Origin of the sequence: Paraburkholderia terricola (genome assembly GCF_003330825.1) — a bacterium.
GTDB lineage: Bacteria > Pseudomonadota > Gammaproteobacteria > Burkholderiales > Burkholderiaceae > Paraburkholderia > Paraburkholderia terricola.
Map to the genome: position 1 here is coordinate 513829 of NZ_CP024942.1, position 57157 is coordinate 570985.

52 protein-coding genes and 1 pseudogene (2 of these 53 running past the window's edge) are annotated in these 57157 nt (G+C 63.8%); 30 read left to right on the plus strand and 23 right to left on the minus strand.

Annotated features, from left to right (window positions below):
* Window positions 1–1121: the 5' portion of a monocarboxylate uptake permease MctP gene (mctP, locus tag CUJ90_RS20800; protein ID WP_073430209.1), read on the minus strand. 361 nt of this gene lie to the left of the window's left edge; only the first 1121 of its 1482 coding nucleotides appear in the window; its start codon is at window positions 1119–1121; its stop codon lies off the left edge, out of view.
* The gene (locus CUJ90_RS20805; protein WP_073430210.1) at window positions 1118–1315 is read right to left on the minus strand and encodes a DUF3311 domain-containing protein; all 198 of its coding nucleotides are present in this window, start codon (window positions 1313–1315) and stop codon (window positions 1118–1120) included. The genes mctP and CUJ90_RS20805 overlap by 4 nt, the downstream gene beginning before the upstream one ends.
* 195 nt (window positions 1316–1510) lie before the next feature.
* On the opposite strand from CUJ90_RS20805, the gene CUJ90_RS20810 reads away from it, so the two are divergent.
* The 4 genes from CUJ90_RS20810 (at window position 1511) to CUJ90_RS20825 (ending at window position 5188) form a co-directional block, all read left to right on the plus strand.
* The gene (locus CUJ90_RS20810) at window positions 1511–2938 is read left to right on the plus strand and encodes a cache domain-containing protein (RefSeq protein ID WP_114163838.1); all 1428 of its coding nucleotides are present in this window, start codon (window positions 1511–1513) and stop codon (window positions 2936–2938) included.
* The gene (locus CUJ90_RS20815; RefSeq protein WP_073430212.1) at window positions 2935–3588 is read left to right on the plus strand and encodes a response regulator; all 654 of its coding nucleotides are present in this window, start codon (window positions 2935–2937) and stop codon (window positions 3586–3588) included. The genes CUJ90_RS20810 and CUJ90_RS20815 overlap by 4 nt, the downstream gene beginning before the upstream one ends.
* 56 nt (window positions 3589–3644) lie before the next feature.
* The gene (locus tag CUJ90_RS20820; protein WP_073430213.1) at window positions 3645–4196 is read left to right on the plus strand and encodes a hypothetical protein; all 552 of its coding nucleotides are present in this window, start codon (window positions 3645–3647) and stop codon (window positions 4194–4196) included.
* 104 nt (window positions 4197–4300) lie between these two features.
* Window positions 4301–5188 carry a DUF72 domain-containing protein gene (locus tag CUJ90_RS20825; protein WP_073430214.1) on the plus strand — a complete coding sequence of 296 codons (888 nt, stop codon included), beginning with the start codon at window positions 4301–4303 and terminating at the stop codon, window positions 5186–5188.
* 12 nt (window positions 5189–5200) lie between these two features.
* Here CUJ90_RS20825 and CUJ90_RS20830 read toward each other — a convergent pair whose 3' ends face one another.
* From CUJ90_RS20830 to CUJ90_RS20850, 5 genes are all read right to left on the minus strand, one after another.
* Window positions 5201–5683, minus strand: coding sequence for a hypothetical protein (locus CUJ90_RS20830; protein WP_073430215.1), 483 nt, complete (start codon window positions 5681–5683; stop codon window positions 5201–5203).
* Window positions 5684–5705: 22 nt separating this feature from the next.
* Window positions 5706–6548, minus strand: a complete 843-nt coding sequence (locus tag CUJ90_RS20835) for an H-NS family nucleoid-associated regulatory protein (protein WP_114163839.1) — start codon at window positions 6546–6548, stop codon at window positions 5706–5708.
* Window positions 6549–6759: 211 nt separating this feature from the next.
* Entirely contained in the window at window positions 6760–7098 is a 339-nt protein-coding gene (locus CUJ90_RS20840) for a hypothetical protein (protein WP_073430217.1), read from the minus strand.
* Window positions 7099–7398: 300 nt separating this feature from the next.
* Window positions 7399–8472, minus strand: a complete 1074-nt coding sequence (locus tag CUJ90_RS20845) for a DUF6765 family protein (RefSeq protein WP_073430218.1) — start codon at window positions 8470–8472, stop codon at window positions 7399–7401.
* A gap of 411 nt (window positions 8473–8883) precedes the next feature.
* Window positions 8884–9234 (minus strand): FKBP-type peptidyl-prolyl cis-trans isomerase, encoded by a 351-nt coding sequence (locus CUJ90_RS20850; RefSeq protein WP_176035791.1) that lies wholly within the window; start codon window positions 9232–9234, stop codon window positions 8884–8886.
* 251 nt (window positions 9235–9485) lie between these two features.
* Here CUJ90_RS20850 and CUJ90_RS20855 point away from each other — a divergent pair, with 251 nt between their 5' ends.
* On the plus strand, window positions 9486–10775 hold the full coding sequence (locus tag CUJ90_RS20855; RefSeq protein WP_073430219.1) for an NRAMP family divalent metal transporter: 1290 nt from the start codon (window positions 9486–9488) through the stop codon (window positions 10773–10775).
* A gap of 431 nt (window positions 10776–11206) precedes the next feature.
* Here the strand turns inward: CUJ90_RS20855 and CUJ90_RS20865 are convergent, their stop codons facing one another.
* On the minus strand, window positions 11207–12217 hold the full coding sequence (locus CUJ90_RS20865; protein ID WP_235005004.1) for a carbon-nitrogen hydrolase family protein: 1011 nt from the start codon (window positions 12215–12217) through the stop codon (window positions 11207–11209).
* A 1-nt stretch (window position 12218) separates the two neighbouring features.
* On the opposite strand from CUJ90_RS20865, the pseudogene CUJ90_RS20870 reads away from it, so the two are divergent.
* The 6 genes and pseudogenes from CUJ90_RS20870 to CUJ90_RS20910 form a co-directional block, all read left to right on the plus strand.
* Window positions 12219–12511: pseudogene (locus CUJ90_RS20870) on the plus strand (DNA ligase-associated DEXH box helicase); the annotation flags it as partial.
* A gap of 2781 nt (window positions 12512–15292) precedes the next feature.
* Entirely contained in the window at window positions 15293–16684 is a 1392-nt protein-coding gene (locus CUJ90_RS20890) for an FAD-binding oxidoreductase (protein ID WP_114163841.1), read from the plus strand.
* 147 nt (window positions 16685–16831) lie between these two features.
* Window positions 16832–17911 (plus strand): transporter, encoded by a 1080-nt coding sequence (locus CUJ90_RS20895; RefSeq protein WP_073432478.1) that lies wholly within the window; start codon window positions 16832–16834, stop codon window positions 17909–17911.
* A gap of 153 nt (window positions 17912–18064) precedes the next feature.
* Window positions 18065–18655 carry a BPSL1445 family SYLF domain-containing lipoprotein gene (locus CUJ90_RS20900; RefSeq protein WP_073432479.1) on the plus strand — a complete coding sequence of 197 codons (591 nt, stop codon included), beginning with the start codon at window positions 18065–18067 and terminating at the stop codon, window positions 18653–18655.
* Window positions 18656–18894: 239 nt separating this feature from the next.
* Window positions 18895–20382 carry a SulP family inorganic anion transporter gene (locus CUJ90_RS20905; RefSeq protein WP_073432480.1) on the plus strand — a complete coding sequence of 496 codons (1488 nt, stop codon included), beginning with the start codon at window positions 18895–18897 and terminating at the stop codon, window positions 20380–20382.
* Window positions 20383–20500: 118 nt separating this feature from the next.
* Window positions 20501–20947: a response regulator transcription factor gene (locus CUJ90_RS20910; RefSeq protein ID WP_073432481.1), complete on the plus strand. Its 447-nt coding sequence runs from the start codon at window positions 20501–20503 to the stop codon at window positions 20945–20947.
* A 41-nt stretch (window positions 20948–20988) separates the two neighbouring features.
* Here the strand turns inward: CUJ90_RS20910 and CUJ90_RS20915 are convergent, their stop codons facing one another.
* Window positions 20989–21528 carry a YbaK/EbsC family protein gene (locus CUJ90_RS20915; RefSeq protein ID WP_073432496.1) on the minus strand — a complete coding sequence of 180 codons (540 nt, stop codon included), beginning with the start codon at window positions 21526–21528 and terminating at the stop codon, window positions 20989–20991.
* A 178-nt stretch (window positions 21529–21706) separates the two neighbouring features.
* Between CUJ90_RS20915 and CUJ90_RS20920 the strand changes: the two genes are divergently transcribed.
* Complete coding sequence (locus tag CUJ90_RS20920; protein WP_073432482.1) at window positions 21707–23038, plus strand: YihY/virulence factor BrkB family protein; 1332 nt, start codon at window positions 21707–21709, stop codon at window positions 23036–23038.
* 391 nt (window positions 23039–23429) lie between these two features.
* On the plus strand, window positions 23430–24611 hold the full coding sequence (locus CUJ90_RS20925) for a porin (protein ID WP_073432483.1): 1182 nt from the start codon (window positions 23430–23432) through the stop codon (window positions 24609–24611).
* A 268-nt stretch (window positions 24612–24879) separates the two neighbouring features.
* On the opposite strand, the gene CUJ90_RS20935 is transcribed toward CUJ90_RS20925, so the two are convergent.
* The 6 genes from CUJ90_RS20935 to pdxR all read right to left on the minus strand — a co-directional run bounded on the left by CUJ90_RS20935 (window position 24880) and on the right by pdxR (window position 31962).
* A complete protein-coding gene (locus CUJ90_RS20935) occupies window positions 24880–25752 on the minus strand; it encodes a proteasome-type protease (protein ID WP_073432484.1) in 873 nt (290 codons plus the stop codon).
* A 170-nt stretch (window positions 25753–25922) separates the two neighbouring features.
* Complete coding sequence (locus tag CUJ90_RS20940) at window positions 25923–26723, minus strand: transglutaminase family protein (RefSeq protein ID WP_073432485.1); 801 nt, start codon at window positions 26721–26723, stop codon at window positions 25923–25925.
* Window positions 26724–26736: 13 nt separating this feature from the next.
* Window positions 26737–27687, minus strand: coding sequence for an alpha-E domain-containing protein (locus CUJ90_RS20945; protein ID WP_073432486.1), 951 nt, complete (start codon window positions 27685–27687; stop codon window positions 26737–26739).
* Between the two features lie 198 nt (window positions 27688–27885).
* Window positions 27886–29295, minus strand: coding sequence for a circularly permuted type 2 ATP-grasp protein (locus tag CUJ90_RS20950; RefSeq protein ID WP_073432497.1), 1410 nt, complete (start codon window positions 29293–29295; stop codon window positions 27886–27888).
* A gap of 458 nt (window positions 29296–29753) precedes the next feature.
* Entirely contained in the window at window positions 29754–30182 is a 429-nt protein-coding gene (locus tag CUJ90_RS20955; RefSeq protein WP_244143193.1) for an HU family DNA-binding protein, read from the minus strand.
* Between the two features lie 301 nt (window positions 30183–30483).
* The gene (gene pdxR, locus CUJ90_RS20960) at window positions 30484–31962 is read right to left on the minus strand and encodes a MocR-like pyridoxine biosynthesis transcription factor PdxR (protein WP_073432488.1); all 1479 of its coding nucleotides are present in this window, start codon (window positions 31960–31962) and stop codon (window positions 30484–30486) included.
* A gap of 112 nt (window positions 31963–32074) precedes the next feature.
* On the opposite strand from pdxR, the gene CUJ90_RS20965 reads away from it, so the two are divergent.
* The 8 genes from CUJ90_RS20965 to CUJ90_RS21000 all read left to right on the plus strand — a co-directional run bounded on the left by CUJ90_RS20965 (window position 32075) and on the right by CUJ90_RS21000 (window position 40882).
* Complete coding sequence (locus CUJ90_RS20965; RefSeq protein ID WP_073432489.1) at window positions 32075–32512, plus strand: carboxymuconolactone decarboxylase family protein; 438 nt, start codon at window positions 32075–32077, stop codon at window positions 32510–32512.
* A 367-nt stretch (window positions 32513–32879) separates the two neighbouring features.
* The gene (locus CUJ90_RS20970) at window positions 32880–33452 is read left to right on the plus strand and encodes a cupin domain-containing protein (RefSeq protein ID WP_073432490.1); all 573 of its coding nucleotides are present in this window, start codon (window positions 32880–32882) and stop codon (window positions 33450–33452) included.
* A gap of 171 nt (window positions 33453–33623) precedes the next feature.
* Window positions 33624–35240 carry a peptide ABC transporter substrate-binding protein gene (locus CUJ90_RS20975; RefSeq protein ID WP_073432491.1) on the plus strand — a complete coding sequence of 539 codons (1617 nt, stop codon included), beginning with the start codon at window positions 33624–33626 and terminating at the stop codon, window positions 35238–35240.
* Window positions 35241–35256: 16 nt separating this feature from the next.
* Window positions 35257–36195 carry an ABC transporter permease subunit gene (locus CUJ90_RS20980; protein WP_073432492.1) on the plus strand — a complete coding sequence of 313 codons (939 nt, stop codon included), beginning with the start codon at window positions 35257–35259 and terminating at the stop codon, window positions 36193–36195.
* A gap of 3 nt (window positions 36196–36198) precedes the next feature.
* Entirely contained in the window at window positions 36199–37113 is a 915-nt protein-coding gene (locus CUJ90_RS20985) for an ABC transporter permease (protein WP_268802011.1), read from the plus strand.
* A gap of 1 nt (window position 37114) precedes the next feature.
* On the plus strand, window positions 37115–38113 hold the full coding sequence (locus CUJ90_RS20990; RefSeq protein ID WP_114163843.1) for an ABC transporter ATP-binding protein: 999 nt from the start codon (window positions 37115–37117) through the stop codon (window positions 38111–38113).
* The gene (locus CUJ90_RS20995) at window positions 38110–39168 is read left to right on the plus strand and encodes an ABC transporter ATP-binding protein (protein WP_114163844.1); all 1059 of its coding nucleotides are present in this window, start codon (window positions 38110–38112) and stop codon (window positions 39166–39168) included. The genes CUJ90_RS20990 and CUJ90_RS20995 overlap by 4 nt, the downstream gene beginning before the upstream one ends.
* 154 nt (window positions 39169–39322) lie before the next feature.
* Window positions 39323–40882 carry an OprD family outer membrane porin gene (locus CUJ90_RS21000; protein ID WP_114163845.1) on the plus strand — a complete coding sequence of 520 codons (1560 nt, stop codon included), beginning with the start codon at window positions 39323–39325 and terminating at the stop codon, window positions 40880–40882.
* Window positions 40883–40962: 80 nt separating this feature from the next.
* Here CUJ90_RS21000 and CUJ90_RS21005 read toward each other — a convergent pair whose 3' ends face one another.
* Complete coding sequence (locus CUJ90_RS21005; RefSeq protein ID WP_073430869.1) at window positions 40963–41841, minus strand: IclR family transcriptional regulator; 879 nt, start codon at window positions 41839–41841, stop codon at window positions 40963–40965.
* 303 nt (window positions 41842–42144) lie between these two features.
* On the opposite strand from CUJ90_RS21005, the gene CUJ90_RS21010 reads away from it, so the two are divergent.
* The 7 genes from CUJ90_RS21010 to CUJ90_RS21040 are packed head-to-tail and all read left to right on the plus strand — an operon-like array spanning window position 42145 to window position 49000.
* The gene (locus CUJ90_RS21010) at window positions 42145–43236 is read left to right on the plus strand and encodes an ABC transporter ATP-binding protein (RefSeq protein WP_073430868.1); all 1092 of its coding nucleotides are present in this window, start codon (window positions 42145–42147) and stop codon (window positions 43234–43236) included.
* Window positions 43229–44143 carry an ABC transporter permease gene (locus CUJ90_RS21015; protein WP_073430874.1) on the plus strand — a complete coding sequence of 305 codons (915 nt, stop codon included), beginning with the start codon at window positions 43229–43231 and terminating at the stop codon, window positions 44141–44143. Before CUJ90_RS21010 ends, CUJ90_RS21015 begins: the two co-directional genes overlap by 8 nt.
* 27 nt (window positions 44144–44170) lie before the next feature.
* On the plus strand, window positions 44171–44965 hold the full coding sequence (locus CUJ90_RS21020) for an ABC transporter permease (RefSeq protein ID WP_073430867.1): 795 nt from the start codon (window positions 44171–44173) through the stop codon (window positions 44963–44965).
* A gap of 23 nt (window positions 44966–44988) precedes the next feature.
* Entirely contained in the window at window positions 44989–45351 is a 363-nt protein-coding gene (locus tag CUJ90_RS21025) for a (2Fe-2S)-binding protein (protein WP_073430866.1), read from the plus strand.
* Entirely contained in the window at window positions 45348–46781 is a 1434-nt protein-coding gene (locus tag CUJ90_RS21030; protein WP_114163846.1) for an FAD/NAD(P)-dependent oxidoreductase, read from the plus strand. The genes CUJ90_RS21025 and CUJ90_RS21030 overlap by 4 nt, the downstream gene beginning before the upstream one ends.
* A complete protein-coding gene (locus tag CUJ90_RS21035) occupies window positions 46774–47898 on the plus strand; it encodes an NAD(P)/FAD-dependent oxidoreductase (protein WP_073430864.1) in 1125 nt (374 codons plus the stop codon). Before CUJ90_RS21030 ends, CUJ90_RS21035 begins: the two co-directional genes overlap by 8 nt.
* Window positions 47899–47953: 55 nt before the next feature.
* Window positions 47954–49000 (plus strand): ABC transporter substrate-binding protein, encoded by a 1047-nt coding sequence (locus CUJ90_RS21040; RefSeq protein WP_073430863.1) that lies wholly within the window; start codon window positions 47954–47956, stop codon window positions 48998–49000.
* A 74-nt stretch (window positions 49001–49074) separates the two neighbouring features.
* On the opposite strand, the gene CUJ90_RS21045 is transcribed toward CUJ90_RS21040, so the two are convergent.
* The 7 genes from CUJ90_RS21045 to CUJ90_RS21075 all read right to left on the minus strand — a co-directional run bounded on the left by CUJ90_RS21045 (window position 49075) and on the right by CUJ90_RS21075 (window position 54489).
* Window positions 49075–49374 (minus strand): hypothetical protein, encoded by a 300-nt coding sequence (locus CUJ90_RS21045; RefSeq protein WP_073430862.1) that lies wholly within the window; start codon window positions 49372–49374, stop codon window positions 49075–49077.
* 45 nt (window positions 49375–49419) lie between these two features.
* A complete protein-coding gene (panE, locus tag CUJ90_RS21050; protein ID WP_073430861.1) occupies window positions 49420–50355 on the minus strand; it encodes a 2-dehydropantoate 2-reductase in 936 nt (311 codons plus the stop codon).
* Between the two features lie 212 nt (window positions 50356–50567).
* Window positions 50568–51533, minus strand: a complete 966-nt coding sequence (locus tag CUJ90_RS21055; RefSeq protein WP_114163847.1) for a nucleoside hydrolase — start codon at window positions 51531–51533, stop codon at window positions 50568–50570.
* On the minus strand, window positions 51530–51919 hold the full coding sequence (locus CUJ90_RS21060; RefSeq protein WP_073430859.1) for a cytidine deaminase: 390 nt from the start codon (window positions 51917–51919) through the stop codon (window positions 51530–51532). Before CUJ90_RS21060 ends, CUJ90_RS21055 begins: the two co-directional genes overlap by 4 nt.
* A gap of 15 nt (window positions 51920–51934) precedes the next feature.
* Window positions 51935–53212 carry a NupC/NupG family nucleoside CNT transporter gene (locus CUJ90_RS21065; RefSeq protein WP_073430858.1) on the minus strand — a complete coding sequence of 426 codons (1278 nt, stop codon included), beginning with the start codon at window positions 53210–53212 and terminating at the stop codon, window positions 51935–51937.
* A 97-nt stretch (window positions 53213–53309) separates the two neighbouring features.
* Entirely contained in the window at window positions 53310–53684 is a 375-nt protein-coding gene (locus CUJ90_RS21070; protein ID WP_083082596.1) for a VOC family protein, read from the minus strand.
* Between the two features lie 61 nt (window positions 53685–53745).
* Window positions 53746–54489, minus strand: coding sequence for a hypothetical protein (locus tag CUJ90_RS21075; protein ID WP_073430856.1), 744 nt, complete (start codon window positions 54487–54489; stop codon window positions 53746–53748).
* 262 nt (window positions 54490–54751) lie between these two features.
* Between CUJ90_RS21075 and CUJ90_RS21080 the strand changes: the two genes are divergently transcribed.
* Together CUJ90_RS21080 and CUJ90_RS21085 are read left to right on the plus strand one after the other, a co-directional pair.
* Window positions 54752–55444 (plus strand): phosphatase PAP2 family protein, encoded by a 693-nt coding sequence (locus CUJ90_RS21080; protein ID WP_073430855.1) that lies wholly within the window; start codon window positions 54752–54754, stop codon window positions 55442–55444.
* A 189-nt stretch (window positions 55445–55633) separates the two neighbouring features.
* Window positions 55634–57157: the 5' portion of a hypothetical protein gene (locus CUJ90_RS21085; RefSeq protein WP_090518813.1), read on the plus strand. The gene runs 117 nt beyond the window's last position; the window shows 1524 of its 1641 coding nt (coding positions 1–1524); its start codon is at window positions 55634–55636; the stop codon falls past the right edge of the window.

Sequence of the window (57157 nt, forward strand, 5' to 3'; positions counted from 1 at the left end):
GCGTTGGCCGCTTCGGCTTGGGGCGTGATATTCGGCGAGACCAGCGGACGCCACAAATTGCGCGTGAACAGATTCGCCGCGCCGATCGACATGATCGCCGCCGGCACCAGCGCGCTGATCGCGATGGCCGCGGCCGCGAAGCCGACGAACCACGACGGGAACAGCGTATTGAACAACGCCGGCACCATGTCCGAAGCCGATTTCACATGCACGCCGGCCGCGATCGCCATGTAGCCGAGCAGCGCGATCAGACCGAGCAGCAACGTATAGGCCGGCAGGAAAATCGCATTCTTGCGCACCGTATTCGCCGACGAGGACGACAACACCGCCGTCATCGTATGCGGATACATGAACGCGGCCAGCGCCGAGCCCAACGCCAGCGACGCATAAGCGGTGAATTGCGCCGGCTTCAGAATGATGCCGGTCGCGCCGCCCTTGGCCTTGAAGTACGTATCGGCCGCGTCGAACACGTGCGCGTAGCCGCCGAGCTTCGCCGGAATCAGCCACACCGCGGCGATCACCACGATATAGATCATGATGTCCTTCACGAACGCGATCATCGCCGGCGCCCGCAGGCCGCTCGCATACGTGTAGAGCGCGAGAATCACGAAGGCCACGATCAACGGCATTTCGCCGCTCACGCCGAGCCCCTTGATCACGACCTGCATGCCCACCAGTTGCAGCGCGATATACGGCATCGTCGCGACAATGCCGGTGATCGCCACCGCCGCCGGGAACCACTTGCCGCCGTATTCGCCCTGCACGTAGTCGGCGGCCGTGATGTGGTTTTTCGCATGCGCGATCTTCCACAGCTTCGGCATCACCGCGAACACGAACGGATAGACGATGATCGTGTACGGCAACGCGAAGAAGCCGTATGCGCCCACCGAATACACCAGCGCGGGCACCGCGATCACGGTGTAGGCGGTATAGAAGTCGCCGCCCACGAGGAACCACGAGATCACCGTGCCGAACTGGCGGCCACCCAGGCCCCACTCGTGCAATTGCGTCAGGTCGCCCCGCTTCCAGCGCGCGGCGAAAAAGCCGATCACGGTGACGAGAACGAAGAACGCGATAAAGACGGTCATCGCAACCGGATTCACAGGATTCAGATCGCTCATTTGGCACCTCGATACACGACGTAAATCAGCAGCGAGGTCAACGGCACCCACAGGAACTGATACCAGTAGAAGAACGGGAAGCCCGCGAACGAGGGACGCGTGTCGTTATAGAACGGCAGCCACAACAGCGCGACGTACGGAAGCAGAAGGATGAGCCATAGCCATGAGCGGCCGGCGGGTCTGGATGTCTCCACAACATCTCCTGATGTCTATTATTGAAAGCGCGCGCCATGACTCGTGGCCGGGCGCGCGGAACACGCGGCGGCTTCGCCGCAAGGCGCGGGACGCCGTGGGGATGTAGTATTCGCCTTCGTGAGCGTCGTCACAAGCGCGCAACTACGTAAGCCCGCTACGTGATACTACGTAGCCCGTCGGCCGTCTTTTCTACGATGAAACTCAAAGCCAAGATTGTCCTGCTGGCGATCGTGCCCTTCCTGGCGGCCATCGCGAGCATCGAAAGCGGCGTTCGCCATGAGGCGGTCGAACTCGCCAGGACCCAGCACGCGACCACCCAGGCCGCGTACATGGCGAGCAAGGAAGTCGAACTCAAGCATTACGTCGAACTGGCGACCACCGCGATCGCGCCGCTCTACGAGGCCGCCCACGACAATGCGCGCGACGATGCCTTGCTGCGCACGCGCGCGCTCGACGTTCTGGAAAGCATGGACTTCGGCCGCGACGGCTATTTCTTCGTCTACGACATGCATGGCCGCTCGCTGATGCATCCGCGCGAGCCGAACCTGGTGGGCCGCGATCTTTCGGAGTTGCGCGATCCGCAAGGCACGCCGACCATCCAGCGTCTGCTCGCCGCAGCCTCGCGCGGCGGCGGCTATGTGCGCTACATGTGGCATCGTCCGTCGACGGGCAAGCTCGCCTCGAAGCTCGGCTACGTGGTGCCGCTCGAACGCTGGGGCTGGATGATCGGCACCGGCATCTATCTCGACGACGTGGATCTCGCGCTGGCGCGCATCGACCGGGAAGCTGCGGCCAACATCGATCGCACGATGATGTGGATCGACGCGATCGCCGTGGCGGGGCTCGCGGTAATCGCGCTGTGCGCGCTCGTGCTCAACTTCACCGAATACCGCAGCGCCGATGCCAAATTGAAGCGGCTCGCGCGGCAGGTGGTGGAGTCGCAGGAAAACGAACGGGCGCGTTTGTCGCGTGAACTGCACGACGGCATCAGCCAGATGATGGTCTGCGTGAAGCTGCTGCTCGAATCGGCGCTCGCGCGTTTCGAGCGCAGCGAAACGCGCGTGCCCGCCGCGGAAGCCGCACTGTCGACCAGTCTCGCGCGGCTCGGCGACACCTTGCGCGAGGTGCGCCGCATTTCCCATGCGCTGCGTCCGTCGATGCTCGACGACCTCGGCGTCGCGGCCGCATTGGAACAGCTCACGCGCGAACTGAGCGAGCAGTCGGGCATCGAAATCGGCTTCACGCAAATCACGCACACCCATGCAGCGGTGTTGCCCGAAGCGGTCAACACCGTGCTGTTCCGTATCGCGCAGGAAGCGCTGACCAACATCGTGCGCCACGCGCAGGCGTCGAGCGCGGCGATGGCGCTAGAAATCTCGAACGACGCCGTCACGCTCTCGATCGCGGACGACGGCCGCGGCTTCGACGTCACGCATGCCTTCGTCGGCCGGCGCTCGGGCGTGGGTCTGCGCAACATGCGCGAGCGGCTCGAAGCGCTCGGCGGCAACCTGTCGCTCAGTTCGCAGCCCCGCCATACCCTCGTCACCGCCCGCGTGCCGCTCGGAACGGGCGAGCCTCGAAACGAGCCGCAATCGCCGGCCTTGCAGGATATTCGATCATGAACGACACCCCACCCGCCGTCGCCCGTCTGATTCTCGTCGACGATCATCCGCTCGTGCGCGACGGTTTGCGCGCCCGGCTCGAAGCGGTGCGCAACATCGAAATCGTCGGCGAGGCGGGCAATGCGCAGGAAGCGCTCGCGCTCGCCGCCAGTTGCGAGCCGCACCTCGTGCTGATGGACGTGGGCATGAACGGCATGAACGGCATCGCATTGGCCGGCATGTTTCATGAACGCTTCCCGGCCATTCGCGTGCTGATGCTCTCGATGCACGACAACCTCGAATACGTGACCCAGGCGGTGCGCGCGGGCGCCAGCGGCTATGTGCTGAAGGACTCCCCCGCCACCGAGATCATTCAGGCGATCGGCGCGGTGCTCGACGGCAAGCAGTTCTTCAGCGCGGGGCTCGGTGCGCGTCTGATCCAGGCGTCCGCGATGCAAGCGCCGATTGAACGGCTCACGCCGCGCGAGCGCGATATTCTCGACGCGCTCGCGGAAGGGCTGTCGAGCAAGCAGATCGCCCAGCGCAATGATCTGTCGGTGCGCACGGTGGAAACGCATCGGCTGAATCTGAAACGCAAGCTCGATATCGAAGGTCAGGCGGAACTGATCAAGTTCGCGGTGGAGAACCGGCGCACGCATCGTGGATCTTGAGTCCCGCACCGCAATCGCCGCATAATCGGCAAGCCCCCTAACCGGAGCGGACGACGATGAAACGCCTGATCCCGATGCGGCTGGCGAGCCTGCTGATCTGCTTGGCCGCGCTGCCGATCGCGCATGCCGATGCGGAAGAACCGCGCATCAACCGCGGCCACGACCCGTTCTTTCAGATTTCGCAAGCGATCGGCGAATGTCCTGTGCCGTTGGGCCCGCTCGAAACCGAAAAGGAATGGCTCGACGACAGCCATTACCGGATCGAACGCGGCAATAGCTGCTGGGTGGAGGGCCGCTGCCGTTTGCCGAACGCGTACCTGTACGACAAGGAAATCGTGGAGGCCGTGCAACGCCGTCTCACGAACATCAATTTCGCCACGCATTGGCGCGAACAATCGACGCTGTGGCTGACGTTGCAACGCCGCTTCATCTACGTGGAGGGCTGCGTTGCGCCTGGCTTCGACAAACGCGCCTTTCTCGCGGAACTCGCAAAAACCGCGGACGTGGAGCGCGTGATCGACAACACGACGAAGAACCCGCGCGCGGCGCGATTGCCCTACAGGACGCTTTCGGAGCCGGACAGGCCGGTGCTCGATCCCGGCAACTAGCTCACAGCCGGATCGCTAGTCACCCACGCCATTACGCGTCGCCATTGTCAGGACCGCGCCTTGCTACGCAGCAAAAGACACGGGTTCAGCGAGGCACGCTTAGTGTGAGAAAGAAGTCCGTCCATGTACGCATCGGCATTTCCGGCTGGCGTTATGAAGGCTGGCGCGGCGTCTTTTACCCGGAAGATCTCAAGCAGGCGAGAGAATTGGACTTTGCTTCGCGCGAGGTCGAGACGATCGAAATAAACGGCTCGCATTACTCGCTGCAAAGCTTGAACAGTTATCGGAGCTGGTACGAAGCCACGCCCGCCGAGTTTGTTTTCAGCGTCAAGGGACCGCGTTATCTCACGCATATGCTGCGCTTTCGCGACGAAACCGCGCGGCCGGCCATTGCCAACTTTTTCGCTTCCGGCGTGCTGGCGTTAAAAGAAAAGCTCGGCCCGTTCCTTTGGCAATTCCCGCCGAACTTCAAGTTCGATGCCGAACGGCTCGAACGATTCTTCGCGTTGCTTCCTCGCGATACGGAGTCGGCCGCGGCGCTGGCGCGTCAGCACGACGCCCGTGTAAAGACGCCTTATTGCGTAGTTGAACGCAAACGGCGCTTGCGGCACGCCATAGAGATTCGCCATCCGAGCTTTTGCACGCCCGACTTTCCGGCGCTGCTGCGCAAGCATCGGGTGGCCTGTGTGATTTCCGATTCCGTCGCCGAATGGCCCTATACCGAGGACGTGACGGCGGACTTCATCTACATCCGCTTGCACGGCACGGAAACGCTTTACGGCGGACAGTACGCCGATCCGGCGCTCGAACGTTGGGCCAGCAGAATAGCAACATGGGCCGCGGGAAAAGAACCGGACGACGCGCAACGGTTCTCACCCGCACCGGCGCCGCTGCGCAAAAGCCGGGATGTGTTCTGCTATTTCGACAACGACAAGAAAGTTCAGGCGCCATTCGACGCGAAGCGCCTAATGAGTCTTCTGGCGAAAGCCTAGCGTTTACCGCCCTCAGCGAACCAGCGAGAACGCTTCCCGAATGGCGATTTCACCCGCGCCATATACGCCGACCACGGTGTAGTCCGACGCCACGCATTCGAACGTCGACGCCTGAAACGTGAGCACGAAATGGCGCCGCGCGAGTTCCGCCGAAGCGACCGCTGCAATTTCGGCGGCCAGCGACGAAGCGATAACCTCGTGAACCGAGTACCCGGCCAAACCTTGCGACGCAAGCGGATGAATGCCGAGATCGCTATCGCCGGGCGGACCCAAACGATGAAACGCAGTGTCTGGAAATAGCACCGCGCAAAACGGATCGTCGTCGGGATCGAATGGCCCGAAGCGTTCGAAGTCGGATTCGGCGATCGGATAAGCCAGAATCACCCGCCGGTCGCTGGCAACGATGAAAGGCTCGGCGGCATCCGCCGCCGGATGAGGAACGGAGTCCAGCAGGACGACGTGATCTTCCTGCTGGGGTAGTTCGATACTGGTCATCGGCTTCACGACTCCGATGCGCTTACGCGCTGGCTTGCACCGTCGAGCTTTGCGGCGCTGCGGCAACGCTCGCCGCACCGGCCTTGCCGCTAGCGGCGGTTTTGGGCGCCTTGCCTGCTGCCCTGGCCGACCGCTTCGTGGCTGCTTTGGTTGCGGTGAGCTTCTTCGCGGCGGGTTTGACGGCGCGTTTTTTTACCGCGACTTTCCGGGTTGCCGAGGTTGCCGAAGTTGCCTTCTTTGCCGCGGTCTTTCTCGAAGCGACAGCCTTCTTTGCCGCGGCTTTCTTGCTCGCTGCGCCGCTGGCGGCCGCCGATTTCGGTTTGCTTGCGTCGCTCGCCGCCGTTGCACCACCGATCAGGAATTTGCTGCGGTCCTTGACGGTTGCCAGCCATGCAGGCGCCGGACCACGTCCGCTCCAGGTAGCGCCGGTTTTCGGGTTCAGATACTTGGGAGGTTGCGCGCCTTTTGGCTGACCTTTGCCGCGCTTCGCGCGAGTGACCGGGCTCTTGACCGCGGAAGTGGATTCGCTCGCGCCCTCGACCAGGAATTGAGTACGGTCTTTCACGCCGGAGATCCAGCCCGGTGCGCGGCCGTGGCCGGTCCAGGTCGCACCGGTCTTGGGGTCGCGGTACTTCGGCTTGCCCGAGACGGCGGCTTTTGCCTTGCCGTTTCCTGCATGTCCATTCAGCGCTTTCGCGGCGCGCCTCGCTTTCGCGCCCGCTTCGATATCGGCGGTAGTCAGGCCGTGCTTGAGCATCAGGTCGCGAATCTGGTCGACTGCGATTTTTGCTTTCCTGGCAATAAGGACATCGGCTTGCGCCTGGAGCTTCCTTAGCTTCGCCTGGATTTGATCTAACGTGGGCATTTGATTGCTCCTTATGTGGTAATCGATCGAACTATGCCACGAATGGCGAGAGAAAGGCAGATCCTGCGACTATAAAGACACACGTCTTAATCGATTACGCATTGGGTGCAGTGCGAATCTTTCGAGCTCACTACGAAATCGCCGCATTGATTTTGTCTTTCCCGTGTCTTTCCTCCCGTGCCTTCTTCTCCTTTCCAATTCTTCGACCCACTTACGTCGGCGTAAAAACGACGGCCTGGCGATCGGCGATGTACCTCACGCTACGCATGAAGCGGTACTGCTGATCGTCGGCGGTTATCCGGTTGAGTCCGAGGCGCGTCAACGCCAGCATCTCATCGGCCTGGAAAGCGGCCACGACGCCGTGGTCCGTCAGGTCCTCCAATGCGCCGGACGGATCGCCGACATAAACGCTGCGCACCTGCGTGCCGATCCGCATGAGGATCACACTTTCGCCTTCGTCGAGCGCCAGTTCGAGATAGCGCGCAAGTATTCGCAACGATTCCGGCGTGCAAGCCTGGGGCTGATAGATCACAGCATTCGAGCGCGTCATTTGCATTCCCCGTCACCCACATGAAAGAACCCGCCCGCCACCCGGCGGCAATAGCCGCTTCTACTATAGGCAAGCATTCGGAGATTCACAGGGCCATAGTACTTTTTTTATTGTTTCGATGGGCCCGCGCGGGGAAAGAACTGAAAGAAACGCTATCGGAAGGAGAAACCGGCCGCCCGGCGGCGACGGATTTCGCGCGCCGGAAACGCCTTAAACCCAAAGAACCCGATGTAAGAGCAGACGGCGCAATATCAGCAAGCGAGACTCAATAGCCGAATAACCGGACGCCGCCGGCGGCGTTTACGCGATCCGTAGTCCGTGATCCGGCAGAATCTCTTGAGTGGTCACGAAGCGATGTTGTTTGACTGCGTCGTGAAATAACCGGTAATCGCTTTTCTCGAACGCTGCCGTCCAGCGAGGGCGCTCGCCGGTATCATCGTGCGATTTCAAGCCAGTGGCTTTGTATTTCCACGAGCCGGGGCCCTTGGGCACATAGTTCGGAATCGACTCCTTCAGGCCGGGAATGGCGCCGGCTTCCACCGCCGCGCAAATGGTCAACAAGCGTTCGTTGTCGTCCCCATGCCGGTTGGTGTCGAGCAGGCGCGTGAGCGCCTCTTTCACGTCATGCGGCAGGCCGGGCTGCGTGTCGAAATCTTCCCGGCCCGCTACATGGGCACGCACCGCGCGGCAACTCATTTCAGCCGCCTGCATGAACTCCGGCAAATTGTGTCTTTCAACGCGAATGTTCCTGCCGTCGACGTAATGCCATTTTGCCCACGGCTGGTCAGGATAGTGCAAGGCCGCGCCGTGACCGACAGGCAGCGCGATCGTCAGCACGTCCTCCTCGATATGCTCGATCAGATGCCGAGTGGCGCGGCCCAGGCGGGCAAGCCAGCCTTCGTGCGTGCAATCTTCCGCTACCAGCGAACTCACCCGGTTCGCCGGACTTTCGATGCCCGCGAAGCCCTGATGCGCCCAGGTATCGACATACGTGTGAAGCGTCACACCGAGTCGATGTAAACCCGTATCGGCGTCTCGCTGCCGGATCGCGCGCCGCACTACCTCGCGCGCGATTGCGCTGTCCGGCCGGCACACGGCTTTTTCGTGCAGCGTTTCTCCTTCACCGGCCGGCAGAAAATGAAACGGCGTCCATACCAGCCGGTTCTGGTCGTCCTCGGTATTGGCGTAGTCGAATAACCTGTGCGCAGTGGCAAAACGCTCGAAGGTCTCGCCGCCCGCAAAGCGCAGTATTCCCGTGGTGGTGGCGTCGTCGACATACTGGCACGCGTGCGCCACCGTGAGCGCCTCGCGAGCCGTCATGCCGCCAACACGGGCGACGATGTAGACCACCCCATAGTGAAAGTCGATATTCATGACGGGCGCTCCTGAAGCGCGGGGAATGACAGCGGGGTTTATCGGCTGCGCGGTGAGCCGCGCTGGAGCGGCGGCGCATGAGCATGAGCACGTAGTAAACGACCGGGCGCGGCGGGTCTTTAAAGAACTCGCCGCCGATGCCTCTCCAGACGCTGAACGCCTCTTCTCTCGCATGAACGAGAAGACTCGCGACAAACGGACATTGAATGACCGGCGTTTATCTTCTTGCACGGTCCGTTTGCTTGATCACGTTTTCTTTCTTGCAGGCATTCGTCATGCGAAACGTCATGCAAAACGGTATTGTCGACGCTTTTCGCGCTTGCCGGATCAAAACGCCCAGACGGTCTTTTCCAACAAAAAGCCCCGCTGCGATCTTCACAGCGGGGCTTGTTCCTTGCGCGTTGCGCGCTTTTACTTTTCGATGCCGACCAGTTCGACTTCGAAAGTCAGATCGCTGTTCGGCGGAATCGGACCGACGCCGCGTTCACCGTAAGCGGTCGCCGCCGGGCAGGTCAGCTTGGCCTTGCCGCCGACCTTCATCTTCTGCACGCCTTGCGTCCAGCACGGAATCACGCGATTGAGCGGAAACGTTGCGGGGCCGCCGTGCTTCGCGGAGCTGTCGAACTCGGTGCCGTTGGCGAGCGTGCCACGGTAGCTGACCTTCACGACCGAGTCGGCGGCCGGCTGCGCGCCCGTGCCCTGCGTGAGATGTTCGACGACCACGCCGGAAGGCAATTTCTCGGTGGTGGGAGCAGCGGCCATTGCCGTGGAAGAAAGAACAGCCGCGGCAACCAGGGCACCGACAGATTTCAAGGCGAATTTCAAAGCGAGTCTCCAGGTGGAAAGTGCGGGTCATTGTAGCGGATGACATGTTGCCCAGCGCCGCGCGGCGACGCAAGCAATCACACATCCCGTTGCAATTGAACGCCGCGGAAGTGGCACGAAGAATGCTGACTCGCTCGCATGCGATTCATACGGCGTTCGGGACGGCTCTCTTCACGTGCGGATAACACATGACCACTGACAACATGGAACCGGAACTCGTCGTCGAGGACCGCGCCGAGCGTTCGTGGATGAGGCGGCTCGGCCCGGGCCTCATCACCGGCGCCGCGGACGACGACCCCAGCGGCATCGGCACCTACTCGCAAGCCGGCGCGCAATTCGGCTACGGGTTGTTATGGACGCTGCTGATCACCTACCCGCTCATGGCGTCGATCCAGTTGGTCTGCGCGAGGATGGGACGCGTGACGGGCAGTGGGCTCGCCACGAACCTGCGCCGCCACTACCCTGCCCCGCTGTTATATCTCGCGGTACTGATCCTGCTGACCGCGAACATCATCAACATCGCCGCCGACCTCGCGGCAATGGCAGCAGCCGCGACACTGGTGATAGGCGGGCCGGTTCAACTGTATGTCGCGTTGTTCGGCACGGTGTCCTTGTTGATGCAGGTCTTCATTTCGTACGAGCGTTACTCCGGCATTCTGAAGTGGCTGACGCTCGTGCTGTTCGCCTACGTCGCGATCGTTTTCGTGATTCCGATCGACTGGAAGACGGTCGGCCTGAGCATCGTCAAGCCGCCGATCCAATGGTCCGGCGACTATCTCACCACCGTGATCGCGGTACTCGGCACCACGATCAGCCCTTACCTGTTCTTCTGGCAGGCCTCGCAGGAAGTCGAGGAGATTCGCTCGGAGCCCGCACAGCGTCCGCTATTGCGCGCGCCGATGCAGGCGTCGGTGCAACTGAAGCGGATCAACCTGGACACATGGGTCGGCATGGCCGTTTCGAATGGCGTGGCGTTCTTCATCATGCTGGCGGCGGCCGCCACGCTGAACGTGCATCACGTCGAGGTGAAAACGACCGCCGACGCCGCCACTGCGCTCAAGCCGATCGCCGGCGATCTGGCCTTCGCGCTATTCAGTGTCGGGATCATCGGCACGGGTCTGCTGGCTTTGCCGGTACTCGCGGGGTCCGCCGCCTACGCGGCAGCGGGCACGATGCGATGGAAGAACAGCCTCGCTTTGCAGGTGAATCTGGCGAAACAGTTCTACGGCGTGATCGCCTTGGCGATTCTCGGCGGCATCGCGCTCACGTTCATGCATCTCGATCCGATCAAGGCGTTGTACTGGAGCGCGGTGATCAACGGAATCGCGGCCGTGCCGATCATGGCCCTGGTGATGTTGATGGCGGGCAGCAGCAAGGTGATGGGGCAATTCGCGGTGACCGGCTGGTTGCGCTGGATGGGGTGGACCGCGACCGTCGCAATGGCGCTGGCCGCGCTCGGCGTTGTGTGGCCGGATTGACTCGGTGCGGTTTGGTCGCCGCGTTGGGCTCGTTGGGCTCGTTGGGCTTGTTGGGCTTGTTGGGCTTGTTGGGCTTGTTGGGCTTGTTGGGCTCGTTGGGCTTGTTGGGCTTGTTGGGCTTGTTGGGCTTGTTGGGCTTGTTGGGCTTGTTGGGCTTGTTGGGCTTGTTGGGCTTGTTGGGCTTGTTGGGCTTGTTGGGCTTGTTGGGCTTGTTGGGCTTGTTGGGCTTGTTGGGCTTGTTGGGCTTGTTGGGCTTGTTGGGCTTGTTGGGCTTGTTGGCGCGTTGGGCGCGTTGGGCGCGTTGGGCTCGTTGGGCTCGTTGGGCTCGTTGGGCTCGTTGGGCTCGTTGGGCTCGTTGGGCTCGTTGGGCTCGTTGGCGCGTTGGCGCGTTGGCGCGTTGGCGCGGTAATCGACGCAAGCTGTCGGCGCGATCAATCGAGGCTCTGCACCACGTAGTCGCCCGCCATCGCATCGCCTCGCGCGTTGAAGTCGGCCAGTACCGTCTCGCGCGCACGAACGTCGGTCAGCACGGCCGGATCGAGTAGCGCGGTGATGACTTCGTCGCGCTCGCGGCCCGCCTCGGTCAGCACATCGCCGTACGGGCTCCAGATCGCGCTCGAACCGCACGTCGACCAGCCGCCGGTCGTGCCGACGTGATTCGACATGAGCACGTACACGGTGTTGTCGAAGGCACGCGCCGGAAACCAGATGCGTGACTGGTGATAACCGCTCTTGACGCTAAAGAGCGCGCTCACCAGGTAAGCGTGCGCGCCGTTGAGCGCGGCAAGCCGGGCATGTTCCGGAAAGCCGGAGTCGTAGCACACGCCGAGTGCGAGGCGCCAGCCGTCGAGTTCGAGCATGCCGCCGTGCGTGCCCGGCCGGTAGATTTCCGTCTCGCTACGGTAGAGGTATTGCTTGTGATAAGGCTCGATCTGCTCGCCGCGACGGTTGAACACCAGCGAGGAAATACGAAGCCCGTCCGCGCCGCGCGTGGCCGCGCCGACGACGACGGCAATCTCCCGCTGACGGCACACCTTGCGAATCGGTTCGAGCCGGGCATCGTGTGCATCGAATGCATAGTTCGTTGGATCGCCGGCAATCAGGTCGGGCTCATATCCGCTCAGGAATTTCTCGGGGAATACCACCAGCTTCGCGCCGTGATCGGCGGCGAGGCGGGTCAGTTCGACCGTTCTTGCGATGTTGGCGGTGACGTCGCCCGAAACGGGTTGAGCCTGGGCCGCCGCGATTCGCAACGACGTTTGCGGCAACGATGCCTGTTTGTTATTCAACGCGAACTCCGTTATGAATGGACCATTGCGTATGCGCCCGCTTCTGACTGTCAGCTTTCGAGAGCGGCGAGCGAAGCCTCGGCATTTAAACACGGACACCGTGGCGCGCGTTAGTGCCAGGGTACCGGGTCCGCGGGTCCAGAAGACATCCACCAGCGTCGACTCGTCCGAACTCTCGATGCGGCGCTTTCGCGCGATTGCGCGCGTTCGGGGCGGGTGTTTCGGGAGCATCCCGCACAGCAGAAAAGCGCGCGGCAATTGCAGGCGTCGAGGGGTCTTTTCCATGAGATCTTCCGCAATCACGATAGCGGCAATCCGCTGCTCGATCAGGCCGATGCGGAAGTGCTGTTGCAGGAACTCGACGCCCGGCGCATTCGTACTGCGCGCAAACGCATGAACGCGAGCCGCGTGGTCATTACGCGGCCCAAAAACCCGACACCGTTTGCGCGATCTTCGATCCGGCGCTGCGTTGTGGTGCGTGTGTCTGATTTGTTGCTGTCGGCTCGTTTGCTGTGAGCGGCCCGGCAGGTGTGCGCTTGGGCCCGACGTCGGAACGGGAGGCCGGTTGCCCGGCCGCCCGAAGCCTGTCCGCATTTTTGCGGGCGCCGCGTTAGTGGCCGCGGCCACCGCCGCCGACGCCGCCGCCGAAGCCGCCGCCACGGCCGAAGCCACCGCCTTGGCCTTGACCGCCGTTGCCTTGACCGCTGCCGCCTTGGCCACCGGCGTGACCACCGCCGCCTTGACCGCTGCTGCCCTGGCCACCACCGCCTTGGCCACCGCTACCTTGACTGCCACCGCCTTGACTGCCACCGCCTTGGCCAGCGCTGCCATGACCGCCGCCTTGGCCACCGCCGCCTTGGCCACCGCCGCCTTGGCCACCGCCGCCTTGACCGCCGCCGCCTTGACCGCCGCCGCCTTGACCGCCACCACCTTGGCCTCCGCCGCCTTGGCCACCACCGCCTTGGCCACCACCGCCTTGGCCACCACCGCCATGACCGCCACCACCTTGGCCACCGCCACCTTGGCCACCGCCGCCTTGACCACCACCGCCATGACCGCCGCCGCCTTGACCACCACCGCCTTGACCTCCACCACCTTGGCCACCGCCGCCTTGACCACCACCACCTTGGCCACCCCCGCCATGACTACCACCGCCATGACCACCACCGCCATGACCGCCGCCACCTTGACCACCACCACCTTGGCCACCGCCGCCATGACCGCCGCCGCCTTGGCCACCACCGCCTTGGCCACCACCACCTTGACCACCACCACCTTGGCCACCACCGCCTTGGCCACCACCACCTTGACCACCACCACCTTGGCCACCGCCGCCATGACCACCACCGCCATGACCGCCGCCGCCTTGGCCACCACCGCCTTGGCCACCACCTTGGCCACCGCCGCCATGACCGCCACCACCATGACCGCTGCCGCCATGACCGCTGCCGCCATCCCCTCCGCTACCTGTTCCTCCACTGCCAGTGCCACCACTCCCAGTCCCGCCACTCCCAGTCCCACCACTTCCAGTCCCACCACTCCCAGTGCCACCACTTCCAGTCCCGCCACTTCCAGTCCCGCCACTTCCAGTCCCGCCACTTCCAGTCCCACCACTCCCAGTCCCGCCACTCCCAGTCCCGCCACTCCCAGTCCCACCAGTCCCAGTCCCGCCACTTCCAGTCCCGCCACTCCCCGTCCCGCCACTTCCAGTCCCGCCACTCCCAGTCCCACCACCCCCACTCCCACCACTCCCAGTCCCACCACCCCCAACCCCACCACCCCCAACCCCACCACTTCCTGTTCCCCCATCGCCCGCACCCGCACCACCGCCGCCCCCACCACCCGCAGCCACGCCTCCTTGCCCCCCACTACCCGGACTCCCCGCACCGACTCCTGCCGCCCCCGAGTTCGCGCCTCCTCGCGCGCCGCCCGCTCCCAAGCCTGCCGACGCGGTCCCACTTCCATCACTGCCCGGAGCCCCTCCGGCCTCCGCTGAACCCGGACCCTCAGCCGCGGCGGCAGCCACGCCGATTCCGACAGACGTCGACAAGCTATCGGCTTCCTGCTTACAACCTGGCGTGTCGAACATCGGGCAATCGATTGGCAATGCTTGCGCGACGATCATCTCCGCCGGACTGACCGGCGGTGCGGCAAATAATGCAGGATTAGTTTCAGCGCCCGCCATCGCCGCATACAGACTCACGGCAGCCGCCAATACCGCCTTGCGCGTCCCCAACGCCCGCGCGTCCCCGTTTTGCTTTTTCATTTCATGCTCCCCATTTTTTTATCGAAAGACCGGACTGGATAACGAGTGAATCTCAGCTCACTGTGCAAAATGAAACTTCAAAGCCCAGTCGGCATTGCCTCGCGTTACAGCGGAACGCATCGCATCCGGCATCTTCTTTCTCGCGGAAAATCCCGTTCCGATTCGAGGTGATCCGAGAGAAACGACTAGCGATGCGCGAACAAAACCGCTAACGCACGCATCAGGGCCTGATGGAGGCTAAAGTTATGCGGAGCGTCATCGAGTGACGGTGCGTTAGCCCACGCAATGCGATACCGCCGAGGCGTTTCCATTAATTTCGCAATGGGAATGTCGGCAATCGTCAATTGCCGGATTCGCGGATTCCGCTATACGTTCTGCTGCATACGCAATCCGAGCCATTACCTTTACTTCCGGCTTTTGCGTCGCCGAATGAATCGAATCGCTGCAACGGATCTCGCACCGCGAGTGCCGACACGTACAGGAAAATAAGTGGGCTATGGCTAGTCGGATCGCTTCGATAAGTACTTATCCGAACACAGCAGGTGGATTGCGATAGCGCGAGTGAGAGCAATCCCACAGACAGCCGACACCAGAGCGTTCCACACTGTTATCGCGCCATCTATCGTTGGACTTCGCCAACGCACGAGAAACACCGAGCCAATGAAAACGCGGACACGTCATTGCCAGGCGGCATGCCCGATGAGTTCGCCTCGCCGCTTTTTTTCCGAAGCATTCCCATCATCCACGCCACCGGTACACGCTGCAGTGACCGCGCGCCCCGCGGACGCTTGCTGCATGAGCTTCGCACAGCGGCGGCGCAAAGCGCGGGTAAACCTATGTTTGACTTAAGGATGCCGGCCCGTTTACTGAAACAGACCAAATTGCCCAACGCATATTCGTTTTTGATTTGATCGGCTGAATAGTGCGCCGGGAGCGTCTTCCACTATCTCACGAGGTGTGCCATGGCTCAGGTGTCCAGTAGCGCCATCGACGAACTGAAAACGGCCGTGCGCGGCGAACTGCTGCTGCCCGACGACGCGGGCTTCGACGAAGCCCGCAGCATCTGGAATGCAATGATCGACAAACGCCCCGCGATGATCCTGCGTTGCGCGGGCGTCGCGGACGTGCGCCGCGGCGTCGCCTTCGCGCGCGACAACGACCTGCCGCTCGCGATGCGCGGCGGCGGCCACAACATCGCCGGCAGCGCGTTGTGCGACGACGGCCTGGTGATCGACCTGTCGCCGATGAAATCCGTGCGTATCGATCCGGCGGCGCGACGCGCCTACGTCGAACCGGGCGCGACGCTCGCCGACTTCGATCATGAGGCGCAGGCGTTCGGCCTCGCCACGCCGCTCGGCATCAACTCGACCACGGGCGTGGCGGGCTTGACGCTCGGCGGCGGCTTCGGCTGGCTCAGCCGCAAATACGGCATGACGGTGGACAATCTGCTATCCGCGGACATCGTCACCGCCGACGGCGAGCTGCTCCACGCAAGCGCCGATTCGCACGAAGATCTGTTCTGGGCGATTCGCGGCGGCGGCGGCAATTTCGGCGTCGTCACGCTCTTCGAATTCGCGCTGCATCCGGTCGGCCCGCTGGTATACGGCGGCCTCGTCGTGCTGCCGCTCGATCAGGCGAGGGACGCCCTCGCTCAATACCGCGCGGCGGCGGCCGACATGCCCGAGGATCTGAGCGTATGGGCGGTGCTGCGGCTCGCGCCGCCGCTACCGTTTCTGCCGCCCGAAGCGCACGGCAAGCCGGTGATCGTATTCGCCATGTGCTACTCCGGCCCGGTCGACAACGGACCGCTCGCCGTCGAGTTCGTGCGAGGCTTCGGCACACCCGTCGGCGAACATCTGGGACCAATGCCCTACGCGATGTGGCAACAGGCGTTCGATCCACTGCTCACGCCGGGCGCGCGCAATTACTGGAAGTCGCACAATATCGGCGTCATAGAAGACGGGTTGATCGATGCGCTGCTCGCTGCGATCGACACGTTGCCGTCGCCGCAATGCGAGATCTTTTTCGGTCAGATCGGCGCGCAGACCAGCCGCGTGCCGGTCGAGGCCACCGCCTACTCGAGCCGCGACACGCAGTATGCGATGAACGTGCATGGCCGTTGGGACGACGCAAGCGATGACGAGCGCTGCATCGGCTGGGCGCGCGCGTTCTTCGACGCCGCCGCGCCGTTCGCGTTGGGCAGCGTCTACGTCAACTTCATGACGCAGGAAGAAGGCGGCCGGGTGGCCGATGCGTATGGCCCGAACTACGAGCGCCTCGTCGCCGTGAAAGGCCGCTACGATCCGCACAACCTGTTCCGTCACAACCAGAACATTCAGCCAGCCGTGCGCTAAAGGCAAAGGCCGAAGGGACGAGCGCCCTACACCGCGATCGTGACACCGGCGTGTCCGCCGCCATCCTCTCGAGGCCCGTGCGGCGGACACCAGCTCAATATGATGTGTCAGAATGCGCGGCTGTGGAACGCTCTTCTCGAACGGCTTATGAACCTGAATGTTGCGCCTGTCACTTATGGTGCGGATCGCTCGGGCCTCGTGTGCGGCTTCCGTTTTTCAGCGGGCGAGCCCGGCGTATCGATCGACACGGACGGCGCCGCCCAATGGCTCGCCGACAATGCGCGCGAGCACGCCGGCGTCGCTGACGACGACAGGAATCAACCCGTGCCGCAACCGTCCAGGGGCGACGGCCAATTTCTCTGGCTGCATTTCAATCTCGCGCACGTGTCCAGCGAAAAGTGGATGCGCGCGCATCTCGACCTGCCCGAGACCTTTTTCGAGGCATTGCGCGAAGGCTCGCACTCGACGCGGATCGAACATCAACATGGCGCGTTGCTCGCCGTGGTCAACGACGTGATGTTCGATTTCGAGCAAACGCCGTCCGACATCGCCACGCTATGGGTTTACACCCATGAGCGGATCATGATCACGGCGCGGCTGAAGCAACTGCGTTCCGTCGACCGCCTGCGCGCATCGGTGCGCGAAGGCGAAATCTTCGAAACGCCGGCCGAATTGCTGATTCACCTGTTGCGCGACCAGGCCGATCTGCTCGTCACGATCGTGCGCCGAAGCAGTACCGAGGTGGACCGGCTCGAGGATCAGTTTCTCTCCCGCAGAACCTTCGACAACCGTCGCGACCTGGGCGCGATGCGGCGCGTGCTCGTGCGCCTGCAACGACTGCTGGCGCCCGAGCCCGGTTCGATCTTCCGGCTGCTGGTGAGGCCGCCCATCTGGCTCTCGCAGCGGGACGTGCAGAGTCTGCGAGACTCGACGGAAGAATTCTCGCTGGTGCTCGGCGACCTGTCCGGTCTTGCCGAGCGCATCAAGCTGCTGCAGGAAGAGATCGCCGCGCGGCTCACCGAGCAAAGCAATCGCACGCTCTTCACGCTGACGCTCGTGACGGTGCTCGCGTTGCCGATCAACATCATTGCCGGGCTGTTCGGCATGAACGTCGGCGGCATTCCGCTCGCGGAAAACCGGCACGGCTTCTGGGTCATGGTGCTGATGGTGGTGAGCTTCACCGCGCTCGCCGGATGGTGGGGTTTTCGCCGCCGCGCGGGGCGTTGAGCGCATGCCGCGAGGTCATGCCGCGCGCCGGGCACGGGAACTGCTGCCCGGTTAACGCGTCACACGTTTGGCCCGGCGCGCTCGCGCGCGGCCTAGCGCGGACAGCAACGCCGAACTTCCTATAACGAACACGAACGCACCCGGAGAACAATCATGCGCAGACGACAATTCATCATGACCACCAGCGCGGCTCTCGCCACCGCCGGCCTTGGCCTCGCCGGCTGCACCACCACCTCGCCATCGTCCAGTTCGTCGTCGGCGGTGAATGCGAGCAAGCGCGACACGATCAATGCGGGTGTCGACTCCACGCTTTCGCGCCTCTATACGAACGTCAATGGCTCGCGTGAACTCGTCGCCAAGGCGCGCGGCGTGCTGGTGTTTCCCTCCGTCATCTCGGCGGGCTTCTGGGTCGGCGGCCAGTACGGCGAAGGCGCGTTGCGCGTGGGCGGCCGCACGGCCGGCTACTACAGCACGGTGGCGGGCTCGTTCGGCTTGCAGATCGGCGCGCAGTCGAAGGCGCTGATCTTCCTGTTCATGACGCAGGAAGCGCTCGATAAATTCCTCGGCAGCCAGGGCTGGGCCGCAGGCGCGGATGCCACGGTCGCCGTGCTGAACGTGGGCGCGAACGGCGCGGTCGACACCTCCACCGCCACCAGCCCGGTCGAAGCTTTCGTGCTCACCAACGCGGGCTTGATGGCGGGCGTGTCGCTCGAAGGCACCAAGATTTCACGTCTGATGATCTGAGCGAATACGCTCATTGCCGCGCGGCCGTCTCAGCGGCCGCGTGGCGTTTCAGGCGGCGGGCTTGCCCGCCTCTCACCAGGCGTCGCCCGCCTTCACGGCCGCAAGGGCCGCACTGCTGTAAAATCCGCGCCTTTCGCACGCTTGCCCGGCCATCGTCGTCTCAGGCCGAGGCAGCCATCCCATGTCGGGCCGCGTGCATCGCCACGCCGTTTCTGCGCCCGCTTCCCGTATCGTTGAAGATGAACACCGCTAGTCCCACTCGAAGTTGGCTCGCCAACCTTCCCGGCATCCGGAGCAATGTGCTCGCCGGTCTGACCTCGTCGTTCGCGCTGGTGCCCGAATGCATCGCCTTCGCGCTGGTCGCCCACCTCAATCCGTTGATGGGCCTCTACGGCGCCTTCTTCATCTGCACGCTCACCGCGCTGTTCGGCGGGCGGCCGGGCATGATTTCCGGCGCGGCCGGGTCGATGGCGGTGGTCATCGTGGCGCTCGTCGTGCAGCATGGCGCGCAATATCTGCTCGCCACCGTGATCCTCAGCGGCATCCTGATGGTGCTGTTCGGCGCGTTGCGGCTCGGCAAGCTGATCCGCATGGTTCCGCATCCGGTGATGCTGGGTTTCGTCAACGGGCTCGCGATCGTCATCGCAATGGCGCAGCTCGCGCACTTCAGGCAGCGCACGCCGCAAGGCGAACCCTGGCTGCACGGCGGCGCGTTGCTGACGATGTGCGGTCTCGTCGCGCTCACGATGCTGATCGTCTATCTGCTGCCGCGGCTCACACGCGCCGCGCCGCCCGCGCTGGTGGCGATCGTCGGCGTGGGACTCTTCACGCAGTGGCTGCATCTGCCCACGCGCACGCTCGGCGACATGGCGCACGTTGCCGGCAGCCTGCCGAGCCTGCGCATGCCGGACGTGCCGCTCGATCTGAACACCTTGCAGGTGGTGCTGCCCTACGCGGTGCTGATGGCGACCGTCGGTCTGCTGGAAACGCTGCTCACCTTCAATCTGACGGACGAGATCACCGAAACGCGCGGGCAGCCGAACCGCGAATGTCTCGCGCTGGGCGCGGCGAATATCGCCTCGGGTCTGTTCGGCGGCATGGGCGGTTGCGCGATGATCGGGCAGACGATGATCAATCTGAACTCGGGCGGCCGCTCGCGGCTATCGGGCATCGTCAGCGGCGTGATGATCCTGATGTATATCCTGTTTCTGTCGCCGCTGATCGAGCGGATTCCGCTGGCGGCGCTGGTCGGCGTGATGTTCGTGGTCGCGCAGCAAACCTTCGCGTGGGGTTCGCTGCGGGTGCTCGGCAAGGTGCCGCGCAACGACGCGCTGGTGATCGTCGCGGTCACGATCATCACGGTGTTCACCGACCTCGCGATCGCCGTGTTGTGCGGCATCGTGATCGCCGCGCTCAGCTTCGCATGGCAGCATGCCCGCGAAATTCACGCGCATGTCGAGGATCACACCGGCGACAAGGTCTACCTGCCGCGCGGCACGCTGTTTTTCGCATCGACCACGCGCTTTCACGAGCTTTTCGACCCGGCCGGCGATCCCGGCCACGTCACGATCGATTGCAGTCAGTTGCTGCTTGCGGATCATTCCGCGCTGGCGGCCTTGCAAGGTCTCTACGAACGCTATCGAAAAGCCGGCAAGCAACTCCGTATGAAGAATCTCTCCGCTCGCAACCGGCACTTGCTGACCCGGGCCGGTATCGAGTTCGCGTAGCTGTTATGCGAACGCTGACCAAACGTAATAGTCGAGAAAGATCGCGATAAGACTCCCCACGGACTTTTGTTTTCACTACATTGGACGTTTCGGTGCGCGGTCTTCCGGGGAGTCCATTGTGACAAGACGGGTCTCGCTTGACGATGAAACCGAGTTTGCAATCTGGAAGCGCCGCAGCGCGGTACAGCCGACGCTATCGCGCCGCGTGCTGGTCGCGCATCGCGACAAGGCGATCGGCGAATCGCTGGTGCTGCTGCTGTCGCTAAAGGGTTACGAGGCGATCTACGCCGCCGACCTGCCGAAGGTGAAATCCTTCATGAACCGGTGGAAGCCGCATGCGATCCTGCTCGATACGCGGCTCGACTCCGCCTCGGACTACCAGTTCACGCGCGCGGTGCGCGCCGACCCATCGAACGCCGACTTACTGCTGCTCGCCATGAGCAACCTCTGGCCGCTCGATCCGATCGGCTCGCTGAAACAAGGCGGTTTCGACGGCCACTGCCGGCGGCCATGCTCGCTATGGCGCGTGGCGGATATTCTCGAAGGCTATTTCGCCGGCGCGTGAGCGATCTACGCGGCGAGCTTGCGTGACAAGCTCGAGTGACCTTACTCGGGCGCCACCGTCAGCGAGGCGACTTCGCAGCGGGGCCACTGCCGCAACACCTCGGGTGCGAGCAGCAGTTTGGCGGCGCGCACGCCCGCGCCCATCACGATCTGCGAGCGCTCCATCACCGCGGCATCGACCAGGATGCGCCAGTCGTCCGGCAAGCCGAAAGCCGTAATGCCGCCAAACTCCATCCCGCTATGCTCCACCGCGGCCTCGCGTTTGGCGAACGAAAGCCGCTGCGCGCCGAGCGCCGTCTTCACCGCGCCGTTGATGTCCAGACGCAGCGAACCCAGCGAGACCAACGCCGCGTAGTGTTCGGCGCCCTCCTTCCTGTAACGGATCACGATCGTGTTCGCGCAGTCCTCCAGGCCGAAGCCATAGCGTGCGCTGAATTCGGCGGTGTCGGAGGCGTCGTCGCTGACGGCGAAGACGGTCACACCGCGTGCCGGCAACTGGGCGACGACGTGCGCCGGCAAATGCGCGCCAAGGTTCTCCGCGGCAATGATGTCGAGTTGCTGTACGAGTTCGTGCGAGTGCATGGTGATCAGAGGGAGCAAGGATTCCCGGCATTCTAACGGCACGTCCCGCTGACGGCGCTTGTTATAGTCACAGGCATAAGGCTTGCGAAAGGCAGGATGCGAACGCCGCGCCGAGGTGAGTTCACCACGCGAGCACGCCGCATCCGCCGCGAGGACGGACTCATCGAGAACGACGATCATGGATATCGACACGCTTTCCGCGGAGCACCTGCAACTCGTGGCACGCAAGCAGGCCAACTGGGCAATCGGCGCCTTCAGGCAGTTCTCCGAAAATCGCTGCGCCGCGATGGCCGCCAGCATCGCGTTCTACGCGGCCTTCTCGCTCGCGCCGACGCTGGTCATGGTAATCGCGGTGGCCGGCTGGTTCTTCGGCGCCGAAGCCGCGCGCGGCGAACTGTTCGATCACATTCACGGCCTGCTCGGCGACCAGGCCGCCGCGGGCGTCCAGACCATCGTCGAGAACGCGCATCACAGCGGCAGCGCGGGCGGCGTCGCGGCGATCATCTCGTTCACGATGCTGGCGATTGGCGCGTCGGCCACGTTCTCGTCGCTCAATAGCGCGCTCAATGTGGTGTGGCCGTATACCGGACCGCGCTGGTCGAGCCTCGTCGCGCTGGTGCGCGTGCGGCTCATCTCGTTCGGGCTGGTGCTCGGCGTCGCGTTTCTGCTGATCGTGTCGCTGGTGCTCGATACGGTCATCACGTTCGTTGGCAAGTGGCTGTGGGGCGACTCGCCTTATGTGGTGATCGGCAATCTGCTGCAACTCAGCGTCGGTCTGGTGGTGCTGGCGTTCGCCTTCGCCGGCCTGCTCAAATTTCTGCCGGACGCGCACGTGCGCTGGCGCGATGCCTTGGTCGGCGGAATCGTCGCGGCCGTGCTGTTTTCGGCCGGCAAGAAGCTGTTCGCGCTGTATCTCGCGCACGCCGGCATCACCAGTTCGTTCGGCGCGGCCGGTTCGCTCGCCGTGCTGCTCATGTGGCTGTATTTCTCGGCCGCCGTGCTCCTGCTCGGCGCGGAGTTCTCGGCGGCGCGCGGGCGCATGCACGATCCGCGCGGAGGCTGGGGCATGCAGGACAACACGCCGCCCGGCAGCCGCGCGAAGCTCGCTTCGGTGCTGGCGGCGTCGACGGTATCCGCGGATGATGCGGCGCCACGAACGGGCGAGGCGGCCGCCGCCGATGGCGCGGCGCGGACAGTCCGCACGTCGAGCGCCAGGGCGCTTGCCGACGCATCGGCAGGCTCGGGTTTACGCGTGCGACCGCGCAAGCAAGGTTCGGCGAGTGTGACCACGGCTGCGGCCAAGCTCAGCCGCAGCGTTGCCCTCGCCGAGGAACAGGCCATCCGTGTCGCCGCGGTAGCGCTGCTCGAAGCCGGTCGCAAGGCGGCCGCGGCCGACCGCTACGTCAAGCGGCACCCGTGGACTTCGGTGCTGCTCGCAGCCGCTTCGGGGCTGGCCGCCGTGGCGCTGGCACGCCGCCGCCACGCGGACGAGAACACGCGTCGGCAATGACCTGCTGAGCCGTCGCTCCGCTGATGAATTGCACCAACGCACAACGCTGGAAGTCTGTCCAGCACGCTCATCAAACGAAGCACGCCGCCTTCTTGATAGCGACGCTAGCGACCAGGGCCTCCAGTTAGACGACTAGATTACAAACAACCTTCAAATCTCTACCCAAAGTGGAGGTAGTGCAGCCGCCACTGTCAGGAAAACAACAATAATGCTCAGTCAACGAATAACTATTGCTCAAATGGCAACAATTCTTAACGCGCTGTAAATACAAGGCTTTCCGCTGTTTGTCACATTTTGGCGACACTCTTTTTTTTCCAGTTCGTGCCGATAGAGCCGGTGAGCTATTCTCCTTTTCGCAACAACGAAACCAATCATCTGCGTGGAGAAATGGATGAAACGACTCGCACTGTCTACCCTCTCGCTGGCGCTTCTGAGCGTCACCGGCGTGGCACATGCTCAAAGCAGCGTTACCCTGTACGGTTTGATCGATGAATCGATCCAGTACGCACACAACACCGTCGACGCTTCCGGCAAGAACAGCAACCAGGTCGGCCTGGTGGGCGGCAACCTGCAAGGCAACCGTTTCGGCTTGAAGGGTACGGAAGACCTGGGCGGCGGTCTGAAGGCGATCTTCCAGTTGGAAAACGGCTTCGACATCAATAGCGGCAGGCTCGGTCAGGGCGGCAAGATGTTCGGTCGTCAAGCGTATGTCGGTCTGACGAACGACTCGTTCGGTACCGTCACGCTGGGTCGTCAGTACGATCCGGTGGTCGACCTCGTTCAACCGCTGACGGCTGACAACTACTTCGGTTCGACCTTCACCACGCCGGGCGACGTCGACAACAACGACAACTCCTCGCGCACGAATAGCGCCGTCAAGTACACCTCGCCGGTGTGGGGCGGCTTCCAGTTCGAAGGCATGTACGCATTCGGCGGCGTGGCCGGTCAAACGGGTTCGGGCCAAACGTGGTCGGGCGCCGCAACGTTCGCAACGGGTCCGTTCAGCGTGGCAGCGGGCTACTTCCGCGCCAACAACGGCAACACGCTGGCTAGCCGCACGGTGGCCGGCACGCCGGGCTGGAACGGCAGCACGTCGGACGGCACGTTCGACAACCAGATCAACGGCGCATACGCCGCTGCCAAGTCGATCGGCATCGCTTCGGTCGCTGCGCAATACGTGGCAGGTCCGTTCACGGCCAACGTGCGTTACAGCAACGCACAGTACAAGCCGGACGCGAACTCGGGCTTCGGTTCGACCGAGAAGTTCCACGTCATCGGCGCATACCTGGGTTACCAGGCAACGCCGGCCATGCTGGTTGGCGTGGGCTACACGTACACGAAGGCCAACGGCGACTCGAGCGCAACGTACCACCAGGCTTCCATCGGCGGCGACTACAACCTGTCGAAGCGCACGGACATCTACCTGGTCGGCGCGTATCAACACGCAAGCGGCCAGCAACGTGCTTCGGACGGCACGCTGGTCAACGCCGGCGCGGCAATCGGCTCGTATGGCTACAACTCGGCTACCAGCTCGCAAGAGATCGTCAGCCTGGGCATCCGCCACAAGTTCTAATCGAGCTTGACGGACTGCTGAAGCAACACGCAGTTGAAAACCAGCCACGGGCGAAAGCCCGTGGCTGGTTTTTTTCGTCCCGTGGTTGGGGTGCGCGCGGTGTGCACTGGCCCGGGCACGGCGCTTAACCTGAGGAAGCGCCGCTTTCGCGCCGCAAGATCCGCGACGGAAACAAAAAAGGCCGCCAGCAAGCCCTGGATAAGACCCGTGACGACCTTGATCCAATTCGCGCCGCCGAGAGCCGGCAAGCGCGGTCATAGTTAACCGGCTACCGCCGCTGCCCCTTGCCTTTGTCCGCCTGCGCCAACGTCTGCGCAGGCGTGGCGTCGAACTCATGCTCGATACCATCCGCGCCCACCGGCGCGCGGTGCAGCACTAGCGCCCGCTCGCGCTGCAACAGCGGCACATTGGGCGAAGCCTGCCAGTCGGGATCGGGGATCTCGCCGAACACCTGGCGCAGCCGCTCGCCCCACGTGCGGTGGATCATCTCGAAGTACGCGTTGTCGTGGTCGACCGAGACGAAACGCGTGACGCACAGCGCGTCCTTTTCGTAGACCAGCAGATCGAGCGGCAGCCCGACAGACAGGTTCGAGCGCAGCGTCGAATCCATCGAGATCAGCGCGCACTTGGCGGCTTCGTCGAGCGGTGTGGACGGCGTCAACACGCGATCGATGATCGGCTTGCCGTACTTGGCCTCGCCGATCTGGAAATACGGATTCACGGCCGACGCTTCGATGAAGTTGCCCGCCGCGTAAATCATGAACAGGCGCGGCCGGTTGCCGGCGATCTGCCCGCCGAGAATGAAGCTGCAATTGAAGTCGACGCCGAATTCCTGCAACGCCTCGGCCTCGCGCTGATGCACGGAACGCACCGCGCGGCCGATCACGCGCGCGGCGTCGGCCATGGTGGGCGCGCTCCAAAGTGTCGGCTGCGAAGCATCCACGGGCTCGGACAACTCGTGCAGCACCGCCTGCGTGAGCGACAGATTGCCGGCCCCAAGCAGCACGAGCATGCGCTCGCCGGGCTGCTCGAACACCGACATCTTGCGCGCGGTGCTGATGTGATCGACGCCCGCATTGGTGCGCGTGTCCGAGAGGAACACGAGCCCTTCTTCGACGGACATCGCGACACAATAAGTCATAGGAAGTACCCGCAAAAAAACGACTGAACGGCGCTATTGTAATGCGGCGCGCACGCGCATCCATGCCGTATTACGGCCTTTGCAGGTCCAAACTGAATGGTTGTGAGGGCTGGCGCTCGCCGGCGTCCCCGGCAAGCCGGGAGCACGCCACCCTCCGCGGCCGCCGGCCGCTATTGCGACAGTTGCGCGCTCACGGTAACGGACACCTTGAGCTGTTCTTCCAGCCCGCCGATGCGCCGGCCGCGCACCGGCGCGGCGGCTTCATAGTCGCGCGCGACCGCGAGCCGGCAGTAGATCTCGCTGGCAAACGCCGCGTGCGTGACGTCGACGGAAATCCAGCCCTTGCCTTCCAGCCACACGTCGACCCATGCGTGGCTCGCCGCATGCGGAACGTCGCCCGGTTCGATGTAGCCGCTCACGTAGCGCGCCGGAACGCCGCGCGCGCGGCAGCACGCCAGCATCAGATGCGCATGGTCCTGGCACACGCCGTTGCCGAGTTCGAGCGCCTGCGCGGCGGTGCTGGTGACCTCGGTGATGCCGGGGTTGTACTTCACGCGCTGCAGAATCTGTTCGGACAGCGCGATCAGATTGCTCGAACTCGCGAGGCTCGGCACGGAATCGGCCAGTTCGCGGATCGCCGCATCGGCTTCGGTGAGCCGCGTGGCGCAGGTGAAATGCTCGAGCGGAATCGGGCCCACGCCGTCGGGCAGATAGCCGTCGACGAGCGGAATCGTGTCCACCTCTCCCGACACGTGCAGACGAATCTCGCTATGCGGCTTGTTGATCACGAGCGTGTGCAGCGCGTTGCCGTAGGCGTCGAAGGTCGCGTCGAGCTTGCCGGGCGCGTCGATGCTCCAGCGCCGCACCACCTGCGAGGCGCCGCTCATCGGCGTCAGACGCAGTTGCTGGATCGAGTAATGGACAGTCGCTTCGTAGCGATAGGAAGTGTCGTGGCGGATCGTCAGGTACATAAAAAGAACTCCGTCAGGCGACTGGCAGCATCAGATAGGTACGCGCAACCAGATTGCCGAGCTCGAACACGCGAGCAAGGAACTGCGTCAGATAGGCGTGCAGGCCGGTTTCGAAAATCTGCCGGATGTCGGAGTACAGCAGTTCGGCGCGCAGCTTGCCGGCAAACCGCTCGCACTGGTTCGAGCCCGAGGTGCGCAGCATCGCCAGATTGGCGCAGACGCCTTCCAGCGACGCAAGCAGCGAACGCGGCATTTGCTGATTCAGGATCATCAGTTCGACCACGCGCGCCGGCGTGACCACGTCGCGATACACCTTGCGATAGATTTCCAGCGCCGACACCGAACTCAGGATCGAGGTCCAGTAATAGAAGTCTTCGAGCTGGCGCGCCGCGTCGCGTGAATTCGGCTCGACGTCGGCAAAGCGCACGTCGAGAATCCGCGCGGTGTTGTCCGCGCGCTCGAGAAAAGTACCGAGCTGCGTGAAGAAGAACGCGTCGTCCTGCAGCGCGGTGCCGATCGTCACGCCGCGCGAAAGATGCGAGCGGAACTTGACCCACTCGAACAGCGCGCCCGGATTGCTCGCGGCTTGCCCTGACGCCGCGCGTTCGTTGAATTCGAGCCACGTATCGTTGATGGTTTCCCACCATTCGGTGGTCAAGGTGCCGCGCACGGCGCGGGCGTTCTCACGCGCGGCATGCAGGCACGAATGGATGCTCGACGGGTTGGTCGCATCCGCCACCATGAAATCGAGCACGTGCTCGCGAGTCGGTTCGTCGTAGCGCTGCGAGAACGCGCTTTCCAGTTCGGAGATGCGCAGCACCGAGCGTTGCGCGCGCGCCTCCTGTTCGGGCGTCTGCGGCAACAGCAGCGCCTTGAGGTTGATGTCGAGCATGCGGGCGGTGTTCTCCGCGCGCTCCATGTAGCGGGCCATCCAGAAGAGGTGATCGGCGGTGCGGCTTAGCATGACGGCGTTCCGTATCTGATGACGCGGGACCTTTGCAAAGGTAAAGGGTCCGCGCTGGTTATCCGTGTGCGCCGGCGGCGCGTCGAGCGCCGGCCGGCGCGTTGGGCTGCGGGCGCGGTTGCGTGAAGCACTGCATGAACCGCCGCATGAATCGCGGCATGAAATGCAGCGGCACGGGCAACCGCGACGGCAACCGCGTCAGTCGACCATCCAGGTATCCTTGGTGCCGCCTCCCTGCGACGAATTGACGACGAGCGAGCCTTCCTGCAACGCCACGCGCGTCAGGCCGCCCGCCACCATCGTGACGGTCTTGCCGGACAGCACGAACGGACGCAAGTCGATATGGCGCGGCGCGATGCCCGACTCAACGAACGTCGGGCACGCGGAAAGCGCCAGCGTGGGCTGCGCGATATAACCCGCCGGCCGCGCGATCAGGCGCTCGCGGAACGACTCGATTTCGGCCTTCGTCGAAGCCGGTCCCACCAGCATCCCGTAGCCGCCCGCGCCGTGCACTTCCTTGACGACCAGTTCCGGCAGATGCGCGAGCGTGTAGGCCAGATCGTCCGGCTTGCGGCACTGGAACGTGGGGACGTTATTGAGGATCGGCTTTTCGCCGAGGTAAAACTCGATCATCTCCGGCACGAACGGGTAGATCGATTTGTCGTCGGCGATGCCGGTGCCCATCGCGTTCGCCAGCGCGACGCGACCGGCGCGATACGCGGTCAGCAAGCCGGGCACGCCCAGCGCCGAATCGTTGCGAAACGCGAGCGGGTCGAGAAAATCGTCGTCGACGCGGCGGTAGATCACGTCCACGCGCTTCGGCCCCTGGGTGGTGCGCATGAACACGTAGTTGTCGTCGACGAAGAGATCCTTGCCTTCCACCAGTTCCACGCCCATCTGCTGCGCAAGGAACGTGTGCTCGAAATACGCGGAGTTGTACATGCCCGGCGTGAGCACGACCACGACCGGATCGTCGACGCCTTCCGGCGCGACGGAGCGCAACGTGTCGAGCAGCAGATCGGGATAATGCGCGACCGGCGCGATGCGGTTCTGCACGAACAGTTCGGGGAACAGCCGCATCATCATCTTGCGGTTTTCGAGCATGTACGACACGCCCGACGGCACCCGCAGGTTGTCTTCGAGCACGTAGAACGCACCGTCGTCGCCCGCGCGCACCACGTCGACGCCGGCGATATGCGCGTAAACACCGAGCGGCACGTCCACGCCCTGCATCTCCGGCCGGTACTGCGCGTTGGTATAAACCTGCTCGGCCGGCACGATGCCGGCGCGCACGATATTGCGCTCGTGATAGACGTCGTGGATGAACAGATTGAGTGCCCGCACCCGTTGGCGCAAACCGGCTTCGAGTGTCTGCCATTCGCTGCGCGGAATGATGCGCGGAATCAGATCGAAGGGAATCAGCCGTTCGGTGCCCGACAGGTCGCCGTTCACCGCGAAGGTGATGCCGACCCGGCGAAACAGCAGGTCGGCTTCCGCGCGCTTGCGCGCGATCGCTTCATTACCCTGCTTCACCAGCCATCGCTCGAAGCGTGCGTAGTGTGGCCGCACGGCATCGTCGTGATGACGCATCTCGTCATAGCATCGCATGTCACGCCCCGCTCTTGTTGTCGGATAGAAGGCGAATGCGCTGCGCATTCGGTGTTCGACAATCGTTGAAGCAAGCGCTATGCCATTGGGCTTGCCCGCGCGTGAAACGCTGACTATGCACGCGAACAGCGCATCCGACCGGCATGGCCCTCGTCGCCATCGTACTGCGGCGGCCCATGATGCGCTAGTACGGTGCATGCCCGGCGACGGCGGTGCGCGCTCAGGAGAATGCATCCTGGCGCGGCGGCGGAATTCGCAAGCTGCTTCGCACGCGCATGAAAAATCCCCGTGGATTTGCACCCACGGGGATTCGGACAGCTTCTTGCACCAGGGATCGGCTCAAGCGTTAAGCGACTTAACTTCGCAATGTTAACCTCGCGACGTTAACAAGGTTAAGCGAAGGTTAAGCGAAGGTTAAGCGCCGTGGCGTTAACCCCCTGCCAACGCATGAAGCGCGATCAGCCTGCGGCAGCGTCTTTCAGCTTCTTCAGCGGACGTGCCTTGATGCGCACGCTAGCCGGCTTGGCCGGGAACCAACGCTCTTCGCCCGAGAACGGGTCCTTGCCGAAGCGGCGCTTCTTCGCCGGCACGGCTTGCACGACGATCTTCAGAAGACCCGACAGCGTGAATTCGCCAGCGCCCTTCTTGTGCACGGCGCCGAGGATCGTGTCTTCGAGCGCGGCCAGCACGGCCTTGGCAGCCTTCGGTTCCACCGCGGCGCGTTCAGCGACGTGTGCAGCCAGCGAGGCCTTCGTGAAGGTGTCCTTGATCGGCGACGGTGCGCTGGACGCCTTCACGGCGACCTTCTTAGCTGCGACGGCTTTCTTCGCAGGGGCTTTCTTTGCAGCAACCTTTTTGGTCGGTACCGGGGCAGCCTTCTTGGCCACCTTTTTTGCGGAAGTCGGCATGTTTCTCCTACCTGTTGTGGTCAGTGAATTGCACGAAGCGCACACGGTATGTGCACGCTTCAACGCCGGATTCTACAAGCGCTCACACGATTTGCGCGACTCTTTTATGTATAACGGCCAAGGTTTGTTGCGTGGCGCAGACTGCGCAACGCATTTTGATGCTTGTTTTAGCGGGTAAACCTGTCCATGAGCGAGTCTCGCGAGGTCGGCGATACGAACTCGTAACGCGCGTTACAAGCCATTTCACTGCATGAATAGCGGTGTTTTCTTCGCGAGACGATCAGCGCACAAGGCGCGGAAGTATCTGCGCGAGCCTCGTGAGCGCCGCGTCGATGTGCTCCACGGCGATGGCGCCATAGCCGAATATCAAGCCTGCCTGCGGCTTCACGCGCTGATAAAACGGCGCGATTCCGTACAGACCGATCGACGCTTCACGCGCCGCGCCCACGACCGCCTGCTCCGTCAACGGCGCTCTTAGGCGCGCAGCCATGTGGATACCGGCCGTCGGCACGATCGGTTCCAGCCACGGCGCGAGGCCGCCGCGCAGATGCTCCAGCAACATCGCGCGCCGCGCCGCATACGCCTTGTGCGTGCGCCGCAGATGCTTGGCGAAGTCGCCGTTGAGCATGAAGGACGCAAGCGCGGTTTGCGTGAGCGTGCAGCCGTGCCAGTCCGCGATCTGCCGCGCCTTGAAGAGCGCGCCGAACAGCGAAGCCGGCGGCACCATGTAGCCGACCCGCAACTCGGGAAAGATCGTCTTCGAAAACGTGCCGACGTAGGCGACGAGCCCGGCGCGATCGAGGCTTTTCAGCGGCTCCATCGGACGGCCCTCGAAACGGTACTCGCAGTCGTAGTCGTCCTCGATGATCACCGCGCCGCGTTTCTGCGCCCATTCGAGCAACTCGACGCGCCGCTCCAGACTCATCGGCATGCCGAGCGGAAACTGATGCGAAGGGGTCACGTAGACGAGCCGCGCCTTGTCCGGCAGCTTGCTCACGATCAGCCCTTCGCCATCCACCTGCACCGGCGCGACGCGCGCGCCCGTGGCTTTGAAACACGCGAGCGCCGGCGGATAGCCGGGGTCTTCGACAGCCGCGATCTCGCCGGGGCGCAACGTGATGCGCGCCATCAGATCGAGTGCGTGCTGCGCGCCTTGCGTCACGATCACGTCTTCCCAGTTGCTCAACACCGCGCGGTTGAACGCGAGGTAGCGCGAGATCGCGAGGCGCAACTCCTGCTCGCCCGCCGCATCGCGATAGGTGCCCGGCGCGCGCGCTTGCGCACGCAACGCGTGATTCACGCAGCGGCGCCAGACGTCGAAGGGAAACAGCGTCTTGTCCGTCGCGCCGCCGACGAAGTCTTGCGGCGACCTCACCGAAGGTCGCGGCAACGGCAGGGTCTCGGGCATCGCTTCCCACAGCGGCTGCGCGCGCGCCGCGCCCTTCGCCCTCGCCTTGGCCCGTTCGCGGGCCGCTTCGGCGGCCCGCGCGTGCGGCGAGCGCTCCGAGGGCAGACGCTCCAGGCCGTCGGCGACGAAGGTGCCCGAACCCGCGCGAGCGCTGAGATAGCCCTCGGACAGAAGCCGCTCGAATACGTCGAGCGTGGTCTTGCGCGACACGCCCAGTTGCGTGGCGAGATCGCGCGTGGACGGCAAGCGCGTGCCGCCGGCAAGACGTCCTTCGAGAATGCCGGCGCGCAACTGCCGATAAATCTGTCCCGACAGATCGTGATGCCCTTCGACGGCGATGTGGATTTCCATTTGAGTGGTTACCTCGAATATCCAGAAAATGGTTATTCCGAAAGACCAATGGCGATCGTAAGCTTACCTCCGTCGTCGCGCCACGAGCGGACATTTACGAAAGGAGAAACTCATGCAGGCACGTCTCGACTTCTACAAGGCCAACCCGAGCGGCACGCGCGCGATGCTCGCGCTCGAGGAAACCATCGGCAAAAGCACGGTCGACAAGACGCTTGCGGAACTGGTGCGGATTCGCGCGTCGCAACTGAACGGCTGCGCGTTCTGCCTCGACATGCACGTCACGGACGCGCGCAAGCACGGCGAAACCGACCGGCGTCTCGCCACGATAGCCGCCTGGCGTGAAGCGCCGTTCTTCACCGAGCGCGAATGCGCGGCGCTCGAATGGACGGAAGCCGTCACGCTGGTCGCGCAAACCCATGTGCCGGACGCGGTGTGGGAAGCGGTCAAACCGCATTTCACCGATCAGGAGATCAGCGATCTGACCTTGTTGCTCATCGCGATCAACGGCTGGAACCGGATTGCGGTTTCGTTCAGAAAGATGCCGGAGTAGAGCGTTGGATACGCGGCGCTGACGCGCTGCGGGTAATTGCAAAATGGCGCGCCGTGTGAAACGGCGCGCCATTTTTTTGTTCTCGCTCGCGGCGTTTACCCGGCATACGCCCTTCAAGACGCGATGCGTTTATTCCCGCTAATACTCAGTCAGCATAAATGCCGTCACCCTTTGCAACACTGCTGTTTTCGGCATCGCCAAAGCCGAATTGGCGGGAGCCGCGTTCGCTTCTGGCAACATAGAGCCTGTCTCTAAAAGCGGTTCCTTCCACGACCAGGGGTTCAATCGCCCGCGCCTCGGTCCAAGCCGCGATCAAACCATATTTACTTATATCAAACAAATTTTGACGGGCTAATTTCCTCCTGCTATGGTCACGACAATTCAAAAGAGCAATCCGGCACTTGAACTAGGCAGCAAGATCCGCGCGCTGCGGCAACGGCTCAAGCGCACGCTGGATGACACGGCAACCGCGGCGGGTATTTCCAAGCCGTTCCTGTCGCAAGTCGAGCGCGGCCTGGCTTCACCGTCCATCACTTCGCTGGCCGGGATTGCCGGCGCGCTTGGCGTAACGGTGCAGTATTTCGTCGACACACCCAGCGAGGAACGCTGCGTGAGTCGCGGGGATCAGTTGAAGTTTTTCGGTTTTGCGGATTCGGCCAATCTGTTCGCGCGGCTGACCAATCTGACGGGCGGTCGTCAGCTCGAAGCGATCCTCGTCAGGATGCCGCCAGGGCAGAAGCGCTCCGAGGTCACGACGCATGCCGGAGAAGAGTTCATTTACGTGATCGACGGCGAAGTGTCGTTGACGCTGGAAGGCAAGACGTTCGTATTGCACGCGGGAGACAGCGCGCATTACGAATCGACGGTGCCGCATAGCTGGATGAACACCGCGCGTATCGAGTCGGTGGTCGTCTGGGTGGGCACACCGAGACTGTTCTAAAGAGCAGGCAACTTTTCCGGTTGAGCCGGTCAGGGATTGCCTGCATTAACAAATGCAAGGAATCCTCGATGCCGGACAAGCAACAAGGGCCGCCCTGGCCCGAGCCACGCAGATAACCAGGCGCTCTCGCGCCACGCGTTCTTCTCTCGACCTTATCCGCGATCTCAACCGATGAAAACCCCGTTTGCCTACGCGACGGCGCTGACCGCGCTCGTCCTTACGTTTCAGTCTTCCGCATTCGCGGTCAACGTGCCCGCCGGCGTCACGCTCGCCGCGAGCCAGGAATTGACCCGCCAGGTGCCCGCCGAAACCGAATCGCTCGACCCCGCGCACGTCGAATCCTGGACCGGCAATACGATCGCGCTCGACCTGTTCGAAGGTCTGACGCGCATCGACGCGGCCGGCGCGGTCGTGCCGGGCGTCGCCCAATCGTGGACGCGCACCGGGCCCGACACATGGGTGTTCAAGCTGCGCCACGACGCGCGCTGGAGCAACGGGCAGCCGGTCACGGCGGCGGACTTCGTCTATGCATGGCAGCGCGTGCTCGATCCGAAAACCGGCTCGAAGTACACGGTGCTGGTCGAATTCGTGAAGAACGCCAAGGCGATTCTCGCCGGCAAAGCGCCGATGACGAGCCTCGGCGTGCGCGCGCCCGATCCCTACACGCTGGAAGTCACCACCGAGGTGCCGGCCGCGTTCTTCCCGCAACTCACCGCCATGCCGACGATGGTCCCGGTCAACCACGCGGTCGTGACGAAGTTCGGCGGCGAGTGGACCCGGCCCGGCAACTTCGTCGGCAACGGTCCTTATGCGCTGACCGACTGGCAGCCGAGCAACCGCCTCGTGGGCACGAAAAGCAGCACGTACTGGAATGCCGGCAAGGTCGTGATCACGAAAGTGACCTACCTGCCGATCGAAAACGACGAAACGGCGATGCGCATGTATCAGGCCGGCCAGTTCGACTACACCTATACGATTCCGTCGGGCGTCTATGCGCAGGTCGGCAAGCAGTTCGGCTCCGAACTGAAAACCGGCCTGCAGATCGCCACGTACTACTACAGCCTGAACAACGAAGACCCGGTGTTCAAGGACAAGCGCGTGCGCCAGGCGCTGTCGATGGTGCTGGACCGCGACCTGCTGACCCAGCGCCTGACCGCGGACGGCGAATTGCCGATGTACGGCCTGATCTCCAAGGGCACGCAAGGCGCGGCGGTATTCAAGCCTGACTGGGCCGCCTGGCCGATGCCCAGGCGCGTGGAATACGCACGCAATCTGCTGAAGGCCGCCGGCTATTCGGACGCGAAGCCGCTCACCTTCACCTTCACGTACAACACCAACGATCTGCATAAAAAGGTCGCGCTATTCGCAACCTCCGAATGGCGCACCAAGCTCGGCGTGAACGCGAAACTGGAGAACGTGGAGTACAAGGTGCTGCTCAAGCAGCGCCACGACGGCAAGGTGCAAGCCTCGCGCGACGGCTGGTTCGTCGACTACAACGACGCCATGTCGTATTTTGACTTGATACGCTGCCACAGCGTGCAGAACGATCAGCGCTATTGCAATCCGCAAGTCGACAAACTGGTCGATGAAGCCAACCAGCAACTCGACGACGCGAAACGCACCGCCATGCTCACGCAGGCGCACGATCTGGCGATGAACGACTACCCGATGGTGCCGCTCTTCCAGTATTCGGCGGTGCGGCTGGTGAAGCCGTATGTCGGCGGCTACACGTCGACCAATTACGTCGATCAGCGCGCCACGCAAGACATGTATCTGATCAAGCACTAAGCGCGGGAGCACCGTCATGCTGGCCTACACGCTGCGCCGCACGCTCTGGGCGATTCCGACGATTCTCGCCGTGATCACCGCGTGCTACCTGCTGCTGCACCTCACGCCGGGCGGGCCGTTCGACACCGAGAAGCAACTGTCGGCGGCCGTGCTCGCGAACCTCAACGCCAAATATCACCTCGACGAACCGTTGTGGCTGCAATACCTGCACTACCTCGGCTCGCTGCTGCACGGCGATCTCGGGCCGTCGTTCCGCTACGCCGACTGGTCGGTCAACGATCTGGTGTGGAAGGCGTTGCCGGTGAGCCTCGGCGTGGGCGGCGTGTCGGTGCCGATCGCGCTCGTGATCGGCGTCACGCTCGGCACGCTCGCCGCCGTGCGGCGCGACCGTTTCGTCGACCACGCGGTGATGGTGCTCGGCAATATCGGCAACGTGGTGCCGCCGTTCGTTCTCGGTCCGGTGCTGGTATGGATCTTCGCGATTCTGCTCAGGACCTCCGAAGGCCGCGGCTGGCTGCCGGCCGGCGGCTGGGGCGAAGGCGAATGGCGCTATCGCGTGCTGCCGATCGTGCTGCTCACCTTCATCAACGTCGCCGCGATCGCCCGCGTGATGCGCGGCAGCATGATCGAGGTGCTGTCGGGCAACTTCATCCGCACGGCGCGCGCCAAGGGTCTGCCGGGCCGCACGATCGTGTTGCGCCACGCGCTCAAGCCCGCGTTGATGCCGGTCGTGTCGCTGCTCGGCTCGGTGTGCATCTCGTCGATCACCGCCGCGGTGGTCACCGAATCGGTGTTCGCGCTGCCGGGCGTCGGCCAACTGGTCGTCAACGGGGCGATCAATCGCGATTACACGCTCGTGCTCGGCCTCGTCGTGCTGACCACGGCGATCGCCGTGCTGTTCAATCTGCTGGTCGACCTCGCGTATGCGTGGCTCGATCCGCGCATCCGGTACTGATCCATGTCCCGCTCTCTTCAAACGACTGCCGCGGCGCTCGATCCGCTCGCGGCCATCGCCAGGGCGCCGCGCTCGCGCGGGCCGCTCGCCACCGCCGCCATGCGCTTCGTGCGCAATCGCGCGGCGTTGACCGGCTCCGTCGTGCTGCTTCTGATTGTGATTGCCTGCGTGGCCGGCCCCTGGCTCTTGCCGAACGGACCGATCGACAGCGACTGGAGCGCGATCAGCCTGCCGCCCACCTGGCAAAACGCGCACTGGTTCGGCACCGACGAACTCGGCCGCGACCTGCTCGCGCGCACGCTGCAAGGCGGGCGCGTGTCGCTCGAAGTCGGCCTGCTCGGCACGCTGGTATCGGGGCTGATCGGCGTCGCCTACGGCGCGAGCGCCGGCTATCTGGGCGGCCGCGTGGACGCGGTGATGATGCGCATCGTCGACATGATGTACGCGATCCCCTACATGCTGATCGCGATCCTGATGATGACCCTGTTCGGCCGCGCGTTCTATCTGGTCGTGCTGACCATCAGCGCATTCTCGTGGCTCGACATGGCGCGCGTGGTGCGCGGCCAGACGCTGTCGCTGCGCTCGCGCGAATTCATCGACGCGGCCCGCGCAATCGGCGTGAGTTCGCGTTCGATCATCGCGCGCCACATCGTGCCGAATCTGTTCGGCGTGGTCGTCGTGTACGCGAGCGTGACGGTGCCGAACATCGTGCTGACCGAATCGGTGCTGTCGTTTCTCGGCCTCGGCGTGCAGGAACCGATGACGAGCTGGGGCGTGCTGATCCAGGACGGCGCGCAGAAGCTCGAATCGATGCCGTGGCTCCTGCTGTGCCCCGCCGTGATGCTGTGCGTGACGCTGTATTGCGTGAATTTCGTCGGCGACGGTTTGCGCGACGCATTCGATCCGAAGGACCGCTGACATGCCGCTACTCGAAGTCAAGGACCTCGGCGTGCGCTTTACGCGCCGCGAAGGCGCACCCGTCGACGCGGTGCAGGGCGTGTCGTTTTCATTGGAAGCCGGCCGGACGCTCGGCATTGTCGGCGAATCGGGATCGGGCAAGAGTCAGACCGTGATGGCGCTGCTGGGTCTGCTGGCGGGCAACGGCCGCGTGTCGGGCACGGCGAGCTATCGCGGCAAAAATCTGCTGACCATGACCGAAGCGGAGCTCAACAGGATTCGCGGCGACCGCATCGGCATGATCTTCCAGGACCCGATGACCTCGCTCAATCCGTTCCTCACGATCGAACGGCAAATGACCGAAACGCTGCAACTGCATCGCAAGATGCCGCGCCGCGAAGCGCGCCGCCGTGCGATCGAAACGCTCGAATCCGTGCGCATTCCCGACGCCGCGCGCCGCATCGGCATGTATCCGCACGAGTTCTCCGGCGGCATGCGCCAGCGCGTGATGATCGCCATGGCGCTGCTCTCCGAGCCGGAAATCCTGATCGCCGACGAACCCACCACCGCGCTCGACGTCACCGTGCAGGCGCAGATCATCGAATTGCTGCGCGAGCTGAACCGCGAACGCGGCACCGCGATCATTCTGATCACGCACGACATGGGCGTGGTCGCCGGTCTATGCGACGACGTGATGGTGATGTACGCCGGCCAGACCGTCGAGCAGGCGAGCGCCGCCGCGCTGTTCGCCGCGCCGACGCATCCGTACACGCTCGGCTTGCTGAACGCGCTGCCGCGCCTCACCGACGAAGACGACGACCGTCCGCTGCAAACCATTCCCGGCAATCCGCCGCTGCCCGGCGAGGTCGGCGCGGGCTGCGCATTCGCGCCGCGCTGCGCGTTTTGCAGCGAGCGGTGCCGCGAATCGCGTCCGCCGCTTGCCGCGGCAGAGGGCTATCTCGACGCGTTGCGCGCGTGCCATCGGCCGGTTGCGGAAATCATCGAGGCACAACACGCATGAACGCGACTCCCCTTGCTAACCAGAACGCGGCCACGCTGCTGTCGGTCGAGAATCTCAAGGTGCAATTCGGCGTGCCGCGCGGCGGCTTTCCGTGGTCCGGCAAGACGATGCTGCGCGCGGTGGACGGCGTATCGTTCGACGTGCGGCGCGGCGAAACCGTCGGGCTCGTCGGCGAATCGGGTTGCGGCAAATCCACGCTGGCGCGCGCGATCGTCGGACTCGCGCCGGTGGCGAGCGGCAGCGTGCGCTGGCTCGGCGACGAAACCGTGCTGCCCGCGTCGACTTCGAGCACGACGCGCGACACCTCGCGCTTGCGCCGCGACGTGCAGATGATTTTCCAGGACCCGCTCGCCTCGCTCGATCCGCGCATGACCATCGAACAGATCGTCGCGGAACCGCTGCTCACGCACGGCCAGAACCTTGCGCGCACCGACGTGCAGCGGCGCGTGCTGACCATGCTCGAACGCGTCGGCCTCAACGCGCAGCACTTGCGCCGCTATCCGCATGAGTTTTCCGGCGGACAGTGCCAGCGCGTCGGCATCGCGCGCGCCTTGATCGGCGAGCCGCAACTGGTGATCTGCGACGAACCGGTGTCCGCGCTCGATGTGTCGATCCAGGCGCAGATCGTCAACCTGCTGCGCGATCTGCAACGCGAGTTGTCGCTCTCGCTGCTGTTCGTCGCGCACGATCTCGCGGTCGTCAAGGCGATCAGCCACCGCGTGCTGGTGATGTACCTCGGACGTGTGATGGAGTTCGGCGACAAGCGCGACGTGTACCGCACGCCGCGTCATCCGTACACGCGCGCGTTGCTCTCCGCCGTGCCGGTGCCCGATCCGGCCGTCGAACGCGCGCGGCGTCATCTGCTGTTGCGCGGCGAGATCGCGTCGCCGCTGAATCCGCCTTCCGGTTGCGCGTTTCGCACGCGCTGCCCGGCTGCGATCGACGCTTGCGCCACGCAGATTCCGCAGCCCGTCACGCACGGTGCGAACGCGACGCGCGTGGCCTGCATTCGCGTGGGGCACGCCCCGGAGGAAGCGCCCTTGGCGAACAGCTAAAGCACACAGCCTGAGAACTTAAAACCGTATTCCCCGGCGCGACGGGCCGTCGCGCCGTTGGATCCGCTCGTCCCGTCGTTTCTGTGACGAGCGGTAAACGTGGACTGGCTAACCGCCAGCCAAGGATTCACCACAATAAACGGAGACACCGTTAATGAATAACCCAACAAAAAACCGCTCGAAAAAATCCGGCACAGCTACCCTCCTTTGCTGCGCATTCACCCTCCCCGCTCTGACTGTCGCCGCGAGTGCCTACGCCGACGATGCCGTAACGCAGCCCACCTCCAGCACGTCCAGCACTCAAACGCTTGCGCAAACGTTGTCGTCCCCCACGCAGCAGGCGCAAGCCGAGACCGCGAACAAGCGCAGGGCGAATTCGGGCGGCCAGGTGCGCAACGATCAGCCAGATACCACCAACGCAATCGTCAACGCAGAAGCCGATCAGACGGTCACGCCGCCCACGCCGCCGTCGAGCCAGGCAGCCAGCAAGGGCTTCATCGCCGATAGCCATCTGAACCTGCAGTTCCGCAACTACTCGGATTACTTCGAGGGGCCGCCCTCGCTTCACCGCCACGCGTGGGTGCAAGGCGCGCAAGTCAACTATGAATCGGGCTACACGCAAGGGTTGGTCGGCTTCGGCGTGGATGCGTCGCTGTTCGCCGCGCTCAAGCTCGACGGCGGCAACGGCGCGGGCAACATGGTGCATGTCGGCAAGGACGGCGGCGGTTCACGGCAACTCGCGTGGGCCTACCCCGGCATGTACGACATCAAGGGGCGCATTTCGGAAACGGTCGTGAAGTACGGCTTGCAGACGGTCGCCAATCCGTTTCTCGAACCGCACGACAATCGCGCGTTGCCGCCGACTTTCCTGGGTGTCTCGCTGGTCAGCAACGATCTGGTGCACACCACGCTCGAAGCCGGCAGCTTCACCAAGGTCGATGCCCGCGGCCATACGAACCTGAGCAACCTGACGACTTCCTATGGCGGCACGCGTATCGATCGCGTGACCTATGTGGGCGGCACCTGGCATTACGCCAAAAACGGCGAGATGTCCTTGTATATCGACCAGGCCGACGACGTCTGGCGTCAATACTACGGTTCCGTGTCGCAATCGTTCGGCGATCCCGGCACGATCAAGTGGAGCGGCCTCGCGAACGTCTACTCGACGCACGACACCGGCGCCTCGCGCCAGGGGCATATCAACAGCAACGCGTACAGCCTCTCGGTGTCCGCGCAGCACGGCCCGCACGCGCTGCTGCTCGGCTACCAGCAGGTGCTCGGCGACCAGTTCTTCGACTACATCAACGAGACCAACGGCATCTACCTCACCAACTCGATGGATGTGGACTACAACGCGCCGCACGAGCAGTCGTTGCAATTGCGCTATACGTTCGACGGCAAGTACGCCGGCTTGCCGGGACTCAAGGCGATGTTCTGGGGCGCCTATGGCTGGGGCGCGGACGGGTCGGCGGGCGCGGCGGAGAATGCCTCGCCTTCGGCCCCGCTGCATGATCTGTACTGGAAGAACGGTGAGCCCGTGCACGGCCATCATCACGAGTTCGGCTTCATTCCGAGCTATACGCTGCAAAGCGGCCGCTTCAAGGACACGAAGATCACCTTCATCGCGATGTGGCACAACGGCCAGTACCACTACTCGGACGGCAACAACATGGAATACCGGCTGGTGGTGAATGTGCCGGTGAAGGTGTTCTAGGCGCTAAACGCAACGGTTTTCGCGGCTTCCGAATGGCGTCACGCCGGTTGATTCCACGTGACGCCTTTTTCATGCCTCGTCTAGCCGGTGATCCGCTCGGTTGTCATCGCGCGCGACAAGCCGTGCATCGGCCGGCGCAACGCGACATCGAACGGATTGGTTTGCGGACCGATCGCATCCGCCTGACGGCGCAGCAACTCGACCACCATCGGCAAGCGGTCGTCGCCGAGACGCGCCGCCAACGTGCCGACGCTCAAGGCCGCCACCGCGACGCCGGTACGGTCCAGAATCGGCACGGCCACGCCCGCCATGCCGTCGAGCACGCCGCTGTTGCGGCCCGCGTAGCCCAACTGACGCACGCGTTCGATCTCGGTGCGCAAATACACTTCGTCGAGCACGCCGTAGCCGCGAATACGCGGCACGTTGAAGCGAATGATCTCCTCACGCTCCGCTTCCGGCAGGAACGCGAGAATCGCGAGACTCCCTTGGCCAACGCCCAATGCCACGCGCCCGCCGATATCGCCGGTGAACGAGCGGATCGGAAACGGCCCTTCGCAGATGTCGAGACACACCGCGTCGAAACTGCTTTTGACCAATAGAAAGATCGTGTCGCCGAGACTGGCGCACAGCCGCAGCAAGGCGGGACGGCACAGCGTGCGCATGCCGCTCGGATTGCCGGCCTGCGCGGCGAGCGCGAAAAAGTCGACACTCAGGCGGTACAGCTTCGAGTTCTCGTCCTGTTCGATGATGCCCTGGGCGATCAACGCATGCAGGATGCGATGCACGGTGCCTTGCGTGAGCCCCACCGCTTTCGCGAGACGCGTGACGCGGCCGCCCTCGGGTTGCGCTTCGGATAACGCGCGGATCACCGCGAACGCGCGCTCCAGCATGCCTGTGCCGGGCGCATTGCCCGTTTCGGCGGGTGCGGTGTCGGTATCTCGTTTGGCGGCGGCATTCATCGTTAGCGATCTCAGCTATTTCATTGGCCGGAACACTATAGAGCGTTTTATCTTCGAATGGAATGTTCGGGCCGATCCTTTTGTAGACCAGCGAGCGCAGCAATTGATAGGGGTTTTCCGTAGCTCACGCAGCGGAACGGTTGCCGTGGCTTCGCCCGAATACATTCCATCGAATGGAATTTTTTCTAATCTTCTACCGCCAAACGGAATTTGAAATTGACGCCATGTAATTTGGCTGGCTAGAGTCGGCTCCATCGAGGCAGCAGTCGATTGAACCGGCGTCGCACATCCAAAGGCCAGATCATGTCGTTCCTCACACTCACGGACGTAACGAAATCGTTCGGCGACCTGCAAGCAGTCGCCGACGTGAACCTGTCGGTGGAAAAAGGCGAGTTCGTTTCGTTGCTCGGGCCGTCCGGCTGCGGCAAGACCACCACGCTGCAAATGATCGCCGGCTTCGTGGAAACGACACGCGGGCGCATCACGCTCGACGGCCGCGACATCACGCACATGAAGCCGAACCGGCGCGGCCTCGGCATCGTGTTCCAGAGCTATGCGCTGTTCCCGCACATGAGCGTGGCCGACAACGTCGGCTTCGGGCTGGAAATGCGCAACGTCGGCAAGGCCGAGCGCAACGAACGCGTGCGTGAAGTACTCGCGCTGGTGCGGCTCGACACGCTCGCGCATCGCTTTCCGCGCGAGTTGTCCGGCGGACAGCGGCAACGCGTGGCGCTGGCGCGCGCGATCGTGATCGCGCCGCCCGTGCTGCTGCTCGACGAACCCATGTCGAATCTCGACGCCAAGCTGCGCGAGGACATGCAGTTCGAACTGCGCGCGATTCAACGCAAGATCGGCACGACCACCATCATGGTCACGCACGATCAGTCGGAAGCGCTGTCGATCAGCGATCGCGTCGTGGTGATGGAAGCCGGCCGCATCACGCAGATCGACACGCCATACGAAGCGTATGAACGCCCCGAGAACCGCTTCGTTTCGCAGTTCATCGGCAAGGCCAACATGCTGCCGGGCACCGTGATCGCGCGCGACGGCGACGCGATCCGCATCGACCTCGGCCACGACCTCGCCGAAACCGGCCACACCAGGCAACTGCCGATGCGCGAGCGCGTGATCGACGTCGGCGATGCGGTGACCTTGTGCATCCGCCCGGAAAAGCTGCGCCTGTGCGCGCCGAACGCGGGACGCGTGCCGGCCACCGTGACGAGCCGCTTCTTCCTCGGCAGCCAATGGCTGTATCGCCTCGACAGCCGCCTCGGCGAAGTGCTGGTGTGCTGTCAGAACGAAGGCAGCGAGCCGCTGCCGGAAGGCGCGGCGGTCGGCGTCGACTGGAACAGCGAAGCGATCCGCTTCATTCAACGGGATGCGCAACATGGCTAGCACGCTGCCCGCTGCCGACGACAGCGGCATGAACGCCGGCCACGCCAGGCGCGCGCCGTGGCACGCGTTCTTGCCGCTGTGGCTGATGTGCCTGCCCGCGTTCCTGCTCTTCGCGGCGCTCGTGCTGGTGCCGCTCCTGATGACGCTCGTGCTCACCTTCTATCGCTTCGACCCGGCCAGCGGGCCGCTCGCGGCATTCCAGTTCGGCAATTACGCGGAAGTGCTGGGCTCGTCGTATTTCCACACGATTTTCCTGCGCACCTTCGGCATCGCATCTCTGGTCACGCTGCTGTGCGTCGTGATCGGCACGCCCGAAGCGTATGTGCTGTCGCGCATGCGCGATCCGTATCGCTCGATGTTCCTGCTGGTGATTCTCGCGCCCTTGCTGGTGTCGGTGGTGGTGCGCGCCTTCGGCTGGAGCATGCTGCTCAACACCAACGGCCTCGTGAATCAGGCGTTCGGCCTGTTCGGACTCGGGCCGTACAAGCTCGAATACACCACCTTCGCGATCGTCATCGCACTGGTGCACGTGATGCTGCCGTTCATGGTGATTCCGGTGTGGACGGCGTTGCAAAAGCTCGACCCGCAAACGGAAAACGCCGCGCTTTCGCTGATGGCCTCGCCCGCCGCCACGCTGCGCCGCATCGTGCTGCCGCAACTCACGCCGGGCATTCTGTCGGGCAGCCTGATGGTGTTCGGCCTCTCCGCAAGCGCCTTCGCGATTCCCGGCCTGCTCGGCGGACGGCGGCTGAAAGTTGCCGCCACCGCCGTCTACGACGAATTCCTCGGCTCGCTGAACTGGCCGCTCGGCGCGACCATCGCGCTGCTGCTACTGGTCGCGAATCTGATCGTGATGCTCACTTACTACCGGGTTCTGGAACGCAAGTACACCAGAAGCCTGGGTTAATTCAACGGCCCGCCGAGTGAGAACATCATGAGAAAGAACGGACCCATCGCGCTGATTTTCCACGCGCTCGTCATTGCGTTCGTGCTCGCGCCGCTCGTGATCGTCGTGCTGGTCGCCTTCACACCGGACGAAACGCTCACGCTGCCCACGCACGGCGTCTCGCTGCGGTGGTTTCGCGCGATCCTCAACTACCCCGATTTCATCTCGGCGTTCGTCAACAGCCTGAAGCTCGCGTTCGCCTCCGCAACCTTGTCGTTGATCGTCGCACTGCCCGCCGCGTTGGCGATCGGCCGCGCGCGCTTTCCGGGCCGCGGCTTTCTCAACGGCCTGCTGCTCTCGCCGCTGGTGATTCCCGGCCTCGTGCTCGGCATCGCGCTGCTGCGCTTTTTCGCGCTCATCGGCGCGACCGGCTCGTTCGCGTGGCTCGTGCTCGCGCACATGATCATCATCACGCCGTTCGTGATGCGCCTGGTGCTGGCCTCGATCAGCGGACAGGACCGCAGCGTCGAACACGCGGCGCACTCGCTCGGCGCCGATGCGTGGACCACGTTTCGCCGCATCACCTTTCCGATGATTCTGCCGGGCATTACCGGCGGCTGGCTGCTCGCCTTCATCAACAGCTTCGACGAATTGACGATGTCGATTTTCGTCACCTCGCCGCAAACCGTCACGCTGCCGGTGCGCATGTACATGTACGCGACCGAATCGATCGATCCGATGATGGCCTCCGTGTCCGCGCTGGTGATCTTCATCACCGCCGGCGCGATGCTGCTGCTCGATCGCGTGTATGGGCTCAACCGGATTCTGATCGGCCAGCATTGATGTCCTCCACCGCACGCTCTCCCATGCCGTCGAACTTGCCGTCTTCCGATGCCGCCACGCCGAGGCGTGAGCCGCAATTCGTGCGCGTCGCGGAAACGCAGCGCGAACCGCTGCGCTTCTTTCTCGACGGTCAGGAAGTCACCGCGCTGCACGGCGATACCTTATTGACCGCGGTGCTGATGCAGCAACGCCGCGTGCGCGAAAGCGAATTCAGCGGCGCGCCGCGCGCGGGCTTCTGTTTGATCGGCGCGTGCCAGGACTGCTGGATGCGCACCGAAGACGGATTGCGTTTGCGCGCATGCTCGACGCTGGTGGCCGAGGGCATGCGCGTGGTGACGCGGCTCGCCGTTAGCGTTGCCACCGTGACGAACGGAGACGCCCAATGAGCGACGCACGCCGCATCGTGATCGTCGGCGCGGGACCGGCGGGCGTGCGCGCCGCCGAGACGCTGGTCGCAGCCGGCGTCAGGCCGATCGTGCTCGATGAAAACGCGCGCTGGGGCGGTCAGATCTATCGGCAACCGCCCGCAAACGGCGGCTTTCAGCGCTCGAAAAAAGCACTCTACGGCTTCGAGGCACGCAAGGCCGACGCCTTGCATACGACGATGGCCGCGCTTCTGCCGCATCTCGACTATCGTCCCGACACGCTGGCCTGGGCGTGCGAAGCGGGCCGCCTGGATACGCTGAACGCGGGACGCGAAATCGGCGTGCCGTTCTCGCATCTGATCATCGCGAGCGGCGCGACGGATCGCGTGCTGCCGGTGCCGGGCTGGACGTTGCCCGGCGTCTACACGCTCGGCGCGGCGCAAGTCGCGTTGAAGTCGCAAGGCTGCGCGATCGGTCGACGCGTGGTGCTCGCGGGCACCGGGCCATTGCTCTACCTGGTCGCGTATCAATACGTGAAAGCGGGCGCGCACGTGGCGGCCGTGCTCGATACGAGTCCTCTGTCGCAGCAGATCGCCGCCGCGCTGAAACTCGCGCGTCTGCCGGCCACGTTCGCCAAGGGCCTCTATTACGTCGCCTGGCTGACAACGCATGGCGTGCGCATCGAACGCGAGGTGAACTCGCTGGCCGTACGCGGCGAAGAAAGCGTGCAGGCGATCGAATGGCGCGCGTCAGGCTCCAGCGCGCCAACCGAAACCATCGCTTGCGACGCGGTCGGCATCAGCTTCGGCCTGAAGCCCGAAACGCAACTCGCCGATCTCGCCGGTTGCCGCTTTCGTTTCGACGCCGGCAACCGCTGCTGGCTGCCCGAACTCGACGCCGCCGGCCGCAGCTCCGTGCGCGGCATCTACCTCGCCGGCGACGGCGCGGGCATTGCCGGCGCCGACGCCGCCGAACTCGCCGGACGCCGCGCCGCATTGGCCTTGCTCGACGACCTCGGCGTCGCGCATCCGCGTGGCCCCGGCCTGCGCGACGCGGCCTCGCTCGAACGCGGCCTGCAACGCATCGCCGTGTTTCGCAAGGGCATCGAAACGGCGTTTGCGCCGCCTGCCCACTGCGCCGCGCAATGGCCCGACGACATGATCGTGTGCCGCTGCGAGGAAGTCGACGCGGGCGCCTTGCGTCGCTGCATCCGCGACGGCGAAGCGAACGAGATCAATCGCCTGAAAGCGCTCACGCGCGCCGGCATGGGCCGCTGCCAGGGACGCATGTGCGGCGAAGCCGCGTTGACGCTGCTGAGCGAGGAAACCGGCAAGCCGCTCGATGCGCTTGGCCGTCTGCGCAGCCAGCCGCCCGTCAAGCCGATTCCGCTCTCACCCGCCCTGTATGCCGACGGCGTCGTCGAGATTCCCGCGGAGGCGCGCGATGAGTGACGCCCTGCATTACGACGTCGCAATCGCGGGCGGCGGCCTGGTCGGTTCATCGGCCGCGTTGGCGCTGGCGCGGCGCGGCTTGCGCGTGGGCCTGTTCGAGCGGCGCTATTGCGGCGCGCAAGCAAGCGGCGTGAACTACGGCGGCGTGCGCTGCCAGGGACGTCCGGCCGAACAGATGCCGCTCGCCATGCGCGCGCGGCGCATCTGGGACCGCTTGCCGGAGCTGATCGGCATCGACGGCGAATTCACCGTGTCGGGACATTTGCGGCTCGCGCGCAGCGAAGGCGATCTCGTCGCGCTACAGGCGTGGGCCGACATGGCGCGCGGCCACGGACTGCATGCGCAGTTGATCAGCGGCGCGGCGTTCCGTCAACGCTACCCGTGGCTCGGCGCGGCGGCAATCGGCGGCTCGTTGTGCGCGACGGACGGTCATGCGAATCCGCGTCTCGTGTCGCCCGCGTTCGCGCGAGCGGCCCGCGCGGCGGGCGCGGACGTGCGCGAGCAAACCGAACTCACCGACATCCATCACGACGGCACGCGCTTTCAATTGCGCGCGGGCGACACGCGCATGAGCGCCGACTGGCTCATCAATTCCGCCGGCGCATGGGCGAATACGGTGGCGGGTTACTTCGGCGAAACGGTGCCGATGAAACCGATCTACCCGAACCTGTGGGTCACCGAACCCTTGCCGCTCTTCATCACGCACAACCTCGGCGTGTATGGCGGCGGCATCTACGCGCGGCAAGTGGCGCGCGGCAACTGCGTGATCGGCGGCGGGCGCGGACAGGGCGACGGCGAATACGGTCAGCCGTCGACGGAAACCACGCGCGCCGTGATGCGCGACGCCTGCGCGCTGCTGCCCGCGCTGCGCGAGGCGCTGCTGATCCGCACGTGGAGCGGCGTGGAGGGCGAAACGCCGGACGGCAATCCGATCATCGGCGCGAGCCGCACGGCGCCGCGTCTCTTGCATGCGTTCGGTTTTTCGGGCGGCGGGTTCTTGCTGGCGCCGGGCGTCGGCGAAGTGCTCGCCGACCTCGTGATCGACGGCGCCACGGCCACACCGCTCGACGCTTTCTCGATCAATCGCTTTGCCGCTGTTGCCTCACCGGTCGCTTGATTGTCCGCTTGAATCAACGCTAGTCATCGTTTAGTGAAACCCCAGGAGTCGATCCATGAAACTGTTCAAGACGATCGCGGCGCTCGCCGCATTGTGTGCGTTCGGCGCGGCCGCGCCGGCCTGGTCGCAGACCAAAACGATCTACATCGGCATGAACGGCGGGCCGATGGAAAAGGCCTATACGAGCCAGGTGCTGCCCGAGTTCGAGAAAGCCAATAACGTGAAGGTAGTGGTCGTGCCCGGCACGTCGTCGGACATTCTCGCCAAGCTGCTTGCCAACAAAACCAATCCGCAAATCCACGTGGTGTTTCTCGACGATGGCGTGATGGCGCGCGCGGTCAGCATGGGCGTGTGCAAGAAGCTCGACGACGCGCCGGTGCTCAAGGAGCTCTATCCGTTCGCGCGCATGAAGGACGACATGGGCGCGGGCGTGCAACTGGGCATGACCGGCATCGCGTACAACAAGAAGCTGTTTGCAGAAAAAGGCTGGGCGCCGCCGACTTCGTGGATGGATTTCAGCGATCCGAAATACAAGGGCAAAGTGGTGTTTCAATCGGCGTCGAGCAGCACGTTCGGCCTGCACGGCTTTCTCGCGATCAACCGCCTGATGGGCGGCAGCGAGCAGAACGTCGAGCCGGGCTTCACGAAATGGGCGAGCACGGTGGGCCCGAACGTGGTGGAGTACATTCCGAACTCCGCGAAGATTTCCGAAATGGTGCAGACCGGCGAAGCGGGCCTGTTCCCGTTGACGCCGACCGCCGTGGGCGATCTGCAGGACAAGGGCATTCCGGTCGGCTATGTGAATCCGAAAGAAGGCCCGGTGTTGCTGCTGGTGGATCTGTGCGTGGTCAACAATAGCCCCGATCCGCAACTGGCGCAGAAGCTCGCGCAATTCCTGCTGTCCGCACCGGCGCAGACGAAAGCCGCCGAAGCCGGCCGCCAGATTCCGACCAATCGTCTCGCGAAGATGACGCCGCCGATGCAGCAAAGCCTCGGCAATGTCGAGGATCTAGTGCGCAAGGTGACGGTGGTGGATTGGGACACGATCAACGCGCATCGCGCGCAGTGGGACACGCGCTGGAACAGGCAGATCGAGCGTTGAAGCCGGCTTTCCGTTGAATGAAACGCGCGCCTTGTTTGCTGCAAGGCGCGCGTTTTTTTCCCGTGAAGCAAGCCTCAGAAGATCACCGACAGCGCCACCGCCAGCCAGATCGCCACGACGCCGGCAAGAAACATGTGGCGCGCGATGCGGATTCGCGCGTCGCTCGTTTCAGGCTCGACGGGGCTCGTCGCCATCCACGGCACGAGGCCGAGGCAGCCGAAACCGATCAGCGCGAACACGAACACGATCACGTCGATGGCTCGCCATCCCGTCGGCTCGTAGAGGCCCCAGTAGCCGAGAAAGACGATGCCGATCGAAAAGATCGTGGCCGACGCGGCACTGAGCGCGGGCACCGATCCGGTTGGGCTCGGCATGCTTCACCTCCGATTGTCAGGCTTCGTGACGCGCCGCCCGTTCATTCAGGACGTGCGGGTTTGCCTCGCTTCATACGTCTTCAGGTGGGTATAGGCGATACGTAACAGCGACAAGCCGTGCTCGCCCTTTTGCGCGTCGCCGCCGCGCGAGATCAGGTCGCCGAGGATGTGATCCGCCTCGGTATGCGAGTGGTTTTCCATGTCGCGCAACATGGAAGCCGTGAGCGGCGACGGCGTGAACAGCGTTTGTGTGGCGCGGGCGTCGAAGTCCGGCCCCATCGTGAAGCCGTTATGCTCGGCAACCGCGCGGCACTCGCCCAGCAGATTTTCGATCACGCGCTTGCCGTCCGGCGCCGCCAGAATATCGCCGACCGAGCCGCGCATCGAGCAGGTACTCGCTGCCAGCGTGGCGAGGAACACCCACTTCTCCCACATGCGCAGCAGAATGTTCTCGCTCACCACCACGTCGAAATTCGCGCCGGTCATCGCGTCCGCGATCGCCTGCACGCGCTCGGATGCGCCGCCCGCCAGTTCGCCGAAGGTGATCGCGTGCATTTCGTTCAGATGCACGACGTGCTGCTCGGGGTTGAGCGTCGCCGCGATCACGCACTGACCGCCGAGCACGCGCGCGGCGCCGAATTTTTCCGTGAGTACGTCGATATGGCGCATGCCGTTGAGCATCGGCAGAATCAGCGTGGACTCGCCGACGAGCGGCGCGAAGGAGTCGATCGCGTCGTCGAGACTAAAGGCTTTGCAACTGAGCAGCACCAGATCGAACGGCTCGGCGCTCACGCCGGCGAGAATCGTCTTGACGTCGCGCAGCGTCAGATCGCCGCGCGGGCTGCTGATGACGAGCCCGTCACGCCGCAGTTTTTCAGCACGGCCCGCGCGCACGAGAAAGGTCACGTCCTGGCCCGCCGCCGCGAGACGTCCGCCGAAATAGCCGCCCACCGCGCCTGCCCCTACTACTAGAATTCGCATCTTTCGCCTCTTGATGAAGATGGATCACGCGCGCCGCGCCGGAAAGCGAAAACTCCGGGGCCGCGGGCGCAGTGCGTGTGCAGAAATGTAGCAAAGATTGATGATCGACATCGGCCACGATTGCGCGTGTGCGGTTTGCTGCAATGCAATGACGGCTGGCGTTGGCGTTTATGTCCTATCAATCGTTGGCGTCGTGCCATGCGATAGACCGGTTAAAGCGTGCCGCAGATCGTGTGTTCGTAAAGCGCGAGCATTCCCGCCGCGTCCACGTCCACGCAAACCTCGCACTCGGGGCGGCTGTCCCAATCCGGCGCGGGCACCGGCATAGTGGAAGGCTTCTGAATGGTGTGCCCCGCCGCGATGCCTTCCGTCAACACGCGCACGGGACCGCTGCGCGTCGTGTAGAGATGCGGCGCCAACAGATAGGCGACCGCGGACGAATCGTGCGTGTAGATTCCGGCGAGCCGCGCGCTTTGCTCGTGAAAAGTTTCGTAATGACGCGACACGTCCCACACGAACTGCCCCGCCGCGCCGCCACGATCGCGCAGCGAAGCCAGATAATCGCGGCTCATGATCGTGCGCTGCGTGACGTCGAGCCCGACGATCGCCACCGGCCACGGCGCGCCGAAAACGATGTCGGCGGCATCCGGGTCGCCGAGAATATTGGCTTCCGCCGCGGGCGTGACGTTGCCGAACACCCCGTCCGTGCCGAACGCGCCGCCCATGATCACCACCTGCTTGACGAGCGAGGCGATTCCCGGATCGTCGGCGAGCGCCAATGCAAGATTGGTCAGCGGGCCGACCGCGATCAGCGTGACTTCGCCGGGATGCGCGCGCACCATGTCGATAATGAAGCGATGTGCGGGGCGCGTGTCGAGCGCCGCCTCCCCGCCGGTTTCAAGCGCGATGTTGCCGAGCCCGTTGTCGCCGTGAATCCATGCGAGCGGTTCGGGCGCGAGGCACTTGAGCGGCGCCGCCGCGCCTTGCGCGACCGGCACGCCCGGCGCAAACCGTCCGGCGAGAAAACGGGCATTGTGCGTGGTCGTTTCGATCGTGGCGTTGCCGAACACGCTCGTCAACCCGAGCAATTCAATGTCCGGATGTAGCGCCTGAAAAACGAGCGCCATTGCATCGTCCACGCCCGGATCGGTGTCGTAGATGACCTTGTGCTGGCTCATAGATAGAACGCGTCCGGCAGTTGTTCGCGCGCGGTGGTGTCGCGTGTGACGCCGCGCAGATTGCCGAGGCGAATCGGCAACTCGGGTCCGCCGAGTTCGATGATCACCTGGCGGCACGCGCCGCATGGCGCGATGGGGCCCTCCGTATCGCCGATCACGGCGAGCGCGGCGAACTGGTTGCGTTGATAACCGGCGGCGATCGCGCTGAAAAACGCGGTACGTTCAGCGCAATTGCACAAACCGTAAGACGCGTTCTCGACGTTGCAACCGTCGAATATCTTGCCGTCTTTTGTCAGCAGCGCGGCGCCGACCTTGAATTTCGAATAAGGCGCATAAGCCTTGTCGCGCGCGACGCCCGCGCGTTCCAGCAGTTGTTCCATGTTCATGCAGCGATCCTCGATTCAATTGAGCGTAACGAACATGCCCGCGATCGTCGCGCTCATCAGGTTCGAGAGCGTCGCGGCGAGCACGACACGCAGGCCGTAGCGCGCGACTTCAGCGCGGCGTCCCGGCGCGACGGCGCTAAAACCGCCGGTCAACACCGCGATCGACGAAAAGTTCGCGAAGCCGCACAACGCAAACGACAGAATAGCAATGGTACGCGGATCGAGCGCTTGCAGACCGGCCGCGCTCACGCTTGCGGCGTCCTTCAGATACGGCGAGAGCGACGCATACGCGACGAACTCGTTGAGAATGACCTTCTGCCCGAGAAAATTACCCGCAACGGCCGCTTCGTTCCAGGGCACGCCGATCAGATACGCGAGCGGCGCGAACACCGTGCCGAGCACCGCTTGCATCGACAGTTGCGGATGGCCGAACCAGCCGCCGATGCCGCTCACCACGCCGTTCAGCAACGCGATCAAGCCGACGAATGCGATCAGCATCGCGCCGACCATCACCGCGATTTTCAGGCCCACGGTCGCGCCGGAACTCGCGGCTTCGATCACGTTGGCGGGACGTTTTTCATCGAAGTGGAGGTTGTCGAGCTGCACGCGGCTCGGTTCCGTCGTCGGGTGAATGATCTTGGCGAACAGCAGGCCGCCCGGCACCGCCATGAACGACGCGGCCAGCAGATACTCGATCCGCACGCCGAGGCCCGCGTAACCCGCGAGCACCGAGCCGGCAACGGCCGCCATGCCGCTCGACATCACCGCGAACAGTTCGGCGCCGGTCATGTCGCGCGCGAACGGCTTGACCACCGCGGGCATTTCGCTTTGGCCGAGAAAGATCGTGGTGACGGCGGAGAACGATTCGAGCTTCGACACGCCGAGCAGCTTCTGGAACAGCGTGCCGAGTACGATCACGATCCAGCGCATCACGCCGAGGTAATACAGCACGGAGATCAACGCGGTAACGAAGATGATGGCCGGCAGCACGCGCACGGCGAATACGAAACCGCCGTCGCCGAATACCTGAAACATCTTCGATTGCACGAGCCCGCCGAACAGGAACTCGATGCCCGCATTGCCGTAGCCGAGTACATGATTGACGCCGGAGGCCGCGGCCGCGAGGATGGTCTTGCCGAGCGGCACGAAGAGAATGAATGCGCCGATTCCGATCTGCACCAGCAGTGCGCTGATTACAGTCCGTAAGCGAATGGCGCGTCGGTTGGTCGAGCAGAGGTAGGCGATGAAAAGAAGTACGGCGATACCGAGGATGTTTCGTGCGATGAGTGCCATTGTCTCGTGGTGTTTCTTGTGAAAGTGGCAGTGATGCTAAACGAAACTTGGCATGGAGAAAAAAGATTGATTGGGGGTGGCTTTCTATTTGGCGGGCCTAGGCTTCGGCTTGGTGGCAAACCACTTCGATGTTATGCCCGTCCGGACCAATGACAAACGCTGCATAGTAGTTGGCGTGGTAGTGCGGGCGCAGACCAGGCGCACCGTTGTCGATGCCACCCGCCTCCAGAGCCGCGCGATAGAAAGCCTCGACTTGCTGGCGATTCTCGGCCGTAAAGGCCAGGTGAAGATGCGCCGGCTTCTCCTCAGTCTGGTACAGGCACAACGAAGCGTCACCCTGAGAGCTAAGCTCGACACCGTACGTCGGCGTCCCCTCCGAGACAATCGCTACGCCAAGCGGTTCGAGTGCCTTGAGGAAGAACGCTTTGCTTGCTGCATAGTCGCTGACTCCGAATTTGACGTGATCGAACATGGGCTTTCTTTCTTGGGGTGAGTGGGTTGTGTTGCGGAGAGCGCTTTGTGGCGATCTACTTTCAACGGTCGAACTTTATTGTAGATCCCTGCGCATAGAATTCGTGGAAGGCGTCGATCGGGGCCGAGACGGCCAGGGGGTGCAGCGGAAAACATCGTGCAAGGTCGTCCGCGCTGGTCTGATCGTAAAGCCGGTGAACGAACAAACTCGCAGCGTCTTTTCTGACCCCGCCGTGACGATTCAAAAACTGCCCCCACAGCGGCATGTTGCGGAATCTGTTTGTAGCCACTGTCGCTTCGGCAATGTAAGACTCGGGAAACAATCGTCTATACGCGGTCAAGTTGTAGAGCCATGAAACGCCTGCTACCTGCTTGACAGTTTCCCGTTGCGCGCGGACGTGGTGCACGAGCGAAGCTAGCTCGGAGAGCCGTGACGGCATGCGTTCCCCGCTCAATGGCCCCTGTAAATGCCCGTCCGCGTTATGGAAGTGAAGGCGGATTTGACCCGGCTCGCCCAACGCATACGAGAAACAACCAAACGTCTTGATAGTCGACGCCGGCTGGACATGATGCGGGCGACTACGATAGAAGTGATAAGTCCAATCGCCCGGATCGACCTTCTCTCTCAGTCCGGCGAGGTAAGCCGACCAGATGGGATGGTCGCGATCGAACCTCCGATCGGCAACAAACCGCACGTAGAGATTCGTGTAGTCAAGAAGGGCTTCCTCCAGCGGCATGCCCCTCAACTCCGCGACGCTTCGCGCGAAATGGAGTTGAAGATCAAAAAATTCCTTGGCGTAGGTCATGCTAATTGCGTCGCGTCAAATGGCTCTATGCCGATTGCGATAATCGCACGTTCAACGAGCAGCGTCGATATGGCCTTGCTCGGCGGTTATTCGGCTTGCATCGGTGTGTTCACGAGATCATTTTCTTACGATCATTCGTCATAGTAGCGAATGCATCGATTGCAACGCCACAACACCAGAGGTAGTCTGGGTTACCCAGTGACGGCCGCCGGTTCCCCGCGCCATCGTCCTGCTCGCGCTGCTCCATACTGCCGACAAGAACATGAACAACTTTGATGCGGTCATCGAGACGTGGCTTACCAGGCCGAGCTTCGGCCTTCTGGTTAACCATGCAATAAAAGCCGTCGCCGATCTGTATATGTTCAAGGGTCTCGTGCTCATACCCATTTTGTGGTGGATATGGTTTCGACCCGGCGAGCATCGCGAGCGGCAACGCGAAATGGTCATTGCGACGATCATGAGCGGTCTGTTGGCGCTCGCCGTGGGAAGGCTTCTCGCTGATCTGTTGCCATTCCGGGTACGTCCTATCCAGAACCCCGACCTTCATCTGCACTTTCCATTCGCCGCGCAACAGGACGCCATGCTGACGGCGTGGAGTTCGTTTCCGAGCGATCACGCCATGCTGTGGATGTCCGTCGCGACCGGCATTTTCATTGTCTGGCGCGGAATCGGCGTGCTGGCGCTCCTGTACACCGCCATCTTCATTTGCCTTCCGCGCGCTTATCTCGGCTATCACTATCCGACCGATATCCTCGCGGGCGCCGCCATCGGCATCGCGATTACCTATGTCATGACGCGGCGCTCCGTTAGAGCGCGTTACGCGACTCAATCGTTGCGATGGATCGAACGCCATCCCGGCCCGTCCGCGATGCTGGCATTTATCCTCTGTCTCGAACTGGTCACCCAGTTCGACGAACTGCGCAAGTTCGTGAGCTCCGCTTCCAGGTTTCTGTGACTCCTTTTTCATTGGCTCGGCTCCGTCGGTCATAACATCCTCGCGCGACCGGCGCGGCGCTCCCCTGCGAGCCGGACGTCCGCAAGCACCGCTCGGTTCGCTCCCCCGCATAGTGTTTCGCCGCGACCGCCCTATCCCGCGCGCCCGTTGCCCGCAATATCGCCACTACGCGACATTGCCGGTGTGACCATGTTCAATTCCCGAATCCAGAATCCGTCGTCTACTCCGCTGCCGGTGTCGGGCACCGCGCCCGAATCGCCGAACCGCGCGACCGGTTCGAAGGCGTCGCCATCCCGCCGCGCGTCGTCGTCGGACGCGGCGCTGGAACCGCTCGCGCACGCGCCCGTCAGGACGGCCGCCGGCGGACACGCGCAGCGCGGCGAGGCGCTCGCAAGGCTCAGGCAGTTGGGGACCGCCGCGCCCTCGCCGCTCCCCGTCAATCCGTGGAATATGCTGCTGCACGGGCTGAAATCCGGCGACGCCGCGGCGGCTTACGCGGGCGCGCTGGCGGGCGCCGAATCGCCAGGCCCGCTGCCCGCCGCGCATCCGACCGTTCTGCGCGAGCTTCAGGCGCTGCGCCGTTCTCCCGCCTGGCAGGACGTGTCGGCGCGGATTCAGTCGCACGAAGGTTTCGAGCATCTCAGCCTGCGCGGCGTCGCCCGGATGATCGACATCGCGAAGCCGTTCGGCACGTCCCGATCATGGGCGCGCGAGGCGACGACCAAGGGCGTGTTCGATGCCGCGTTCGCTGGCGCCATCTTCGGCAGCGCGGAACACTACGCGTCCGCAATCGACGCGGATCCCGAATTGAGCCAGTTGCGCGCGACGCCGCCGTCGCAGTGGAACGCGCGGCAGCGTGAGCAGGCGATCAACGCATTCGGCCGGCACGTCAACGACGCGTTCGGCATCCGCAGCAAGGTCCGCTACGCGGGCGAGCAGTCGGTCGCCGATGAAGGCTCGCTGATGAAAACCTACGACCGCAGTGCGCGCGTCGACGTGTTCGATCCCGCGTTTCGCCAAGGCTTCCTGACGCTGGCCGAAGGCGTGTTTCACGAAGCCGTCCACGTTCGGCAGCACACGCAAAACTTCGACGCCGATACGCTGCAACTGCTCAAGCTGTCGCCCGAGCCCAAGACGCGCTATGAAGCCACGGTCGGACTGATCGAAAGCATGGCTTACCGGTCGGGGCTGATCGCCGCGCTGAGCGTGATCCGGCGCGCGAACACCGGCTCCTTCCTGGGTCATGTCGCGTCGGGACTCGAGGCCGCGCCGCAGGACCCGTGGGTGCTTCTGCGCACCGAACTCGCGGCCCGGACGGGACACGACCTGCACGGACTCGTTGCGATGCACGACGGCCGCATCACGACGCGCGGCGATGCGGCGAGCGTGCTGCAAGCTATTCACGAAGTCTGTTCGCAAGGTCAGCATGCCAACCACGGCCGGCTCATCGCAAAGGCGCTGTGGGGTGCATGGCCCGACGCGGCGAAGATGCTGGGCGAGGACCACCGTGACGCCAACGTGCTGAAGGATTTCGAACGCACGCTGGACGCCGCGTGCGGGGGCCGTTTGCATGTTTCGGGTTTGCAGTTGCTCGCCAAGCACGGAATCTCGGAGCCGCTCATCCGCCCCGCTCATGAGAAAGGCACCTTGGGCGCGGGCCTGAAGCTGGTCGCGCGGGCGTCCACGCCGCTGGAAATGCTGCGAATCCGGCAC

Excerpts from the sequence above, each read along its gene's own strand:
- CUJ90_RS20925 (WP_073432483.1), top strand. The coding sequence starts at position 23,430 with ATGAAACGACTCGCACTGTCTACCCTCTCGCTGGCGCTTCTGAGCGTC.
- CUJ90_RS20840 (WP_073430217.1), bottom strand. The coding sequence starts at position 7,098 with ATGACGCGCTCGAATGCTGTGATCTATCAGCCCCAGGCTTGCACGCCG.
- CUJ90_RS20965 (WP_073432489.1), top strand. The coding sequence starts at position 32,075 with ATGCAGGCACGTCTCGACTTCTACAAGGCCAACCCGAGCGGCACGCGC.
- CUJ90_RS20850 (WP_176035791.1), bottom strand. The coding sequence starts at position 9,234 with ATGGCCGCTGCTCCCACCACCGAGAAATTGCCTTCCGGCGTGGTCGTC.
- pdxR (WP_073432488.1), bottom strand. The coding sequence starts at position 31,962 with ATGGAAATCCACATCGCCGTCGAAGGGCATCACGATCTGTCGGGACAG.
- CUJ90_RS20975 (WP_073432491.1), top strand. The coding sequence starts at position 33,624 with ATGAAAACCCCGTTTGCCTACGCGACGGCGCTGACCGCGCTCGTCCTT.
- CUJ90_RS21020 (WP_073430867.1), top strand. The coding sequence starts at position 44,171 with ATGAGAAAGAACGGACCCATCGCGCTGATTTTCCACGCGCTCGTCATT.
- CUJ90_RS20915 (WP_073432496.1), bottom strand. The coding sequence starts at position 21,528 with ATGCACTCGCACGAACTCGTACAGCAACTCGACATCATTGCCGCGGAG.
- CUJ90_RS21055 (WP_114163847.1), bottom strand. The coding sequence starts at position 51,533 with ATGAGCCAGCACAAGGTCATCTACGACACCGATCCGGGCGTGGACGAT.
- CUJ90_RS21000 (WP_114163845.1), top strand. The coding sequence starts at position 39,323 with ATGAATAACCCAACAAAAAACCGCTCGAAAAAATCCGGCACAGCTACC.
- CUJ90_RS21080 (WP_073430855.1), top strand. The coding sequence starts at position 54,752 with ATGAACAACTTTGATGCGGTCATCGAGACGTGGCTTACCAGGCCGAGC.
- CUJ90_RS20895 (WP_073432478.1), top strand. The coding sequence starts at position 16,832 with ATGAACCTGAATGTTGCGCCTGTCACTTATGGTGCGGATCGCTCGGGC.
- CUJ90_RS20810 (WP_114163838.1), top strand. The coding sequence starts at position 1,511 with ATGAAACTCAAAGCCAAGATTGTCCTGCTGGCGATCGTGCCCTTCCTG.
- CUJ90_RS20980 (WP_073432492.1), top strand. The coding sequence starts at position 35,257 with ATGCTGGCCTACACGCTGCGCCGCACGCTCTGGGCGATTCCGACGATT.
- CUJ90_RS20950 (WP_073432497.1), bottom strand. The coding sequence starts at position 29,295 with ATGCGATGCTATGACGAGATGCGTCATCACGACGATGCCGTGCGGCCA.
- CUJ90_RS21040 (WP_073430863.1), top strand. The coding sequence starts at position 47,954 with ATGAAACTGTTCAAGACGATCGCGGCGCTCGCCGCATTGTGTGCGTTC.
- CUJ90_RS21010 (WP_073430868.1), top strand. The coding sequence starts at position 42,145 with ATGTCGTTCCTCACACTCACGGACGTAACGAAATCGTTCGGCGACCTG.
- CUJ90_RS20855 (WP_073430219.1), top strand. The coding sequence starts at position 9,486 with ATGACCACTGACAACATGGAACCGGAACTCGTCGTCGAGGACCGCGCC.
- CUJ90_RS20920 (WP_073432482.1), top strand. The coding sequence starts at position 21,707 with ATGGATATCGACACGCTTTCCGCGGAGCACCTGCAACTCGTGGCACGC.
- CUJ90_RS21060 (WP_073430859.1), bottom strand. The coding sequence starts at position 51,919 with ATGAACATGGAACAACTGCTGGAACGCGCGGGCGTCGCGCGCGACAAG.
- CUJ90_RS21070 (WP_083082596.1), bottom strand. The coding sequence starts at position 53,684 with ATGTTCGATCACGTCAAATTCGGAGTCAGCGACTATGCAGCAAGCAAA.
- CUJ90_RS20970 (WP_073432490.1), top strand. The coding sequence starts at position 32,880 with ATGGTCACGACAATTCAAAAGAGCAATCCGGCACTTGAACTAGGCAGC.
- CUJ90_RS21045 (WP_073430862.1), bottom strand. The coding sequence starts at position 49,374 with ATGCCGAGCCCAACCGGATCGGTGCCCGCGCTCAGTGCCGCGTCGGCC.
- CUJ90_RS20995 (WP_114163844.1), top strand. The coding sequence starts at position 38,110 with ATGAACGCGACTCCCCTTGCTAACCAGAACGCGGCCACGCTGCTGTCG.
- CUJ90_RS21065 (WP_073430858.1), bottom strand. The coding sequence starts at position 53,212 with ATGGCACTCATCGCACGAAACATCCTCGGTATCGCCGTACTTCTTTTC.
- CUJ90_RS21005 (WP_073430869.1), bottom strand. The coding sequence starts at position 41,841 with ATGAATGCCGCCGCCAAACGAGATACCGACACCGCACCCGCCGAAACG.
- CUJ90_RS20940 (WP_073432485.1), bottom strand. The coding sequence starts at position 26,723 with ATGTACCTGACGATCCGCCACGACACTTCCTATCGCTACGAAGCGACT.
- CUJ90_RS20890 (WP_114163841.1), top strand. The coding sequence starts at position 15,293 with ATGGCTCAGGTGTCCAGTAGCGCCATCGACGAACTGAAAACGGCCGTG.
- CUJ90_RS20935 (WP_073432484.1), bottom strand. The coding sequence starts at position 25,752 with ATGACTTATTGTGTCGCGATGTCCGTCGAAGAAGGGCTCGTGTTCCTC.
- CUJ90_RS21025 (WP_073430866.1), top strand. The coding sequence starts at position 44,989 with ATGCCGTCGAACTTGCCGTCTTCCGATGCCGCCACGCCGAGGCGTGAG.
- CUJ90_RS21030 (WP_114163846.1), top strand. The coding sequence starts at position 45,348 with ATGAGCGACGCACGCCGCATCGTGATCGTCGGCGCGGGACCGGCGGGC.
- CUJ90_RS20990 (WP_114163843.1), top strand. The coding sequence starts at position 37,115 with ATGCCGCTACTCGAAGTCAAGGACCTCGGCGTGCGCTTTACGCGCCGC.
- CUJ90_RS20845 (WP_073430218.1), bottom strand. The coding sequence starts at position 8,472 with ATGAATATCGACTTTCACTATGGGGTGGTCTACATCGTCGCCCGTGTT.
- CUJ90_RS20985 (WP_268802011.1), top strand. The coding sequence starts at position 36,199 with ATGTCCCGCTCTCTTCAAACGACTGCCGCGGCGCTCGATCCGCTCGCG.
- CUJ90_RS20905 (WP_073432480.1), top strand. The coding sequence starts at position 18,895 with ATGAACACCGCTAGTCCCACTCGAAGTTGGCTCGCCAACCTTCCCGGC.
- CUJ90_RS21015 (WP_073430874.1), top strand. The coding sequence starts at position 43,229 with ATGGCTAGCACGCTGCCCGCTGCCGACGACAGCGGCATGAACGCCGGC.
- CUJ90_RS20900 (WP_073432479.1), top strand. The coding sequence starts at position 18,065 with ATGCGCAGACGACAATTCATCATGACCACCAGCGCGGCTCTCGCCACC.
- CUJ90_RS20830 (WP_073430215.1), bottom strand. The coding sequence starts at position 5,683 with ATGACCAGTATCGAACTACCCCAGCAGGAAGATCACGTCGTCCTGCTG.
- CUJ90_RS20815 (WP_073430212.1), top strand. The coding sequence starts at position 2,935 with ATGAACGACACCCCACCCGCCGTCGCCCGTCTGATTCTCGTCGACGAT.
- CUJ90_RS20820 (WP_073430213.1), top strand. The coding sequence starts at position 3,645 with ATGAAACGCCTGATCCCGATGCGGCTGGCGAGCCTGCTGATCTGCTTG.
- CUJ90_RS21075 (WP_073430856.1), bottom strand. The coding sequence starts at position 54,489 with ATGACCTACGCCAAGGAATTTTTTGATCTTCAACTCCATTTCGCGCGA.
- CUJ90_RS21035 (WP_073430864.1), top strand. The coding sequence starts at position 46,774 with ATGAGTGACGCCCTGCATTACGACGTCGCAATCGCGGGCGGCGGCCTG.
- CUJ90_RS20835 (WP_114163839.1), bottom strand. The coding sequence starts at position 6,548 with ATGCCCACGTTAGATCAAATCCAGGCGAAGCTAAGGAAGCTCCAGGCG.
- CUJ90_RS20945 (WP_073432486.1), bottom strand. The coding sequence starts at position 27,687 with ATGCTAAGCCGCACCGCCGATCACCTCTTCTGGATGGCCCGCTACATG.
- panE (WP_073430861.1), bottom strand. The coding sequence starts at position 50,355 with ATGCGAATTCTAGTAGTAGGGGCAGGCGCGGTGGGCGGCTATTTCGGC.